Raw genomic sequence first — 57671 nt, 5'->3', positions numbered from 1 at the left:
TAGTTATACGTCGTCATCGTCAGTACGTCTTCGGGCTGCTGACAAACCATGTGGTACGAATGCACAAAATAAAATTGGGCTTCATCCGGTACATTGGCCAACAGGCGCGAATTTCTGGTGCGGTTGCTGGTATTCCATCCCATGTGCGGAACCTTGTAAGCCAACGTATCACTCACCTGAAATCGCACTACGTCGGCATCGAACCAGCCTAGCCCTGCTACGTTGCCTTCTTCGCTGGAGCGGGCCATTAATTGCATACCAAGACATATGCCAAAAATGGGTATTTGCTCAACTAAAATTTTGTGTTGCAATACGTCCCAGATACCCGATTCTTTCAAATTCTTAACACCCGTGGCAAAATGGCCAACACCCGGCAGAACCAGTTTCTGGGCCTGTGCTACGTCCCGACTATCGGATGTGATACATACCAGAGCGTTCAGACGGTCGAATTTCTTCTGCACCGAGCGAAGATTTCCCATGCCGTAATCAATGATCACTATGTCGGTCTGTGAACGCATTCAGAGTTGATTGAATTAGTTTTATCACCCCAACCCCCTTCTAAAATAGGCGGGGGCAATGTAGAGACTTACTTGTACCCTTCTGGTAGATTTGAATTAACTGCAACGGTTGTTTTTAAGTAAGCCCCTCCTGTTTTAGAAGGGGTTGGGCGGTCGAATTGAGTTGATAGTAAATACTACGTATCTGCTCCGCAATCAGCCGGTTGTCGAAACGTTGGACATGCGCTCTTGCTGAAATCGGGTTTTTGCTGGCCAATACGCAACGGATTTTTGCCGCTACGTCGATTGGATCGTAAGACGTAACGTAGCACCCAGCCACTTCGCCCATAACCGCCTGTACATCACCCACATCTGTTGACACGACCGGGCAATTACAAGCCAGTGCTTCTTTGACAAACTGCGGTGAACCTTCCGAAAAAGAAGTCATCAATGCTACGTCGACGGCACTAAACATAAGCGCTACTTCTTCGCGGGTATAGTTTGTTAGTTCGAGCAACTCAACCGATTCGTCGTCAAGGAGTTCAATAGCTGATTTCGCCAACGGATAATTCTTGATCGGAACATTAAATCCAGCCGAAAACAGTACGTATTTTTTATGTAGACTAAAGCCCAATTGTTGTCGGCTCTGAACCTTATTTCGTGGAATAAATAGATCAAAATCGATGCCACAGGGTACTATAGCCTGTTTTTCTTTATTGGCATAAAGCGCTTTTCGAGCGAGCTGGGAACTGATATAGACTGTTTTCCGGCTAAGCGCATCGACCAGAGCCGCTATAATTCTGGATTTTGGCAGATTAATATCGGACCCATGGAACGTAGTAATGACCGGCACTCGACGTTGCAGATTCGCAAGCATACCCGACAGTGCTACGTGTGCGTGAATGCAGTCATACGCCTGACTTTTAAGCTTTTCGGTGAGTTTTGTCAGACAAGACAGATAGCCCGTGAAACCTTTCCCGTTAATAAAAAAATAATCAAATGTGAGTGTCAGATCAAGCTGTTTCAGGGCTTCAACCTGATCGTAGATAAATGCCTGATGCTTTCTGAAATCAAAAGTTGGAGCATTTCCACTACACACAATCAGAATCCGCATAGTCTTTTAGGAGCGACCCGCGAGTTTAAACCAATTCCAGCCGATGACAACGGCCAATGTGAAAAACAAATAAGGAAGGTATAATTTCCTGGTTTTGGCGTTCATCTGTGAAATGCCATGGGCCGCAAAAATGAGTAGATAGGGGAGAAGCGGCAGGTGAAACCGTTCAGATAAGGCAAATCCGCTGGATGCTAAAACGAATATGTAGGAGAAATTACTACTGAGTAACAGAAGATGATTTCTTACCTGTTTTCGCTTGTAAAGTGTCCAAAGGCTGATTATTACAAAAAAGGCATATACATTTCGGGTAAAATAGGCACCAGCCATCATCATGGCATTAGGCTGTAACGTATCAACAAAGGTCGGGAACGGGGCCATAATCATGAGCGGAAGAAAAACGCTACGTGACCCATAACGGGCAAATTTATTGTTACCATCTCCTCGAGTAGCGTAACTATTCATCTGCGACGTAAGATTCGATGTGCCCGCTTCCAGATGTTCGGTAATGTTATCGGCCAAAGGTGTTAAAGCAATCACATACGTACCAATAGCTAATAAAAGAACAAGCAGTACGCGCTTATTCATTGTGGATATTCTGCTGGATGAAAAAACAATTGTTATTGCAACAGATCCAAGTAAGCAACCCGCCAGGACAGTCCGAAAAAAGAATAATAACGTAACAGTAAGAATAAGTAAAAATATGTCCCATAGCCGAGCCTTGTTTGCTCGTATAACTTTGTCGGCCAGATACGTGAAACAAATAGATAGAAATACCATTTCTGTTTCTTTAACATGCAGGCCACAATAATAAATCATATTGGGAACTAGCATAGTCATTATTCCTGCTAATCGACCGACTGCTTCGCCAAAATTATTTCTTCCTATTTTATAGGCTAGTACGCAGGTATAAGCACCTAAAAACGCTTTAATAATGCGGGGGGGTAAAACACTGTCGCCAATAGCGTAATAGAGCATTCCTAAGTAAAAAGGGTAGCCCATATCGGCGTAATTTATGCCAACGTATTCTATATATCGTTCAAATTTGTGAAACCTCAATAGAAAGCTTAACCAGAATGCTTCATTATGGTAACCTAAAGCGTCAGCGGTCTCATACTCAAAGGGCTTGCCGGTTGTATTCAGGAAGTAGAAATAACTGAAAAAGACCCAAACTATACGTATCCAGAACGAAGTCCAGAGTAATTTTTTTTCAAAAGATCGAAATACAATCGTTGCCCATTTGTTTGATAATAAATAGGTGAAAAAGAAAAAACCTACTACTTCAATAAACCCAAACACAATCCATTCAGCTCTTAAAAATTTTTTGAAAAAAACTACAAAAGCTATGCATAAAGCTATAGCGAAGAAAGCAATAGCTTTATTCGTATAGAATTTGGAAAAAGGAATTACATTCAGGCTGACCATTCGTTGCTAATCAATTATTTTGCAAATAAAGGAGTGTAATATTTTCGCTTGAATTTTACCAAAACATCTGTGAATTTTGGGCCTACTATTTTATGGAAAATAAACTTTTTTATCTTTATCCTTACAGGTTGCCAGGAACCTGCAAAATGGTGAATACAATACGTATTTTCTGTAATAGTAATAACTGCTGTACGGGATTTTGCACAGAAATAATCCTGCGGAAAAATATGAATGGAGTTTTTGTAAACCTGATACGTATTATTAAGCTGAAAACCATTAGCCGCCATTTGCGTTGAAATGATCGTTACGTTCGTAGTTGTATCATACGTACCGTCTGGAAGCCTAAAATGCCTGTCTTCATAACAGGCCAGCTGTTCTTTCGCCCATTCATTATATTGTTGGGTCGCTATAATACCAGTCGGAACATCAACTGCACTTTCAAAGCCTGAAAACCCAGGAAGATTGAGCAAGCCGTCCAGATTTTTCACTACTTCAACGTCCGAGTCCATATAGATACCACCGTAGGTATACAGCGCATACAGACGGATATAGTCTGCAACAAATGCGAATTTTCGAGCTTCGTAAGCCTCTTTAATATAAGGGATACTATTTACGTCGAATGTATCTTCGTTCCAGAGACGTAGTTCATAATCAGGCAGGAATTTCTTCCAGGATGCCAGACAGCTATGGGCAATCGCCGGCATTGCGCCCCTGCCAAACCAGCAGTAATGAATTACTTTCGGAATCATCAGGTTGTTAGTACGTAGGACTGGTTTTTCTCAATAAAATAATTGACAATTCGGGCGCAGGCTTTGCCATCGCCGTAGGGATTATGCGCCATCGCCATTTCTGTGTATACTTCCCAGTCGTCGAGCAATAGACGTACATTTTTTACTATGCTATCCATATTTGTGCCAACTAGTTTAACGATTCCGGCATCGACTGCTTCTGGCCGTTCGGTGGTATCGCGCATGACTAAAACCGGTTTTCCCAGGCTGGGCGCTTCCTCCTGAATACCACCACTATCCGTTAAAATCAAGTAAGCCGATTTCATTAGATACACAAACGATAGATAGTCAAGCGGAGTAATCAGGAACAGGTTGTTGATATTTTCCGGGGATAGTAAACGATTTACTGGCTCCTGAACTCCTGGATTTAAGTGAACAGGATACACAAAATCGACATCTGGATAGCTGAGTGCGAGGCTTTTGATAGCCAGACAAATATTAGAAAAACCTTCTCCAAAATTTTCTCTTCTATGGCCAGTTATCAGCACAAGGCGCTTTTTGTGGATTAGCCTTAGCACATCATATCCGTTACGTTGGATATCTGCTATGATAGCAAGTTCCATGCCTGGGCTATTGGTAATCTTACCTACTACGCTCTTCAGCGAGTCGATTACTGTATTACCCGTTACGATGATTGACGTATTGGTAATGTTTTCGTTCAACAGATTCCGACGGGCTTCGCATGTGGGTGCCAAATGAAACGTAGCCAACCGACTGGTTAACTGGCGATTTACCTCTTCAGGCCAGGGGCTATATCGGTTGTGTGTACGAAGGCCGGCTTCAACGTGAGCAACGGGAATATTTTGATAAAATGCAGCCAGAGACACTGCCAGCGACGTAGTAGTATCGCCGTGAACGAAAACAACATCTGGCTTACAAGTTGTAAAAACATGTTTCATTGCCAGCAGAATACGAGCTGTGAGATCATGTAAATCCTCGCCCTTTCTCATGATATTCAGATCGTAATCAGGAGCTATGTCGAAGAGATTTAAAACCTGATCCAGCATTTCGCGATGCTGACCTGTTACACATACGAATACGTCGAACAAATGAGGATGACGCTGAAATTCCCTAATCAGAGGAGCAAGCTTTATACCTTCGGGCCGCGTACCAAATGTTACTAATATCTTTACGCTCATTGTGTTACGTATCCCTTTTTAACCAATGGTAAATTGCCTGCCTGTTAAATGATTACTGTCTGCTATACTTATAAAATTCTGTTAGCGAAAAGTTTTTAATTTTTGAACCATATAGCTTTATAGAAAAAAAAAGTTGAACAAACCATTTCGGCCAAGTATAAATAAATTTATAGAAAAAAGATTGATTATTCCAGTTTACAGTTTCTAAAATAGAGCTGACTTCTTCGTGATGTACGCCTTTCAAATAGTAATTAACTAATGATCGCACTTTCAACCCATCCAGCAGATATATTAATGTATTATTCTCTTGCTGATTCTCTTGTAAAGAATTAAAATTGAAGGTGATATGCTCTTCCTTTGACCAGAATTTATGACTGCCTAGTGCTCTATACTGTGCATTTACATCCTGATTTGAATAAGCCAGAGGTTTGTTTACATAAGCAACTTTTTCTTTTACAGCAATCCGTGCCCATAAATCAAAATCTTCTCCGAACTTTATTGACGTTTTAAAGCCTCCAATTTGTTCAAATGCAGATCTTTGTATTACTACAAAAGAACAATTAAAAGGCACCCAAAACGTACGGCTATATACTTTAAAATAGTCAATATACCCTGCTTTAAATTGGGGTTCCAATCCAATTTCAGCAGTTTTACTGATACCATGCTTCACAATATAGTAACTAGACCCATATAGCTTGGCTTCTGGAAAATCATTAATCAGCCTAGCCATTTCTTCCAGAAAATGTTTGTCCCACCAATCATCTGCATCCAGAAAAGCAATAAAATCAAATTTTGCGTACTGAACACCTTTATTTCTGGCTGCTGAAACTCCTGCGTTTTCCTGACAAATAACTCTTAGGCGAGTATCAGGATATTTATTTACTTCCTGAAGGCTACCGTCAGTAGAGCCATCCTCAACAATTATTAACTCAAAATCCTGAACTGTCTGCTCCAAAACGGATTCAATAGCCTTACCGATATAAGGAACTTTATTATATAAGGGTATAACTATTGAAAACATGTATCGTTGCTACTATGCTATGTTTAGAGAGTATATTTTTCGATTTGTTTAATTAGCCCTATATCTTTTGTTGTAAGAAAGTCATTTGAATAAGGATATGCCTTAATCTGCTGATTATGATGTATTTTTTCGAAATACTTACCTGCTTTTCTGCTAACTATTGCGAACAATTCGTAGTCGTAACTTTTAACTATTTTTCTGAACTCCTGGAAGTGATTTGAGCTATCATTCACTTCTATAATCATGGTTGGGCTAAACGATTTAATAAATAGTTTAGCTCCTTCTAATACCTGCAATTCATGACCTTCCACATCGACCTTGATACAGGCCGTCTCAGCATGTTCGAGTAAATTGAGAAATAAGCTATCAATTGTTGCAATCTCTATAGTCTCTTCTTTAAGAATTTCCTCATTCTGAAGAAGATTCGTAGTAAGCGTACTATTATAGGAGCTATTATCTATGTAAAAACTGCTGTATCCTTCTCGGTCAGAGGCACCGACTTCAAAAAAAGTATAATTTAAAAAATTATTTAATTCGCATCTTTCTCTGTTTAAGACATTTAACTCTTTATTAGGCTCTATAAAAAAAACAGGTCTACCTTCAGACAACGATAATAATGAGCGCATACCCAAATTGGCACCAACGTCTATCCAGGGCACTCTTTTATCAAAATACTGATTTAATAGATATTCTGTAAAATTCAACTCAGGAGAATGCCATTGGTAAGATACCGCAAACTGTCTTGTTTTAGCATTGCCTGCTAAAATACTCGTATTTAACTGCTTTCCATTTTCTAAAAGTATTTTCCATTCGTTATTTCTGTCGGGTAGTGCTATATATTTTCCGGCAAGGTGTGTAAAGAAATATGGGCTTCGTTCGTAAATGAAATTGTATAGCTGATAAAATTTTTTATAAACAAGCAGAGAACTGATGTACCCACCTGTTTTTTTAATGATATTTTTTAATAATGAACGTATCATAGATTTTAACGAATACGTAGTTAGTAGACGCCTTGAAGCACTTCTGCCTGACACTTTTGAAGTAGAATCCTTATCGATTGCGAAGGTGATACATACTTGAGATAGTAATCATGCGCATTTCTTTCAAGCGACTGTCTGTATTCTGTATCGCTTATAATTAGCTCTATAGCATCACGTATATCATCTTCGTTACCAGAAACTATATGAATGTGCTTTCCATGTACTAAAGGTTCAGGTAACTCATTAATGATTGGTGTTGAAATAATGGCTTTTCCTAAGGCTAAATATTCTCCTAACTTCCATCCGTGACATAGTGCCCATGCCGGTGTGTTAAAAACTAAGACCGACGCTTTAATTTTATTTATATACGTTTCTTTAGGAATCCACTTTGCATTAATTATAAATTTTTGAAAATGAGGATTCATATTTTTTATCTTACTATATATAAATCCGCCTTCAAAATTTATATTTAGTAAATTTTTACAAACTTTCATGAAATTTGCTCGATATAAATTTACAGTCTCATCATTGTTAATCCATTGATCGCTGCTCCATAGTGTATTAATAGAATATATATAATCGGTTGCGCTTTTACTTGGTTTGTAATTATTGATTGCTACTTGTTTGCTTTGCTTATAATAACTGGATAGAAAGCTTTTAACCTTACTTATTTTTCTCTGTATTCGGACCAGGTTCTGAAAACCGTAAATACTAGTGTCAAGATTATTCCATATTTTAATACCAAAACTAGGTGCTAAGCTGGCTATTTTTTGATGATATTGTTCCGCCGTTTGCTCTGGGTTAAAGTTTATTTTTCCATATACGTCGCACCAGGCATAGTCGGATGGCTCAATGCTGGAATCGTCGCTCCAGTCGATAACATATTTATGAATTGTGTTATGACTATAAATGATAAATTTTATGGCATGGCTTGGTTTTAATTTTCGAAAATGACGATTTGAAAAGGTAACATTTGATTCACCAAATACATCATACAAGCCTTTAATGTAGTAGGCTGTGTAATCTATATTTGAATGCGGATCTATATATACTTTCACGTCAATATAAATTAACACGTTTCATCTGGCCAATCACACAAACATCCTCATTAGGGCGGTTGTGTGTAAATGGTATATTGGCTAATTCGTCGTCGAGGGTTATTTCACGAATATTTTTGAACATCTCCGCACGCTCGAGCTGATAGATTAAGCCCTCGGCATCATAGCACCACTCATGTTTTTCGTTTGGTAAGCTGTGTGTGAAAATGGAAAAATAGAAACTATTGGGACTATCGCTTGAAATTCGATTCAGCGCCCAGTCAAAACTGTCCCGTATTTTGCCTGAAGTGTATAAGTTGACGTACTTTTTCAGATCGGGAGTAGAAATAAGGATATAGCCGTCGTTGTTCAGTAGTTTGGCGCAGTTTTTCAGGACTGTAAGTCCGGCCTCGGGACTGAAGTGTTCAAAAACGTGCTGCATACGTATCAAGTCGAACTTACCGAGTTTTTCCAGCGCCGACTCGGAGGCATTTGCTATATCGAGTCGATAGTAACTTCCTTTTTTATCGACCAGCGTTTCTGGAAACAAATCGACGTAGGTGAAATAATCATCGAACGTACCACCGCAGCCAATTTCCAGCCATTTTGTTTTGTTTTCAGCCAGAAGTTTCGCGCGTAAGCCGCCGTTTTCGCAGGCTTTCAGAAATGAACCTTTACCCTCCAGCGAAGGATGGAATTTCTCCAGTTGTGACGTTTTGTAGGATTGTATTGTCCTTTTGGTGAACACAATAAATCCGAGTCTGTCCAGGAAGTTGATAACTCCTTGTTTCATGTATAGCCTCAGGCTCGGAGTTTATCTAGTCGAAATAGCAGCCTGTAGGTATTCAGTATCATAAACCAAGCCAATCTATTTCGCTTTAACCGTCTTATGATTATGCCATCCAGGTTAAACTCCTGGTAGTTCGGTAAAATACTGTGAGATAACGTAGTGTTTAATACTTCAATACGTTCTTTCTTGTCCAGTTCTTTGTTGCTGTTGCTAATGCCGGTCAGGTCAAAGAATGCTACGTCGACGTCTCGATAAATCACTTTTTCGTTGTGTATACCGACTGTTATCAGGTAAAACTTCCAGTCTGACACAATCTTCAAGGATTCATCATAAAGGCCATATTGTTCGAAAAGAGAGCGTTTTATGTAGGCTGATGAATGGGAAATTGTTGATCGATACATATCCATCAACGTGATCTGACGCCCGCTGTAGCCACGTTCAACGAGTCGTTTGCCGTTTATTTGCCGTACTTCATTGCCGTATGCAATACTACAATTGGGTAAGCCACGTAGCATTTGCTCGGTTACATCTGGGCTAACCAGGTAATCGCCTGAATTTAAAAACTGGCAGAATTCTCCGTTTGCCTGACGAATTCCTTTGTTCATGGCATGATAAATGCCTCGGTCGGGCTCGCTTATCCAATAGGCAAGTTTGTCCTGATACGTCCTGATAATCTCATCGCTCCCATCTGTCGATCCGCCATCGATAACGATGTATTCGAAATCCGGCGAAGATTGGTTCACTACGCTGTCAATCGTTTTTTTTAGCCCCTCGGCGTTATTATAATTAATGGTTATAATAGATAGCTTTGGCATGGCGAGGGTAAGCGTAAAGCGTATACAGTACGTTAACTATCTGGTCAATAGCCTGATACGTTAGCTCGTAGAATAAGGGTAATCTCACAAGACAGTTAGAATAGCGGTCAGCGTGGAGTAGCGTACGGCCGTCGTGTTTCTCATTATAATAGTCGCTTTTATGGAGACTCAGGTAATGGAAAACAGCCAGTATGCCCTGTTCTTTTAACGTAGCAATAAGCTGGTTCCGATCGTCCAGTGAGTTGCACACCAGGTATAGCATGTGGGCGTTGTTGCTGGCGTAATCAGGAATCAATGGAAGCTGAAAATGCCCTTTTTCGGCCAGCGGACGTAGCGCTTCGTAGTAATAGCTCCACAAATCCATCCGGCGATTCTGTATTTGCTCCAGGTTTTCCAATTGAGCGTACAAAAACGCAGAAATGACTTCAGACGGAAGAAACGATGATCCTACATCGACCCAGCCATACTTGTTAACTTCACCTCGAAAAAATTCGCTTCGATTAGTGCCTTTTTCCCAGATAATTTCGGAACGATGCAGAAACCGTTCGTCATTTATAGCCAGCAGACCACCTTCGCCCGCAATAATGTTTTTGGTTTCGTGGAAGGAGAAAGTCGCTAAATGACCGATAGAACCCAATGCTCTTCCTTTGTAAAATGACTCAATAGCCTGAGCCGCGTCTTCAATAACGAGCAGATTATATTTCTCGGCCAGCCGCATCAGTTTATCCATGTCGCAGGCTATACCGGCGTAATGAACGGGCACGATGGCTTTGGTACGTGGTGTAATCAGCGATTCAAGCAGCCGGACATCGAGGTGAGGCTGGCTTGCACTGCTATCGGCAAAAACAACGGTAGCCCCCTGGCGGATGAAGGGTAGAGCCGTTGATACAAAGGTGTACGACGGCACAATGACCTCGTCACCCGGTTGAATGTTGGCCAGCATAGCCGCCATTTCCAGTGCGTCGGTACAGGAAGTGGTTAGCAGGGCTTTGCGAAATCCGTACCGATTCTCCAGAAAACGCTGGCATTTCTGCGTAAACAACCCATTTCCGGAAAGCTTACCCGAATTGACGGCCTCAATGATGTATTGCGTTTCCCTGCCGGTCAGATACGGTTTGTTAAACGGAATCTCGATTGAGGTCATAGCCAAACGTGGTAAATATTGGTTTTCGAAACGAGTTGGCAGTTCAGTTTTTCATAAAATAGACAAGCCGTCTGGTTCGCCTGCTGCGTGCTTACATTCATTTGTGCTACGTTATTGGCGTACAGGTAAGCGAGCATATGATGAAAGTAAGCCTTGCCAACGCCTTTGCCTCGTTGCGTGTAGTCGGTTGCCACAAGTCCGGGCTGGCCTATACCACCGGAAATTTTAACAGTAATCATGCCTACAGCTTTTCCTTCACACATATAGACAAATACCTTGTCGGCGATCACCGAATCAATCGATTTGTCGACCCAACTCCGGTATAACTGCTGAAAGGCTTCTTCTGAAAAATGCGGGTCGACCTTGAACCTGGAATACTCACCACACTGGTAGGCCAGATTATAAAACTGACTTCTGTCTTCTGCTGGGTGAACCGTGTAAATATTCGGGTTATCATTTGAGAAGGGCTGATCAATCTGGTACGTATAAGTTACTCGAATGTCGATCAGATTGGCTTTCAATTGGTTACTAACCGATTTCGGTAGTGGCTGATTTTCAGGAGTAAACAGATACAGTAACTCATACTGCTTGCTTTGTGCTTCTGCCAATACGTTAGCCGCGATTACTACGTCGTCGGGTGTATAAAACTCGCATCTGCCGATTTTCTTTCCGAAGAAATCACTGTCCCATTTCAGGTATTCGAGCGAGGGCATGTAACGAACGTACTAACTGAACTTAAGCGACTATCAATTGCTCAATCTGCTGCTGAAACGACCGCCGACCATAGAGCGAAACCGCCATGTCGCGGCAGTTCTGAGCCATTTTAACGTAACAGTCGTCATTCATCTGAATCAGGTAATGGATTCCTTTTGCCAAATCATCGAAGTCGCTAATTTCGGCGCGGTAGCCCGTTTTGCCGGTTATGACCAGATCCTGCGCTACGCCAGTATTAAATGCTGCAACCGGCGTGCCACACATGATAGATTGATTGACCATAATTGGGCCTGAATCCTCGATGGATGGGCAAACAAACAAATCAGCCGCCTGGTACGCTTTTATCAGATCAGCTTCGTTCAGGTGCCCTGCGAGTTTGATGTTCTTTCCCTCAAAATTGACTGGAGAATTCCCGGCAACGAGCAGCGTTACGTTGTCAAACTGCAAGGCGTTGAGTGCGTTCAGCAGGAACTGCATCCCTTTACGTCGTTCCTTGAGAGACGTCGCTCCGAAAAAAATAACTTTGTGGTCAGTGGGAAGGCCGAAAAATTTCTTGGCAACTACTTTGTCGCCCGGTACGAATTTATCCTCATTGACATACCCGAGCAACTTGGCAATGGGTTTATCGTTGAAGAGTCTCGATTGACGCGCTCGTTCGTAATCGCTGTTGGAAAATGCCATGACACCTAACGTAGCCGGTAAATACTGAATTTTTAGTTTCAGGTTCTCGCGGGCGAGCCACTGATCGGTGGGCGATGAAATTGCAAGGCACGTACTACAATCGGTTTTATAACCCTCGCACGACCATGGATAATGACAGCCGCCCGTTATAGGCGCGTTATCAATCATCAGCCAGTACATTTTCGCTCCTGTTAGCCGATGTAGTTCGTTCATGAGTTGGGCGTTGATAAAATCAGTCACCCAATGCATAAAAATGACGTCAGGCTTTTTCGGAATGGCTTCCAGAATTTTCTTCGCCGATATGGTTGAATACCGTTCGTAGATGTTGTAGAAGTAGTAATCGTAATCGAACGTAACGTACTCCCACTTCGACTTGGCGGCTTTTCGGGCGAGTTTCGAGAAAGGCTTACTGAGTCGACTGCCGACGTATTGCACTACGTTCGGCGAATCGGTTTTCTTATCCATCACCACCAGATTGGATTCGTATCCCGACTGACGAAGAAAGTCATTGAAATCGACCGCGAATTTTCCCGCTCCACCGTAATCCAGCGCTGATAAATTTAAAATGGTCAAAGCAGTTTCAGAATTAAGATGCTACGTTGACTGACTCGTTGTAAGCGACTTTACTAATTTCAGGACAGCCTTCTTGGCAAAACTCCGTTTGCCCGGATTGAAAAACCGTTCAAACACGTACCAGTCGAAATACGTATCGGCTTTTTTCGACGTAGGGTGTTTTAAGGGCCATTTCAACGTCGAAAACGGTAAACGGGCGTAATTTGAATTGACGTCAAAGGTGTGTGTCGAATGCTCGTCGAAACCAATATTGGCGATCAGGTTGACGGTGGGAACGAGGGTATAACTCCCGTGGTACAATCGGCTGAAAAACCACTGAAAATCCCACACATCGTTACGTACTTCCTGAAAATAATAATCAAACTCACGGGATAGATGATTGAACAGCGCGTCGTTCGTTACATGTTTTCTTACCCTTTCTTTTCCGGCGGCAGTTGCCCATCCGCTTGCTACGTAGTCGAAGTGCTCCCAGGCCCGGCGCCAGGTGGCCCACCCCCAACTGAATCCCATGTCAGAAAATAGATAGGAGGACTTGGAAAACTTCCAGTCGACAACTGGATTCGTACCGCAAATCATGGAAACGCTGGTATCGGATTTATACCTGTCGAGCAATTCTTCGCAGAACGAGAAAAAACTCTCGTGAGCGAGGCAGTCATCTTCCAGAATAATGCCCTGTTCTACGTGTTCGAAAAACCACGTAATGGCTTCGGCGGGCCCACGTCCGCATCCTCTATTCTGGTCGCGAAAAAGCGTTTTTACGTCGCACGGCCAGTCAATCTGATTGATAATCTCGCGGCTGGCAGCGCAGGTCCGGGTGTCTTCCGGGTTATCGGGTCGTGGACCGTCGGCAGCGATGAATAACTGACGAGGTTTGACCTTTCTGATTTGGGCGAACGATTTCTGAGCAGCCTCCGGACGATTGAAAATGATCAGCAATACGGGCGTAGCAAGCATAAAAAAGACTACTTGTCGGCTGGTTTTCGGGCTTCGATAAACAAAGCGGCCGGGTCGAAAACCTGACCGTCTTTAACATCGAGGTTATACGTTGCCCAGTTAGGAATCTCGCTTTCGAAGGGCGTTTTCTGGGTAGGATTTTCGAATCCAGTTTTTAACAATAATCTGGACAACGAAAAGCGGTCATACATCCAGTAATGAATTTCGCCCCCATTTCTGAACTTACCCAAACGTATCGATTCTCGTTCTTCCGATGTCAAAACCGCCGAAAGAAGTCTGCTACGTATCTTTTTGTAGTTGAGGTTACGGGTAATTTTTTCAATGGTATTTTTTACACCAGAACGCGCTACGTTCATTTGGCTTTGATTCTGATAATGCTTTCGCAGCGCCCGACCAATGTAGCCGCTACGTTCCAATACATATGGTTCGTTCGATAATTCTGGCTCTGCAAAATACTTGGCCATTAAACCTCCCGGCGCGTTACGTACCGACTGGTCATACATCTCGAGCAATATCCAGTCGTAATTTGCTTCTGCTACGTCGGTTTTCTCCGTAACACACAAATTCATGTATTTCTGATATTCCTTCACAATGTTTTCGAGGTCGGGAAGAACAACCCGGATGATACCGCCCGGCTTTAACACACGAAAACATTCTGTCAGAAAACTATCGGATTTTTCCTTCGGAATATGTTCCAGCACCTGCGAATGGTACACTACGTCAAACTGGTTCGACGGAAAAGGAAGGCCACACAGGATGTTGTATTCAATGACAGCAGGGTGGGAGGAAACCATATCGATGTTGACCCAATCCTCGTGGAATTTATGACCGCATCCTACGTTTAACAGCATCTTTTTCACGCCAGAAACAAACTCGTCAATGTATTTCAGGCCATTAACCTGTGGAGATTTTTTACAACTTTATACAAGAATACCAACCCTCCATAAAGCATTTTCTGATTCTTATACCATACTAGAATTTCCAGTTCCCGCTCGCGCTTGTGCCAGTAATCGTAATCGTCCAACACGCGTTTAGGAAGACTTTGGCTCAGTACGGTACTGACTTCCTGCAATGTATATTCGTTCGGGTTAGCGGTTTGCCCGCCCATGTCGTAGTAGGAGAGAAACTTGTTTACGTACTTGCACGTAGCGTTTTCGAGAATGATCGATTTCAGCCAGAATGCATAATCACCGTGCAGACGTAGCGTTTCATCATACATGCCGTAGCGGTTGAACAATTCTCGTTTAATAAGCGTGGACTGATGACCAATGGTGCTTTTGAAAAAATTACGCATCGTCAGGGTAGGGGAGTAACGTAACGCTTCGATTCGGGTGTTATCGTAACTCAGATACGTATTGAAATAGATGACGTCCTCACCGGTGCATTCGTTGACGGCTTTGGGTAATACATCGTTTACGAGCCAGTCGCCGGCGTTCAGAAACAGGCAGTATTCACCGGTGGCTTTGGCGATGCCTTTATTCATGTCGGCGTAAATACCGGCCTTCGGCTCTGATTGCCAATACGTTAATCGGTCAGCGTATTCGCGTATTACGTTCTGACTACCGTCGTCGGAGTTTCCATCAATCACTACGTACTCGCAATCGCTGGTGAGTTGAGACGTAACACTTTCCAGCGTCTGGCGCAAACCCGCGGCATTGTTCCAGTTGATAGTGATTATGGAAAGCTTTTTCGGCATACCGCCTAACGTAGCAGCACCAAATTCGGGTGATAATCTTACTTCTGAAGCTCTACGTACGTATTGACTTTATCCTGATTGGCGCGGGTTTCCAAGTCTTTCAGCTCAGCGTGTGTCGAGTTGCCATACGTAGTGAATGCTACGTGTGAATAGCCCAGGTGCGTGGCTACTAGTCGCAGCTCTTCTCGGCTGTAGAAATGAATATGCTCCCACTGATCGTAGCAGTCCTTCTTCGCTTCGTTGGCCGATTGATAGGACGTTGGCCCGAAATAGTGATTTTTCAAAACGCCTTCCAGGCCCGGAAAACTCATTCTGAGTATGCCGCCGGGTTTTAATACACGAAAGCATTCGCTCAAAAACGTAATAGACTCAGCCTGAGTAAGATGTTCGATGAAATCTTCGCAGAAACCATACTCAAAACTGTTGTCGGCAAAAGGCTGTCGCGAGGTAAGATCCAATGGTCGGTAAAAAAACTGTCCAACCGGGTTTTGATCGGCGTCGGGCATTTGATTACTGCGCCAGGCCGCCAATAATTCTACGGGTAAGGAATCTACATTGACCCAATCCTTGAGCAGCTTTGTGCCGCAGCCGTACTGAATCTTTCTCAATCCTTTTGTATCGATATAGAATCCTGCGTCTGTCTGATTTGAGAACTTATTTGGTTGAATTTTCTTCAACTCATAACCCAATCCATTGACGGCTGAATACAAACCTCGTTTGAGCGATTTAACCATGATTTTGCTTCTAATTTTGCTTGTATATGGCTTCTTCTTGTCTCTTCTGGCTACCATTCATAAGGCGAATCCCGATAGAAGTAGCCTTCTGCCTGAAGTATCTCGCCTGTGTTATAATTCCGATGACCGGCTTCCAAAAGCATGAGCTTGAATCCATATTCACGTAGCAGGTTAACCATCTCAAACATAAGGGTTTCGCCTTCGTAGAGGGGCTGCAATGATAACTCCATCTGGAAACCGCTGATCTTGTCCAGCGAACGGAGGCATCCTTCAAAAACCTGCTTCTCATATCCCTGCGTATCAATTTTCACATAGAGACGAGAAACATCCGAATAATACTGGTCAATAAGCGAATCGATAGTTTGTACCGGTACGTTGATTTTGTAAAGAGAAATGGAGTCGGGAGCGCTTGCTACGTGTACAGGCAATACGTCCAGAATAGAACTACTGTACGAGTTCTGCGATACGTTGATAGATGTTTCGCCAATAAAATTACCGATAGCCGTATGCACAACGGTCCAGGCCGCATCGTGATTGGCCGTGTAGTTGGCCTGCTGGAATGCATCGGGGAGTGGCTCAAACGAAACGATCTGACCTGTAAATCCCATCTTCCTGAGTCGCTGACCAAACTGACCGGTATTGGCGCCTACATCAAAAACCAGATTGATATCGTATTTCCTGAGCAAATCGAGTTGCTGACGTAGCATTGGGTCGGTAGGCAGATGCAGAATATCATACCCAAACTGTTGCGCAATATTTTTTAATAGTTTCCTCATAGTCAGAATAAGCGCAATACGTTTCGCTGGACGCTACGTTTTACCCGCCGACAAAAGACTCCAAATTGAATCACACCAGTACGTTCTAGAAAATTATAGACTCTGTATTCCCGACTCGCCAGCCACTGATTTGACTGTTTCTCCAACGTATCGAAGTACTCGTAGTCAGCAAGAAATAGCGGGTACTTCTGTTGCAGAATGCTACGTTGTTCGCGTCGGGGTAGTGAGTTTGTTTCCGGGCTGCAACTGATACCATCCATATTAAAATAAGCCACTACGCCTTTGTAATGCTGATACGTATGATGCTTCACTAAAAGCGCTTCCAGAAAAAAGAGCCAGTCTGAAGCAATTTTCAGCTGCTCGTTATATAAACCGAGGCTATTGAATAAAGACCGTTTGATGAACGTTGCCTGATGAGGCAGCATACCGGAGAAAAAAGTTCTGGCCGTTACGTAGTGGGGTGAAGGAACCAGCCATTTTACCTGACCGAGTTGATTATCATAGAAATAAATGTCGCCCGAAACAATGTCGGCCTGTGGATTTTCTGAAAAAACGCTCTCTACTACGTTAGCGTCGGCTAGCCAATCTCCTGAATTAAGAAACAAGCAATACGAACCAGTGGCCAACTGAATTCCTTTATTCATGGCATGGTAGATACCATTGTCGGATTCGGAAATTGGGTGATGAATGTGCTCTGCGTATTGCTCAAGAAGTTGTACGCTCCCGTCTGAAGATCCACCATCAATTACGATAAATTCAAAAGAAGAATAGGTTTGATTAACTACGCTCTCAATCGTTTTTTTTAAACCTGTTACGTTATTCAGGTTAATCGTAATGATTGAAAGATTTACACTCATACTACGTAACTTATAATGCTATTCGTTCGGCTAAAAAATTAGTCGTTAAAAATAATTCATAATCTTCTTTATAAAAGTCAATCTTATAGAGACCATCCTGAACGATTCGATAAATAGTATATCTATCTTTTAACTGATAGAAAAAATCCTGGAAATAGGTTTTTGAATCAATGTTACACCCACCAAATTCAAATTGAATAAAATCTACTTTACCTGAATCTAATAATTTCTTGGCCCCATTTAATACCTGCATTTCGTGACCTTCGACATCTATTTTCATAAAATGAATATAATCGACAAAATTTTCCTCGCAAAATTCATCTACAGTACGAAGGTCAACTTCTTCGCAGTGACTCATTTCAATATTGAAATGATCTAGTTTTCGATTATATAGACTTGCTAACGCTGATTCACTCTTTTCGCTAAATAAAGTAACTTTCTCTGAATGACTGCCAAAACCAAAATTGTAATAGTTTAAATTATTAAAATCTTTAGTATTAGATAATAATCTACTGTAATTATTTATGGAAGGTTCAAAGCAATAAATAGATGCGTTTTTAAAATATCTCTCCAGCAAAACTACATATTCACCTACGTTAGCTCCTACATCGAAAATAGTTATATGCTCCAGTTTGTGTAGTTTATTAAAAATGTAAGCTATCGCAAGCACTTCACCGGAATTCTCTGGCGAAGCACCATTACCAATGTTCATACCCATTATTGACAGGCGATGAAGGCGCTCGAACAATTCCTGATAGCTGACTTTACCCACCATTGATTGATTAATAGTATCAGATTTTAGTAAGCTGTTAATCAACTTTTTTATAAAAATCACTCGTATACCGTTCAGTATATTACCAGAGCAAAGAAGAGTATATAATTTTTGTGAGAAAGTCATAATGCTATATCTAATGTCTACTAAATCACTTGCTTCACAATACGTTTAAATCGCTTATATAAGCTAACTACTTCAACTTCGCCAAAAAGCAATTTCTGAATGTATACATCAGCATTATAATTTCTGGCAATCCTAGAGGGGTGATTTAATGGAAAACTTAGATCGTAAGTCGGTAAACTTGCGATAACTGCATTCGGATCCTGAAAGTGAGTGCCGCTGGCGCCATGTCCAATGTTAGAGACTAGATTTGCATTAGGTATTATGGCTAACTGTCGATTCATCATACTATGATAATGGAATTGAAAATCCCACATATCCTGCGGCTGATCCTTGTACATCCAGTCAAATCGATGCTTCCACCATAAATAGTATTTCTGTTCACTGAAGATAAATTTTAGTGCACTAGCGGTTTTGAATTTATCCCAGCTACTGAGATTAAAATCAAAACCCTGCCACGCTCGGCGCCAGGTGGCCCATCCCCAGCTTGAGGGGAAGATAGAAAAATAATAATCCGAAGAAATATCCATTGGCTGAACAGGCTGAAAATTATTACCTGATATTGCCGATATTGCCTGATTATGACGGTATTTGCTTAATAATTCATGGCAGAAAGTGAAAAATGACTGATTAGGTAAACAATCATCTTCCAGAATAATGCCTTCCTCTACGTGATTAAAAAACCAAGTGATAGCTTCTGATGGCCCTCTGCCGCACCCAATGTTCTGCTCCCGAAACAGTGTATGTACATCGCACGCCCAATCAATATTGTCAATAATCCAGGATCTAATAGCACTACAAGTAAGATTTTCACCATCGACTGTTAGTCGAGGCCCATCTGCTGCAATAAACAATTGATCGGGTTTATATAAGCGTATTGTTTCAAAAACTTTTTTTGTTTCCTCTATTTTGTTGAAAATAATAAATAGGACTGGTACTGTACACATGTTACCCTTTAAAAACTAAGTTTTGCAGCAAGTAATGATATCAGAGGATTTTTATCGTGCCAAATGGATTTAAATGCATGACTAATAAACGAGATTGACCGGCTATTGAAAGCATATTTAGACCGTTTCATATACTCAAGAGCAATACACCTATTAACAATAGCGGCATATTTTCCGTGGAACTCTTTATTTAAATATATTAAATGCTGTATATAAGATAAATAACTCAAATTGCTATTGGTGACACTATTAGGATGCCTTCTATATACACACATTACATCATTAAGGCAAAATATTTTCCCATTTTCATAAAGTTTTAAGAATAAGATAATATCATAAAATAAAAACTTTTCTAAATATTTGAAATCTAACGAAGATGGTTTCTTGAAAACTACTGATGCTGTTGGAATTAACCAATTTGACAATATCTCTTCACCAGTATATTCGCGTTCATATACAACGCTAAAAATATTAGATGTTGACTTAAGATTTTCATATTCGTGCATTTCCAGGCCACTGTGAAAACACATACTATATTCTGAATTAGTTTCTAAAAAATTGATTTGCTTTTGCAATTTATTTTCATCTGTCCAGTAATCGTCACCCTCACATATCGCAATATATTTACCACTGCAAGCATTAATGTTGTCAAAATAGTTAGATTTTAAACCTAAGTTTTTATTTCTAAACCTAAGTTTAACCATATCTGGATATTTTCGCTGATATTTATTTAGAATAGCTCTTGTTGAATCTGTACTATAATCATCGCATATAACTAGCTCAAAAGGAAAGGTAGTTTTTTGCATTAAAGCCCCATTAATAGCTTCTTCAATATATTTGCCGTGATTATAGGTTATTATATTAACGCTTACAAGACAACTGCTTTCCTGACTCATATTGTTATAATCTAATCCAAGATTGAGGAACAATATCATTATCTGGTAAGTGATTGAACCATTTTTTTGGTGCAATCACCAGTTTATCAGGGTTATTATTTAACCAGGCGCCCCACCAGCTAAAACTACTGTTTGCAATAATATTATGCTTACAATGACTCATCTGATACATATCCTGCCAACTAGAATTTCCCTTGTTCCAGTCGACTAACGTATAGCTGAAACCTTCAAAATTATTTCTAACCCATTCAGTATCATCAGAAAATATATAAAAGACTGGGTTATTAGTTTTTTGTGATATATACTTTATAGATTCTTTATAGTATTCAATTGAACAAACATCACCAAGCTCAGAGTTACCAATATAATCCCCTCTACGTATATGGATACTTACAGAATTAGTATTTTGTATTTCTATCAGAGTTGTATTAGTAATATCGCTAACTAATGCATTATTGAACTTGAAAATCTTCCTTATTTCCTTTTCACATGGTGCGAAATATAGTTCAGACTGCCAAAAACCCTTGTAAATTAGAAATGGATAATTATTGTTAATAAATGAATCAAAATAGCCAACATTAGTTTGTTCAATTTCTTTAAATAGTATTTTTTTTATGATGTTAAAGTTTCTATTATTATAGACTTCATATTTTACATTGTCTGTATCAGGGAAAATTTTTTGAATTTCATACCCATTATGCTGAGTTTCGCTTAACAATGGATTAATGATTACTAGAGAACGAAGCTTCCTCTTTTTTAAAGAATGATAAAAGGCATAAGCAAACATTTGATTACCTAAACCACCCATAAAAGTAACGAAATTCAGCAAAATATGTAACAATAATAATTCCTTTAATAGTAATTTTTAATTATACTATATGAAATACGTAGGGTGCGCATCCAGTTTTTTATACCAACTAAATTAAGATAATTTAACGAAAAGTATATTTTAAATATCTGGTAAAAGTTAATTTTGTTAATGCAGATAGCATTCACTATCCCATAAAAAGCAGCTTCTTCCTCTTTTGCCTTTTCTAAATTATTTGTACTTGTTACCGAGCAAGGAAGTTCTTTCTTCCATTTATTATGCAATTTAATAGTCTCGAAGAACCACAACTTGTCGTAACTGCCTGCTGATACATGTGATAATAGAATGTTAAAGTCAACTATCACTTTATAACGTTTATTTACTTGAAGAGAAAAATCAATGTCATAACAATGGAAATTTGTAAACGATGTTTGATCGAATGAAATTTCATTGACAATTTTTTCATGCGTGAACATAAAGCAGCCATCAATTGAAACAACCTGAACTAAATTATTATTAGTAATATTTGTTTTGTAGTGAACTGGCTTTCCAGAGCCAGTATGAATAATATTTACGGCAATAAATCTTGTGGGATCATGTTGAGACGTATGCCAGCCAGATAATACCCAAGATTTATAACCAGATCCAGCGACACCGATTAAACCAATGGAGGAGTCACTTTCAAAGTCTTGTATTAATACTTCTCCCCAATTATTTGTATTGAATGTAATATCTTCATGAACAAAGCAGATGTACGGATGGCTCACTAATTTTAAACCTAAATTGTATGCTTCACATAGACCAAGTTGTCCCTGATTAAATATCTGTATTATTTCATAATCAATGCCAATTGTTTCTTCAACTGATTTTGAGAACTTTTGAAACAAGTCTTCTTTGTGTGAAGATACAATCAGTGAAATCATTTTTGCCGGTAATTATTCAGGATCAGTTATTTGAAAATCTTAAATAATTCACAAATCGGTTTAGACGCTTCGCATATTTCATAAAAATATGTTGGAATTGATTAAGAAATTGAATTTTGTAATAATAGACAGGTATAATATGTTTAAACCAAAACATGTTATCGTGAATACCAAAATCATTTCTATACCAGCCGTGGCATCCTGTTGGTAGTTGCTTTAGGTTAGTTTTATATGCATCACGAGGGTGTGCTTCAAAAGCAAAGTTTGCAGCCTCACATTTACTTGGTAAATTATTATTGTCCTCGCCTAACAGTAAAGTTATTATCATGTCTTCCGGCCAATTCTTATTTAATAATAATTGAATCCTTTGTTCTTTAATTTGCAGTAAATTAATAGTGTTTTGAATGTGCCTGAGTGAGAAACCTCCATTCATAAATGATATCGATTTCTTTATCCCTGTTTCAAAATCTGATAAATACTTTTGTTCAATTATTGTTAAAATATCATCATGTATGGGTGCGCCAATGAATGCATAACTTTTATTACACCATTCTTTAAGATTATCCTTAAAAATATAAGCATCTAACTGATATAATAATAAAAAACTATAATCGATAAATTGTTGATAGAAGTTGACCGAGAGCATTAAATTGTTATAACCGTTTATATCCCTAAAATAATAATCATCGAAATGTTTCTCTGAATAACTCACACTAGCATTTTTTAAATGAAATTTGTAAAAAGTTATATCTAAGCTATTTGGGTAAACTATGCATATATCATAATTTTTTAATACTATCAAACACTGTATAAAGGATTTTTTTTCAAAAAAGCTGATTTTTGATTTATACAAGGGTATTACAACCACAATCTTTTTTGACATATATGAATTTGCCTATGATTGAATCGACTATTTAAATTAAATTAAACTTACAATTCATATTTGCAATTTTTTAAAATAATCTAATTGCCTACTTATATATTAAACTTAATGCCTCTGTATTTTTGAGGAATCGCTAAACATTGTTGATATTAGATTCTTTATTTGCTTCACCGGTTTAATTACTAAATTGCCTAATCTATATGACAATGAATCATATACTTTTAGTTGCCCTTTCATATTCTCGCTAATTAATTCATCATACATGAACTCATCACGAGACATAATTCTATTCGTTTCTGCATAGTTAACTGTAGTATAATTTAATCTAATTTCGTCACCGTCTGTACTTATTGCAAGATTATATTTCGGTTCTAATAATTTATTCTCTCCATTTTTGCTAACCACTAATGGCTTTTTATACTCATTCTTCTCTTCATCTAATGTTATTATAGATCCCACAAAAATATTCTGACTGAAAAATAATGAATTTTTAAAATTCTTATTGATTAATGATTTGAACTCGTCACCGTAGAGCTCTTTTACGTGAAAATGATTTACATGGATAATCTCGTCGCTGTAATGCAATTTGTCCGGTGATGAAATGATTAATAAACCATCTTTATTTAATACACGCTTTATTTCATCGATCATCTCCTGATGTTTATCTATATGCTCAATTGTTTCAAAACTTATTACGATGTCTACTGAGTTATCTTCTAATGGAATTAAGGTGGCATCACCCTCAATGAAAGCTAAATTTTTTCTTTTATATTTTTTTTGAGCATGATTAATAGCTTCAGTACTGATATCTACCCCGTATACATGCTCTGCGAACTGAGCAATGAGATTAGAGCCATATCCCTCACCTGAAGCTATATCTAATACTGTCTTGTTCTTAAGATTTAACTGATTTATGACGAAATAATACCGATTCAAATGCTCGCAGGCAATCTCCCCTGACAATTCTGGTAAATACCTTTCTCCTGTGAATTCCATGTTACTCGTTTAACTTTTTAATTTGTTAAATTAATTGCCGTTCTTCCCATTTTAGACAGGGCCTGATTAGCCCAGGTAATTTCCCTTTGTAGCTTTCATTTCTTGTTAATGATACTTCTGGTTCGAGTACATTGAGTCTAAGTACATTAATTTCATGAAATAATTGCTCAAATGGATTATATTTCATGCATGCAAAACTAATCTTAATATAATCACTCTGAAGTAAATTTGCTGGAATCCAAACAGTAGTTTTGTAATAACCTGGCTTAAATTTTTTATCTTTTTCAATCTCTACATTATCATGCGACGAAAATAAATGAATATCCATGCTATTGAAGACATTTATTCCATGCGTAAAAAAACTTAATTCACTTAACAGTTCATATTCAGCACAGAACCCTATTTCTTCGTTAATATAAGCGTGATTAATGGGCTTATTTTCTTTATTAATTATATATGCCTTTCTTAATTTTATTTTGTCATTACCAGGTGCATTACCATTTAACCATTTTTTTTCTGTTACTGCATTGTTGCTGGTTATATGGTTGAATATGGCATTATTGATTGTTGTATCGCACTTGATTATTCCGTTTTCTAATAGTATACCTCTATTACATAGTTCGTTCATTATTGTCATATTATGACTTACCACTAGGACTGTTCTCCCTTCTTTTACGTTTACGTCCTGCATTTTTCCAACAGCTTTTTTCTGGAATTCAGCATCCCCCACTGCCAGAACTTCATCAACTATTAATATTTCAGGCTCCAGATGAGCGGCAACCGCAAATCCAAGACGAACAATCATACCACTTGAGTAGCGCTTTACGGGCGTATCTATATAACGTTCACAACCAGAAAAATCAATAATCTCGTCGAGTCTACTACGTATTTCTCGTTTATTGAGCCCCAAAATTGCCCCGTTCAAAAAGATGTTTTCTCGTCCCGTCAGGTCAGGATGGAAACCAGTGCCAACTTCAAGTAAACTGCTTATCCGGCCATTAAAATCGATGCGTCCTGTTGTTGGTCCGGTTACTTTAGAGAGTATTTTTAGCAGGGTTGATTTCCCAGCTCCATTTTCACCGATAATTCCGAGTATATCACCTGGCATTACTTCGAAAGTAATGTCTTTTAGTGCCCAGACATATTCACTTGAGCCTTTTAGCTTTCGATTATTTACTTCACCTATTTTTAGAAGAGGGTCTTCTTTACCTTGGATTCGATATAACCAGCGTTGGAAATCATCTCGAATTGTATTTAACCCAATGTTACCCAGGCGGTACTGTTTCGAGATATTCTCTACTTTAATTATTGGCTTCATGAGTTTATTTACTCAGTTCTGCTTTGTAGAATCCTTCTTCAATCGTTAATCCTCTCAAATGTATATTATTTAGTAAATGAGAGGTACATGGTAAGGCATGATTAAAACACTGATCAGTATCAAGGGGATAGTAACATTTAATTTTATTATCAATCAGAAAGTAGCTGTATTTTGGTGTATTGGCTGATTCTAAAGGATATGGTATCAACAGTCTGTGGCTTATATTTTTAGCGAAGTGCCAAGGATGATACCAATTGCCTTTTAAAAAGGTAACAGTAACTAAAATCCCTGCTGCAAAGAAAGCATATCTATAGAAAGCCTGATGTGTATCTAAGAGTTTGATACATAATACAATAGCTGATAGGAAAAATGATATACAGTATCTCAGGCTCGGCGAACTCAAAAACATGAATAGAATCCCTAATGTTGACACAATAATCGAAGCCGTATATAACGGAACAATTGTTATTCTTTTTATAATCAGTTTGGCGAATACGATACATAACAACATAAAAGTCGTCGCCATAGTTATGATGTCTATGCTGGATTGATCAAAAAACCATACTGTAATTTGGTGAATTCCTGAACCTCCCTTTTCTGGTAAATAATATGTGTCGATTACTTTTTTTTGAAGTATTACGTCACTTAAAGGAACTTTCCAGTCAAATGAAAAGAGATCTATATATGGGAATGGAAATACAAGCCAACCCGTGATGAGTATATTTTTTATAAGCCAAGGGACTAAAATAAATGCACTAATGAAAATTGTTGTAAGGGCTTTTCTGCCGTGCTGCCAATAATTTTTAGAAAAGAAAATGTAGATTGCTATTGCTAAAACTGGTCCTGCTGATAGTTTTATTGTAATGACATATGCTGATAAAATAACTATTGGGAAGATATTATCTCTATTTGATTGATACGTAATACCTATTAATAATATAGAAACTACTAGAATATATACTATAATATCATTTGATGTAGTTGATACGTGCGGCCAGTAATAATTGATTAAGTTATAAATAATCAAAACAAAAACCGCTCCCAATAAACGATGTTTGGAATGTAGAGAGTTGACAATCATTGAGAATAGCCATAAACTGAAGGCACAAACAGTAGTAAAATTAATTGCGTAAATAGCTTGTCCAAATAAATTTTCAAATGAAAAGGCTGCATATAATGGAAAGATATTGAAATTATATCCTAATACAATGTTCAGATTAGCCAATCCTGCTATTGTCGAATGTTCTCTAATCCATTTGATGGCTGGGACATGATATAAAGCTGTATCATAATGAAGGTTAGGAGTATATAATGATTGGAAAAAAGTAATTATGATAAATAGCCCTATAATAATGAGAATGACTGGGCTTTGCTTCGCTTTGGTGAGTGAATGATTAACTAATTGATAGATATACGTTATTAGCCATTTTTTATAAATGATGGTTAATGAAAACAAGATAATCAAAAAAATATACAATATAGATTCATTTACAGGTAAAAATATGGAAATGAATGTAAAAACGGCATTTGTGCAGGCAAAACCAATTAAGAAATCATAATAGTAAGAAGTTGACCAGCTTATTAGCCTTTTTAGTATCCCTCCGACAGTTAGGAAACAGAAAATGTATAATAGTGAAACAAAAAACTGAGCAATCATCTAAAGCTTGTAAGTTTTCTTTATTGACATATTTGATTAACTAATAAATTATACGGTATCCATGAAATTCTTTTCTGTATTATTAAATATGATAAATCCAATCAAAAAAATACTAATAGAAAACCCTATTGAATAACTTAATAATTGCCATGAAAATATACTCGCTCCAAAAAAACTGTATTTGAATGTTTCGATAATGCCAGTCATTGGATTGATCAACATAATGGGTGTATATTTTACGGGTATGGCCGACAGTGGAATTATTACAGGTGTTGCATACATAAGTAGTTGCATACCAAAGTCGACCAAATATTGTAAATCACGATAACGAGTTGTTAACGAAGAAATAAGCATTCCTAAGCCGAGCCCCATAATTCCCATACTACAAATGAGTACTGGCAATAAAAACAAAGTGTTATTCGGGTGGAAGTGACTTCCGGTAAGCATGTAATAGAGGTAGATTATCAGGAATAATAGTAGGCCAATTCCAAATTGAATCAGGTTGCTGAGAACAACTGAGATAGGAGTCACTACTCTCGGAAAATAGACTTTACCAAATAAATGGGCATTAGCCGCAAAAGTATTCGAGGTGGCGCGGAGGCAGTTGGAAAAATAATTCCAGGCTGTTATTCCTGCTAAATAAAAGAGAATAGGAGGAATTCCATCGGTAGGTAGCCCGGCCATGCGTCCAAAGGCAACAGTTAATACAAGTGATTGAAAAATAGGCTGAATAAAAAACCATACTGGCCCCAAAACGGTCTGTTTATACTTTGCTACAAAATCACGCTTGACAAATAATGTAACCAGATCGCGGTACTGCCAAAGTTCGGCTAGCCGAAAATCGAACAGGCTGTTGTGGGGCGTTATTGAGTGCGAATACGTATCGTTAGTAGAAGTCACGTAATGGCCGGGTTATTAACTGATAGTGTTCAAATTAGTTTGGATGTTACGTTGCATCAGGCAGCAATGCGATAACGTAGCTGCTGAACGAGCGGGTGATAATCGCTGTTAAGCTGCGTCAGACTGGTATTTCGGATAACGTGAACAATTTCAATTGATGGGATGGCTTCGAGTAGACCGAATCCATTACCCGCCAGAATTTGTTCATAACTTTTTGTGTGCAAATCCGTAAAGCCGTCACTAAATTCGATTTCTTCGCCTTCAATCTGTAAGGAGCGATACGTCTGCTTGTTCTTCATCTTAATCGCCTGTGGCAACGATTCAGAATCAGTACTGAGAAACCAGCGAACACGTGCTTTTTCCAATTCAAGATAGCCCGAGGCTGTATTCTTCTCGCGGATATGGACAAGATTTTTTTTCACACCGCCGAAAATCCAGGAGAGCATATCAAAAAAATGAACCCCAATATTCGTCGCAATACCCCCTGATTTTGCTACGTCGCCTTTCCAACTGATATTGTACCATTTGCCTCTCGATGTAATGTAAGCTAGATCCAAATCATAAATTTTATCCGCTGGTCCCTCATCAATCCGGTTTTTTAAGGCAACTATAGCTGGATGCAACCGCAACTGAAGGATATTAAACACACGTCGACCCGTTTCGTTTTCCATCTCGGCGAGTGCGTCGATGTTCCAGGGGTTGAGTACCAGCGGCTTTTCGCAGATAACATCAGCTCCGCTACGTAAGCCGAAACGGATATGCGCATCATGCAGGTAGTTTGGACTACAGATTGTTACGTAGTTGATAGGGTTGTCTTGGCGACGTAGCTTGTCGATATGTCGGTCGAAGCGCTCAAATTCCGTAAAGAAATTAGCATCTGGAAAATAGCTGTCCATGACCCCAACCGAATCGAATTTATCGAAAGCGGTCACCAGTACGTTACCCGTTTCGCGGATGGCTTTCATATGTCGTGGAGCAATAAATCCAGCCGCACCAATTAGAGCGAATTTTTTCATATAGAGGAAGGAAGTGGAAGTTACTCGACGACGGAAACGCTACCGTTTTTCAGTTCATAAATGCCCCCGCTCTCTGGACAGGTGGCTTTTCCGGTCGCATCAAATGATAATCGATGGCCATACGCACTGATCCAGCCTATTTGCCGGGCTGGATTGCCAACAAAAAGGGCGTACGGCGGTATATTTTTAGTTACTACAGCACCAGCACCGATAAACGCATAGTCACCAATGGTATTTCCGCAGACGATTGTCGCATTTGCCCCGATACTGGCTCCTTTGCCAACGTAGGTAGGCTCGTACTGACTCCGGCGATTTACGGCGCTACGTGGATTCGATACGTTAGTAAACACCATTGAGGGCCCCAGAAATACATCGTCTGCACACGTAACACCTGTGTAAATCGATACGTTGTTCTGGACCTTTACGTTGTTGCCCAATACTACTTGCGGAGAAATTACTACGTTCTGACCAATGTTACAGCCTTTTCCGATGGTGCTGCCGGGCATGATGTGGCAGAAATGCCAGATTTTGGTGCCTTCTCCAATCACGCATCCCTCGTCGATAACGGCGGTTGGATGAATAAATACGGATTCCTCGGAACTAGGAGAAATAGTCATTGACGGTGTCTGCAATATATTCGACCTGAGAGGTCGACAACTCAGTATGCATAGGCAGCGATAATACGCGGTTACATAAATCCAGTGTTACGTTCAAATCGCCGACTACCCTGCCAATGTTTTGATAGGCCTTTTGCTGATGAAGCGGAATCGGGTAATAAACCATACTGGGAATGCCTTTCAGAGCCAGATGCGTTTTCAACGTATCACGTTCAGCAACAGGTACTTTCAGGGTATATTGATGAAAAACATGCGTTGATTGGGGATTCCGGAAAGGTATTTCAAGAGCGCTATTATGATAGAAAGCCTGGTCATACATATCGGCAACTTGCCGACGCGCCTGAACGTAGTGATCCAGATGTTTTAACTTCTCAATCAAAATGGCTGCCTGAATTGTATCTAATCTGGAATTTATGCCAATAAGCTCATGCTGATATTTTCGAATCTGGCCATGATTACCTATCATATTGACCTTTTGGGCCAATACGTCACTATTAGTATAAACAGCACCACCGTCGCCAAAGCAACCTAAATTTTTGGAAGGGAAAAACGACGTAGTACCCAGATCACCAATAGTCCCAGCCGATATTATACTACCCTGGCTAAACGTATACGTAGCACCAATAGCCTGAGCCGTATCTTCGACAATAGCAATTTTATGCGCCTTGCAGAGCTGTTTAATCCCTTCCATATCAGCACATTGGCCGAATAAATGAACCGGAACAACCAGCTTCGTTTTATTGGTAATGGCTGCTTCAACCAATTCACGACTAATAGTAAACGTTTGGGCATCTACGTCAATCATTACGGGCTTCAGTCCGAGCAGAGCAATAACCTCAGCAGTAGCAACGTAGGTAAACGCCGGGACGATAACTTCATCACCTGGTTCTAAGCCTAGTGCCATCATAGCAAGCTGTAAGGCATCGGTCCCATTGGCACAGCTGATAACGTGCTTTACATTCAGGTACTGGCTCAGTTGTTTTTCAAAATAACCTACCTGAGGACCTTTAATAAACGTAGTAGAATCGATGCATTCCTGGATTGCTGCATCGATAGATGGTTTAATTTTTAGGTATTGATTTTTTAAATCAACCATCTGAATTTGCTCTACGTTACTCTGTACCATTTTCTGAATAAACTATTTGCTACGTGCGTTTTTGAACAGAATATTGGTCGCTATTTTTAGGAGGTATTTGACGTCTGTTTTAAAAGGCGCCTTTTCGTACTGATGTAGGTAATTCATCTCCGACTGGACAATCTCATCGAACGTACCAGGCATGTCTGCATAAAAGGGTGGGAGTAAACCCGGCTTAAACTTGTGTCTGATGGCCTGAGCCTCAGCTGGGTATAGACAAAAATAGTACGCGCTAATGGGCCTGACACCGACCAGTTTTATATCTCCTTTTAGAAGATTATACAACATGGGGATTTCATCAATCCAATATTTACGTAGCGTCCGGCCAGTCGTACTGATTCTAAAATCGTTTTTAAATTTCCCGCCAATATCGAGTCCGTGTGCTTTATGCAGATAATCCAATACGTATTCGGCATAAGGGTGCATCGTCCGTAATTTGTAAACGACTATATTTTTCCCATTTTTCCCAAGCCGATTCATTGTAAAAATGAATCCTTCAGAAGCTATGGGCTTTGATGCGCTCGGATTGTCGCTTGGATTAACCTGTGTAATCAGAATAGTTTCGTAATTAGTTTCTAATAGGTCAATAATTTTAAAACCTTTATAAATAAGTCTACCTATTATTTCAGCCTTTGACATATCGACTGGAAACTCGAGCAGCCTACATATTTTCCTGAACCCTTTTAGTTTAGGAATCAGCCTTCTAAGTAGAAAATAAAACGGATAATAAACAGAGTACAAAAAAGGAGAATAAGTATCCTGAAGTTTTGTTTTTAGGTTTTCTGCAGTAGCTGTTCTAAAGGCGAAGTAATTCTCAGTAGATATTGTTTCTCGAATGTAATTGAATATAAAATTAGGGTCATCAGTTTTGACTACTATATCATCAATAAAAATGTCTTTTGAATTATGACTAGTACGGCCTTCTTTAATCGAATTTACTTGAATAAATTTCCATGAATCTCGAGGACTAAATTTTGTTAGATACTCCTGAATTTTAGTTGATGATATTTCAGGTACTTTAGAATTAATGTTGATTATATCTAACTGAGCGTCATGATAAGCTGGACTTAACGAGCCCTCGTCGGATAAACTGTATTGATTATAAGACATTAGTATAAGAGTTAGTAGAAATATGCCAAATGAAATGTGTTTATAATCTTATATCCACCAGATCTCTATCAAAAATTGCCTTTATATCAAAAACAATAGATTTTCCATTCTTCTTTAATTTTCTTATCTGTAAATCGAAAAATTGCTGATGCGCTACAGTTATAATTATACCATCGTATTGATTTTTGCCAATTTCACTCAATAACTCAACTCCGTATTCTTCGTATACTGCGCAGGCTGAAGCCCAAGGGTCATATACATCAACAGTTATTCCAAAATCTTTCAGTTCGTGATAGATGTCTATCACCTTTGTATTACGTGTATCGGGACAATTTTCTTTGAAGGTAAAGCCCAAAAGGAGCACATTACTTTGCTGAATTTGTACTCCATTCGCAATGAGTTGCTTTAAGATTTTTTTCGCAACGAATATCCCCATTCGGTCATTGACGAGCCGCCCTGATGAAATTACTTGTGGCTGATAGCCAAGACTTTGCGCTTTGTGAACTAGATAATAGGGGTCGACGCCAATACAATGCCCACCCACCAGACCCGGCTTAAATTTTAAGAAATTCCATTTGGTGCTTGCGGCTTCGAGTACGTCATTTGTATCTATACCCATGCGATCGAATATCAGCGCCAGTTCGTTGATAAAGGAAATATTAATATCCCGCTGCGCATTTTCTATGGCTTTAGCCGCTTCTGCTACCCGAATCGAGGGGGCACGGTACGTTCCTGCTTCGATAATTGAGCCGTATAGTTTATCAATAAAATTGGCCGCTTCGATCGTAGATCCTGACGTTATTTTGAGAATTTTTGTCAGTGTTCTTTCTTTATCACCTGGATTGATACGTTCCGGCGAATAACCACAGAAGAAATCTTTATTATATATTAATTTGCTACTTTTTTCTAGTATAGGAACACAATCTTCTTCAGTACAACCGGGGTAAACTGTAGACTCATATACGATAATATCTCCTTTTTTTAAAAGCTTTCCAACCGACAATGAAGCTTTATTTAGAAAACTTAAATCTGGCTTTTTAAAATTATCAATTGGTGTAGGAACCGTAATAATGAATACGTTACATGCTTTAAGCTGTTCTATATCGTTTGTAAATGATAAACAATGCGATTCGGCAATCTGTGTATCGCTAATTTCTAGCGTATAATCATAACCTTCTGTCAGTTGTTTTATACGATTCTTATTCGTATCGAATCCCTTCACTACGTATTTTTTTCCAAATTCAACCGCTAACGGCAAGCCAACGTATCCAAGGCCTATTACACCTATGGATATTTTATCGTGCTCAACTGACATAAAATTGCCTGATTGTAGGTAAACCTGACCTAAGCGCTCAACTAAAAATGGGCCTTTAGTCTTTAGTGACTAAGTTCTTTAACCAACTTTTTTTATCTGGTTCTTCTCCGTAATATTCTGTTTTTCTCTGGCCATAACCATAGCTGTATGAAGGAGAATTTTTATAGTTTATCGCGTTGAAAATGATATTAATTGATCTAAAAACTTTCTTTTCGTTTAGTTCTTTTATAGCCGATAAATATGATTTCGGTGTTTTTTCGTGACGTATTAAATAAAAACAAACATCTGTGCAGGACTCCAAAAGGAGCGCATCCGTAACCAAGCCTATGGGAGGAGTATCGATGATAATGTAATCGAATGGCTGACGTAACGTTGTAACGAGTTCTTTGATACGTCCTCTACTAATTAATTCGGAAGGATTTGGCGGGACAGGGCCGCTCGGAATCATATACAGATTTTCGATAGAGGTCGATTGTATAATATCTGCCAAACTCAATTGGCCAATTAAATAATTCGACATGCCTACTTTGTTGCTTACCTGCAAATGTTCGTGAATTCTGGGCTTTCTTAAATCCAGACCAATAATCACAACTTTTTTGCCCAACAAGGATAGCGAAGCCGCCAAATTTAACGTCATGAAGCTTTTTCCTTCACCGCTGATTGACGACGTAATGAGGATTGATTTGCCGATACTTTCGTGCGTATCAAGAAATAGATAGCGCATATTGGAACGTAGCATTCTTATCTGCTCGCTCACAAAATTTCGGCTTCTGGTATCGATAATTTCTCCTTTTTCGCCTTTAGGCTGGAGACCTACTTCTCCGAAAACTTTGAGGCCAGTTTTTTTCTCAATTTCTTTCTTCGATTGAATCGTATTAGTTAGTGCTTCTTTGCCAGCAATCAGGGCAATTGGTAAAATCAGCCCAATTAACAAGGCCATCAGATAAATATTGCCACGATCGGGGCGAATTGGCCCTTCTGATGAATAGGGAGCGTCAACAACCCGGCTGTCTGTAACCGTAGAGGCATAGGAAAGCGACGTTTGCTCCCTGGTTTTCAGCAGTAGTAGATATAAATCTTCTTTAATATTAGCCTGCCGCTTAATACCCACAAATTCTCGCTCTTTTGTAGGAATCTTTAGTATGGCACTTTCCAGAGTACTGTTTATGCCCATCAAATTTTGCTTAGCAACCGTCAGACTAGCCCGTTGTTTATTCAGGCTTTCTTTAATGGATTGTTTGACGGTTCGAATCTGGGCATTTAAAGCTTCTAAAGAAGGATTGCCCGGTTGAACAGCCTGCGCCAGTTTTGCGCGGTCTGATTCAAGTTGTGAAAGCTGATTAACATAACCGCTTAGTATAGCATCACTAGCGCCCATCATGGTAGCTGGCGCAACAACCCCCGCCTGTGAGCTGGCTAAATATTCCTCAGCCCGGTCTAGTAACTGGGACTGCACATTTATTTCGTTGAGTTTTGAGTCGTTATCTTCCACTTTCTTTAAAAAAGTGGCAGCTTCGCTACTTAAGCCGCTGACTCCCTGTGCCTTACGGTACTGCTCGATGTTCTGTTCAACACCACCCAGTTCAGCTGTAATTAGCTTTAAACGCTCTTCGATGAAACGTAATGTATTAGCAGCTTCCTTGTTCTTATCCTCCAGTGAAGCGGTGGAGTATACATTAAGTAACTCCGTTAATATGTCTTTCCCCTGTTTAGGAACTGCACTTTCGAGGCCCAGCGAAATTAGTGAACTCTGTGGATTGAGTAATTCAATTTGCAACCCCTTAATTAAATAATTAACTAAACCATCGCGGCTACGGAATATTACTTTAACAGTAGCGGGAGCTTGATTATGTATACTGTCTCTAGCGGTTACTGTCAGATCACCGAATTTATTTTTAATTAATTTGCCATATTCATAAGTACCCAGGTCGTTTTTTTCTTCATCCAGCAATTGGAACATATTACTTGGACCAACTTTAACGTATAAAGGCGTCTTAAAAGCAAATGGAGTTAACTCTTCGGCTTTGATAACAATAGGGCTTTCTGTATGAAGTTCGCTATTCCTAAATTTCCCTTCTTTCCAATACGATACAACTAAATTGAGTTTGTCAACAACACGACCAATTAAGGCCCTTGATTTCAGAACTTCTATTTCATTTTCGACGAGTTTATTTCTGATATTCATATCTAATTTTTCAATTACATCTGAATTCATTTTTTTCTCATCTTTTATAAGCAACGTAGCGCTTACCTGATAAACCGGTGTGAATTTTTTCAGATAAACGTAAGCAATCCCAAAGCTGATTATCAACGACAGTACGATCCAGTACCAATATCGAAGAAATTTATACAGATAGTCGAGGATAGCGGTGCTGCCTTCTTCTTCCTCGAAAACAAAATTCTCGTTATTCATTTTCTTAATGCCATTAATAATATCACGTCAGTTTGCCTGACACCTTTTTACGAAAAATTGGGTCTTAGGACTTAATTGAAATTTTATTAATTGTCATTGTTCACTTATTCAGAAAAGGCTATACGTTAGCTTCTGTAACCGCAGTCTGTTATAAAAAAAACCTTGTTAGCACAGTGGCTACAGTGGCAAGCGTACTTATAAGGCCCAGATAAAGAACAGTACGCTGAATCAGCATATTACCAGCTGTAGGTGGCTCTGGAACAGTCTTCGTTTTCTTGGGTTCTACGTAAATAATATCGTCATGGCGAACGTAGTAATAAGGAGAAGAAAATACATCTGTACCTCTCAAGCTTACAATTCCTACCTCTCTTCTATTATTAACTGTTCTGATAATTTTTATGCTGTCGCGTTTGGCATACATTGATAAATCACCCGCGCCTGCTATAGCGTCAATAAGTGTGGTTTCATCATTTAATAAACCGAAGGTACCTACACGACTAGCTTCACCTAAAATGGTGAACTTGTGATTCATATATCGAATCGTAACCGACGGAAATTTTATTGATTTTTCGAGTTCAATCTGTAGTTTTTCTTCTGCTTCTTTTATAGATAATCCTGCCAGTTTCTGTTTGCCAATTAAAGGCATAGTAATATACCCTAACGAATCGACGGGATAACCGATTACCTGGGCGCCTGAGCTTGCCGAGCCAGGCGCAAATGTTGCCTGAGGTAGTGAACTCCCATTGTTCAAATTCAGAAGGTCATTATACTCTTTACTCGAACTGCTTACCATTATTCCTAAAATATCCTTTAGCTGGATTCGTGATACTGGTGGAGGAATTGTCTTTATCTGAGCTGGATAAATTGAATCGCTAGTTTGAAAATATTCTAATTCGGGAGGTAAGGGTTTTACGACTGCGCAGGAACCCAGAAGCAGCACTATTAAGCACTCAATAATTAAAAACCCCGATAGTTTTCTAATAGCCATGTTTTATGCGTAAAATGATGAGATATAGTACGTATTATAGTTTACAGCTTCGCCCGTTCAGTCCCATTTTTGTTTCTGGACTTACTTATAAATCTCTTCCCTGTAAATGTTTAGGGAGGTGATGGTCAGCTATTTTTACTACCTAATTTGCTAACCATTATTTATGCCAATAGGCCTCGTGCGCTACTTGATAACTGGGTAACTCCTAGTAAACACCCAGAAATACCATGATTGCTCACTGGCCTTCTTACCATATAGTAGGCGATAGTACTGATCTGGCTTTGATAATCTACTATAATTAATATTTATGCAATAAGTGAACCAGAAAATTAGATTTGAAAAGGAAGGTATCTAAAAAATAATCTTTTTCTGGTTAAAGTGTCAAGAATTATATTTTCATATACTTCATAGATTTGCTAGTATGAATCTGAAGGTTGATAGATTTACGTCAAAAGTATTTAATACCCAGTGCTGATCGCCTTTATGACTATCTCGATAGCGATGTTTGATTGTATTGTTTACTAAGTCAATCTTAAGTGTCTTCATGAAAGTAGTTGTACAAGTCGATAGTTACGTGTTTTTAGTTGATAATATAGCAAATATAATAATAATTGGTTAAAGAAAATTGAGAAAAGTAACAAAAAAGCCGAGATCATTTTACAATCTCGGCTTTTTTGTTACTAATGGTTGGGCAATTATCGTGCCACCTCAATATTCACTCGGCGTCCTTTTATAGTGTTGCCTTCCATGGCTTCAACAACCCGGTTGGCTACGTCTTTCGGTACGTCAACGTACGTGAACTTGTCGAAAATGTCGATGCTGCCAATGCTGTTACCCGGAATATTAGCCTCGCCAGCAATCGCGCCGACAATATCGCCGGGTCTTACGTAGTCACGACGACCGATGCTTACCATCAGGCGGGTCATGTTCGCTTCTCGTTCGCGAGGAACACGCTTTTCGTCGCGGTCGAAATAACCGTTACGTCCCCCACCATCGCGTGGGCCGGACTGACGGTCACGGTCTGGTCCGTCATTACGTCCAAAACGTGGCCGGTCAGCGTAACCACCCCGGTCGCGATCGCCAAAACGGCCCGGTCCGTCGTTACGTCCCCGATCATTACGGTCTCTGTCGCCGAAACGTCCCCGTTCGTCACGATCACCGAAGCGGCCACCACTACGGCGGTCATCGAAACGACCCGGTCCGTCGTTACGTCCCCGATCACCAAAACGATCACGACGATCTTCACGTCGACGGTCATCGTCAAGACCAAGATTCTGGTCGGCAAATTCGTTTTTCTCGATACCCATGCTACGTTTCACCAGAGCCGCAACAATTTGTTCGGTGGAGAAACCAGCATGATGTAGTTGCGTCAGCAGGTCGTCATACAGATTCAAATCCTTACTTTCGGCGATTGTTAGCTGCAATTGCTCGATAAAACGGGCTTTGCGAATACCAACAATATCCTCAAACGATGGAATTACGCCTTTTTCAACCCGAACTTTCGTATAGTTCTGGATTTCGCGGAAACGGAATTTTTCGTCACGACCAACCATCGAGAATGCGCGCCCTGATTTACCAGCACGACCCGTCCGACCAATGCGGTGAACATAGTACTCTTCGTCAAGGGGAATATCAAAGTTGATAACGGCATCTACGTCGTCTACATCAATACCACGGGCTGCTACGTCGGTAGCAACCAGAATGCTGGTAGTACCGGCGCGGAATTTGCCCATAACGTTGTTACGTTGCGCCTGACGCAAATCGCCATGAAGCCCTTCAGCCTGGTAGCCACGAATCTGTAAATCCTCGACAATCTCATCGACTTTACGTTTGGTGTTGCAGAAAACCAGTAGCAGTTTCAGATCATACATATCGATCAGACGACACATCACTTCAACTTTTGCCTTTGGTTTAACCTCAAAATACACCTGCTCGATGTTGGTGTTGGTCAGTTCTTTTTTGACAACCTTCACCAGTACCGGGTCCTGCTGGAATTTCTGGGTAATCTGCAAGATGGGTTTTGACATGGTGGCCGAGAACAGAATCGTTTGCCGTTCTTGGGGCATGTCTTCCAGAATGCTTTCGATGTCTTCGCGGAAGCCCATATCGAGCATTTCGTCAGCTTCGTCGAGAATCATCATTTTCACATTGTCGAGCTTCAGGGTGTTACGTTCCATGTGGTCCATCACCCGTCCCGGCGTACCAATAACAATGTGAACCCCCGACTTAAGCGACCGAATCTGCCGTTCGATGGAGTCTCCACCGTAGATGGCTTCAATCTTTACACCGCGCTTGTACTTTGCCAGTTTCCGAATTTCATCGGCAACCTGCAAAGCGAGTTCGCGAGTAGGGCAAAGAATAAGTGCTTGCACCGAGCGGTCCTGAACATCAACCAGTTCAAGTGCTGGAATGCCAAATGCTGCCGTTTTTCCGGTACCGGTTTGCGCCTGACCAATCACGTCGCGGCCATCCAGGATAGGCGGAATCGCTTCAGCCTGAATAGGCGAAGGACTTACAAAACCCATGTCGGTTACGGCTCGCAGGATTTCCTCCGAAATTGGAAGGTCGGCAAATAGAATCTGGTTTGAATCGGCTGGTTTAGCTGGAGCCGTTTCAGTAACCGTAGCATCTACCGAAGTAGAAAGCGGTTCATCGGCTACAATAACAACCTTATCGGCGATGCCTTCCGCAACCGTTTCGCTGGCTGAATCAAGAGGGGTAATTTCTGATGCCGAATCGACAACTGCTTTTTCAGTTTTTTTGCGGGATGCCTTTGGTTTGGTATCGGCTGTTTTTTCAACAGGAATACCCGCACTGGCAGCCATTTCCTGCGCTATTTTTTCAATATCGATCAGATTATTCTGATCAACGGATTTAGTGGTTTTCGTTTTCATTAACTTGGAAAATAAGTTGTTATAAACCTCCAAGCGAAGACGAGTAAATGCCTGTGAACGGCGCGATAATGCGAAAATTGCCCAACGAACGAAGCTGCCCAACGACCCAACAAGGCCCTATTCTCCTGCCCTTAAGGAGAAATGACAACGTATCAGCTTGATGACCCACAACGTGCTGATTACGACCGATTGACGATTAGCCCACGCGCAATTGCTCCAACCCGGGAGCGTCCACACAGAAAACCCATCTGTACATCCGTACTGGGCTCTGTCAGACCTAACTCAGCGTGTAAAAAGGAGAGAAACAGAGACGCGACGGATGTCGCTTTAGAAAATCTGGTGCAAAAGTAAGAAGAAAACCCCGAAAAAGCAAATGAGCGCTAATGAATATTGGATTTATTTGAGAAAGTCTCTTTCAATCGTGTATGAAGAATGATATATAATGTATGTACATTCGTACCAGTTGGGCAACGGCTTCATATTTCATACTTTATACATTGTTCTTATGACGTCTACAGTTGGCAAATACATAATTCTGATTGGTGTTGCACTCGTGCTTGTGGGGCTGATGGTTTACTTTTTTGGCGACAAACTTAACTGGCTGGGGCAATTGCCGGGCGATGTACGTATTGAAGGCAAAAATGGGGGCGGGTTTTATTTTCCTATCGTTACGTGCCTTGTAGTCAGCTTATTATTAAACCTGATTATCGTTCTGATCCGTCGCTTTTTCGGGCCTTAACGCTGGTCGATTTTGCCGGTTGTTCGGCGTTCTCCTGATACGTTAACTTGTTGAGGTAAAACACCTCCCGTTGACGAGCGATGTTTTTCGAAGGTGCAATTTTCTGAAATCCGCAGGCCAGGAAGTGTTGACCGTACCAGGCCATGAGATTATCTTGGGCTGAAAACGTTACTTTGTCTTCTTCAGCGTTTGTCTGAAGCTTAAATTTTTCAGTTTCTTTCAGGATTTTGTTACGTTGAATTACTTCGGTTGTAATCTCACCGTCGTTAGGATAAGCCAGCACTATACGGTCGCCCTGCTGCGACACCTGCACCATTTCGGTTAGCTCTGTACTGACAAGTTCCTTGATAGGGAAACAGTTGTCCCACAGCAACTTCCCTTGTTTGTCGAATTCGCAGATGAAGGCGTGTGTGTAGCGAAAACCTTCGTACCGGTCGGCGTTACGTAGAAAACCTCCGTAGGCAATCGTGCTGCCCCGGTATTGTGGATAATACACTTCGGCTACCAAAATCAGGCCATTGGGCGTCGGTTTAAGATCGTGTACCAGAAGTCGGTAATGAAACTTATAATCTTTACCTTCTTCTTTTTTCTTATGGGCTTTTGCTAGCAGTTTCTGCTGACGTTGCGGTTTCAGGAAATTAAAGAAGTTCTCTAATTGTGAAAATTCAATGTACTGAATCGAATTGATCGACTCGTCTGTATTTTCTCCCTGGCGCAGTCGTGTTACGTATATGCCCTGCGAGTAAGGAGTGCAACTGGTCGAGTAATTACCCACTAGCAACGATTCCTGCTCGTTGATCGGCAGGAGTTTTCCTGAAATCAGGCTATTCTGAGCGCCATCGAAGTCAGTGGTACGTAGCAGCTTACAGTCATAATTGTACGTTCTGAGTGAAAACTTGCAGTGCCGCCGGAGCGAATGAACCAGTACGTTTACTTCCTGACGATTCTCATCAACTTCTAAGCTGCTGATTTCCATGCGATTGACATACATCCCTGGCAAAACTCTGGCCGAATTGTCGAAGAAGGAAAACGCCATGACCACCGGACGCCCATGCCGATAACCCCCTACATAAGCCTGACTACCCATAACTTTGAACTGCTGCACGTCGAACTGGTCAATGAGCCTGCCTTCAGTGGTTTCGAACGTACCGTCTTCAAGATGTAGGCGAAAAAACTGGAACCGGTCGGTGTCGTCCTCCCTAAATAGGTAGTAGACGAACTGGTCAGTGTTGTAGGTCATCACCGACCTGAACGCTATATTCTGTTCGAACGTAGCATGCCAGATGCGCTTAAGATTAATGTCGTATTTCTGAAAGTCGAATTTTGGCGGTGTGTGATCCATAAAACCGCCCGTTCTGATGGATACCAAAACACCTTGTTCGCCAAGGGGCGTTACGTCGAAGGCTTCAGCTTCGTCTGGGTCCGACGGAATTTCAATCCGTAGGGAATGGGCCAGTTGTGCCCAGGTCGGGCAACTAGCAACTGCTACCAAAAACCAGACTATGTAGAGGGTTCGAAGCATATACTCAAATTTACGAATTACTACGTAGGATTGATACGCACATTTTATGATACGTAGCAAAAATCATACTAAGTGACGCGGATAAGATTTCCACATATTCTTTGTGTTTACCGGGCGAACATCTTGTCCACGTTACACTTGCCAACGTTTTTTCAGGTAATCTTTCATAAATACGTTCACATCCCACTGACTAGCAACCGGTTGCTGTGTGTAGGGCAGGGTAGGGAGGTAACCCGCCGGACCAAATTCACAGGTAACGGTTAGGGTAGTGGCATTAGCTTTTTGCAGCCTTGCCCGAATGGCATCCCACCATTTGGCATGAGTTTCGAGGGCGTCTTTCCATTCTGGCGCACGTGGATCATTGACCTGTGGCCCTTCAGGATGTCCAACTCGACAATGAATGTGATCGCTGACCGCAATGGCTCGATTTACGTTTTCGGCCTGATCAGTCAGGTACGATTCTGCTACGTTGACCCAATGCGAGTAATCGGCGGTTAGCCGTAATTCGGGCAGCTTCATTAAATAATACTGAATGGCTGGAGCACTATAGGAGAACCGCCCCCGATGCGTTTCGTGTAAAATTCGGACGCTCGTTTGTTTCTGTACGTCAGCAGCTACCTGAATCAACTCGGCGTTCTGTTCAAACGTAAAGTAATCGTGGCCGGTGTGGGCATTGATGAATGAAGGTTTGTGCGAGGCAACGTCGAGCAGGTCGTCGTGGTACTTCTTTTTGTGTTCCGCGAAATTTGACCCACCGCCAAATGCCATCAGAATCAGGTCGAGACTATTGTCACGGGTGACCTGCACGGCTTCTTTACGTTTGTCTGGCCCGGCTGCAATTTCCATACCGTCATATCCGGCAGCTTTCACGCGTCGGGCCGCTTCTGGGTAGGAGAGGCTTTCCATGCCCCACATTGGGCAGTAGAAGAGAGTTTTCAACAGGAAAAGTGGTTTAGTTTATAAGGTCAAAATTGTAGATAAAAAATCGTATCAGAAAACGTCATTCCTGATTTGACTAGCCTACAAAACGGATTATTTAACCGCAGAGCTTGCTAAAGAATGCAGAAGCTCCGCGATCCTTTGCGATTCCTTTGTGAGCTCTGCGGTTAAATAATCTGCTCCCTCAAAGCGTTAGCGGAAAATTTGGTACTTTTGTGGCGAGTATACCTGATTTTACTCCCTTAAAAAATCAAAACGTAATCTGTCAGACGTCATTTGGGTGAAACGGAAAATGAAAAAAGACAGATTAACTTCTAACTTATGAGCGAAACTGCCACCCGATTTTCCCCCGGCGTTGTAACCGGCGAAGGTGTTACCGAATTATTTCGGCACGCTAATGAAAATGATTACGCATTACCTGCCGTCAACGTAGTAGGGACGGACTCGGTAAACGCCGTTCTGGAAACAGCAAAAGCCGTAAACTCGCCGGTAATCATTCAGTTCTCCAATGGGGGCGGCATTTTTTATGCTGGTAAATCGCTTCCTAACGATAAGCAACAGGCTGCCATTGCGGGCTCTATTTCGGGGGCCATGCACGTTCATCACGTAGCAGAATTGTATGGCGTGCCGGTCATTTTGCATACCGACCACTGTGCCAAGAAACTCCTGCCCTGGATCGACGGTCTGCTGGCTGCTGGCGAGAAGCATTTTGATCAGACGGGTAAGCCGCTGTATTCGTCACATATGCTCGATTTGTCGGAAGAGCCGATTGAAGAAAACATCGAGATCTGTTCGAAATATTTTGAGCGAATGGCCAAAATCGGCATGACGCTCGAAATTGAATTAGGCGTAACCGGTGGTGAAGAAGACGGCGTTGATAACTCAGACGTCGACGACTCAAAACTGTATACACAACCGTCGGAAGTAGCGTATGCCTACGAAGAACTGAGCAAGATTTCGCCGAATTTCACTATTGCGGCTGCGTTTGGGAACGTACATGGTGTCTATAAGCCGGGCAACGTAAAGCTCCAGCCCATTATCCTGAATAATTCGCAGAATTACATTCAGGAGAAATATAACACAGGACCGCTCCCAGTGAATTTCGTTTTCCACGGTGGTTCAGGTTCAAGTCGCGAGGAAATTCGCGAAGCCATCCGCTACGGAGCTATCAAAATGAATATCGATACCGATATGCAATGGGCTATGTGGGAAGGTATTCTGAAATATTACAAATCGAAAGAGGGCTATCTGCAATCACAATTGGGCAATCCCGAGGGCGCGGATTCGCCAAACAAAAAATACTACGATCCACGTGTGTGGCTGCGTAAAGGCGAAGAAAGCATGGTGCAACGCCTGAAAATTGCATTCGAAGATCTGAACTGTATCAATCGATTGGCATAGTATTAGTGTTCAGTTTATTGAAGTGCCGGATTCACAAAATCCGGCATTTTTTATGCCTGAAATCTAACATTTACGTAATTCTACGCTATGATTATTGCCTGACTATGAGTTGTTTTGGGCGACACCTCTTTAATTGATCGTATGGAAAGCACACCTACTATTGACCTCACCAGCAACCAACCTCCATTACAATATAAACCCGTAGCTCAGGCCGAACGTATCAAAACCATCGACATGCTACGTGGCATAGCGTTGTTAGGCATCTTATTGATGAATATTCCTTACTTCGCCATGCCCGAACGCTTTAGCGATGCATTCCGGAACGACACCGGCAATATTAATTACTGGTTCAGTTTTTTTATCACCATCGTATTTGAGGGGAAAATGAGAGCTCTGTTTTCGATGATTTTCGGAGCGGGCGTACTCATTTTCACCGAACGAAAAGAACAGGCTGGCGCAGGCCGATGGGCCGTGACAGGCTTATATTACCGACGCATGGGCTGGCTGATTCTATTCGGGCTGATTCACGCACACGTAACGCTCTGGCTTGGCGACATTCTTTACGGCTATGGTGTTTGCGCGCTAATTCTGTTCTGGTTCCGGAAACTAAATCCAAAATGGTTGCTGGGTATTGCGTTGGTACTCGGAAGTTTTGATGCCATTAGTAACCAGTTATTTTATAGTAACATGCGGGAACAGCGGCTGGCCTATCTGGACGTAATTAAGGCCGAAAAAGCGAAGCAGCCGTTGACCAAAGCTCAGCAGGAAGCTAAAACTGTCTGGCTCGAAACTGCCCGGGATTTTATCCCCGACAAAGCAGAAGTCGATAAAAATACCAAATTGATGCGCGGAAGTTATACCGACGTGGCCAGCTACGTTCGACCGCTGGCCTTCAAATTCCAGACGAAATACATGTTTTTTACGCTTTGGGATGCGCTCGGATTGATGATTCTAGGTATGGCGCTGTTCAAATGGGGCTTTCTGACAGGCAAACTGCCTCGCCGAACGTACTGGCGTTGCCTGGCAGTTGGCTACGGACTGGGATTACCAGTAGTATTGTTTAGTTGGTGGTACGGTCATCTGTATCCAGACGTAACCGCTTTCCTGGATTCACAGTCCGTAAATGCTGGGGCTTTCCTGTACCCCGTTCAGCGGATGCTGCTGGTCGTGGCACACGTTAGTGCGCTGATTTTACTGATCCAGTCGGGCGTTGCTCAGGGTGTATTTCGGGCGTTGAGCGCAGTTGGGCAGATGGCCTTCACGAATTACATTCTTCACACAATTCTGTGTACACTTATTTTCTTTGGATATGGGCTCGGCTATTTTGGCTATCTGGAGTATTACCAGCTCTACGGCGTTGTATTGCTAGTCTGGACGGTCAATATTGTCTTCAGTACGATGTGGCTACGTTCGTTTCAGTTTGGGCCGCTCGAATGGGTGTGGCGTAGCCTGACGTACTGGCAACGGCAACCGATACGTCGGTCGTGAACGTAGCAGTCTTGTTTGAAAAGTGCCGGGTCTAAAGCTCGGCACTTTTTGTGTTTTTAACATTAACACAATTAATATTTTTCTCACAGATTTTTACTAAAAACACTGGGTAATTTTCTGGTTTGTAGACCATTCGAAATCAGCTATAACGTATCACTACGTCAAAAATGAATGCCTGGTTTCTACCATACTTATAGGACTTTTACCAGAATGTCGGGCGTGAGTGTTTTTACCTAAACCAATCGATAAGTGATGTGGATGGAGAACGTAGTGATTCGGAAATAACCTTCAACGTACTGGTAGTCAACGAATGAAAGTCCCACTCAAATTCGTTAACTTTCAGGAAGATATAAGCGGGAATGGGATAGATTGTTGAAAAAATTGGCTTTTAAAAATTATGATACAAAGGTGCACCGAGAAGAGACGGAGATTCACCGAGAAAATAAAATCTCGGTGAATCTCCGTCTCTTCTCGGTGCACCTTTGTATCATAACCCAGACATAATTTCGACGTAGCATTTAGATAATTTATGGATTTAATTCGTGCCGCCTTACGTAAGCCGATTACGATTCTGGTAATCGTTGCCAGTTTATTTTACTTTGGCGTAGGGGCAGTCCGCAACATCAAGATTGACATATTCCCCAATCTGAACTTGCCCGTCATTTATATTTCCCAGCCATTCGGCGGCTACACACCCGACCAGATGGAGTCGTTTTTTGGGAAACAGTACGTTAACCTGCTTCTCTACGTATCGGGCGTAAAAAGTATTGAAACCAAAAATATTCAGGGTATTACGCTGCTCAAACTTTCGTTTTACGAAGGTACTAATATGGCGCAGGCTGCCGCCGAAGTGTCGGCCTACTCTAACCGGGCGCAATCCAGTTTTCCGCCCGGTTCACAACCGCCGTTTATTCTACGTTTCGATGCCTCTACGTTGCCGGTTGGGCAATTGGTGCTGAGCAGCCCGATACGTACCAATAACGAGTTGCAGGACATGGCGAACGTTTACATCCGCTCCGGCTTTACGTCGGTGCCGGGGTTAGTATCGCCCGCGCCGTTTGGTGGGAATGCCCGTTCCATCGTCATCAAAGCTGACCCCGAATTGCTACGTGCCCACAACCTCTCGCCCGATCAGTTAGTAGCAGCACTACGTATCAATAACACCGCAACGCCGGCCGGCAACGTACGTATCGGCGACTATAATTACTTTACACCGGCCAACACCACCGTCCGAAATATCGAGGATTTTGGCAACATTCCGCTTTATTCAGGTACGGTGCAAAACCTGTATCTGAAAGACGTAGCATCCATCGAAGACGGGGCCGACATTACGCAGGGCTACGTATTGGTCAATGGAAAGCGGTCGGTGTATTTGCCGATTACCAAATCCGCCGATGCGTCGACCTGGGAAGTGGTGCAGAATCTGAAAGCCGCATTGCCCCGCTTTCAGGCGCTGCTGCCGGAAGATGTAAAACTGACGTATACCTTCGACCAATCGGTTTACGTCATTAATGCGGTCGAAAGCCTGATGACAGAAGGCGCTATCGGAGCCATTCTGACCGGCCTGATGGTGTTATTATTTCTGGGCGATTGGCGGGGAGCGCTCATCGTTATTATCACCATTCCAACCTGTATTATTTCGGGCGTGCTGTTCCTGTCTCTGTTTGGACAGACCATCAATATCATGACCCTGAGTGGCTTATCGCTGGCTATCGGTATTCTGGTCGATGAAAGTACGGTGACGATTGAAAACATCCACCAGCATCTGGACATGGGTAAACCCAAAGCCCTGGCTATCTGGGACGCCTGTAAGGAAATCGCCTTTTCCAAACTGCTGATTCTGTTCTGTATTCTGGCCGTTTTCGCCCCTGCCTTCACCATGACGGGCATACCGGGGGCCTTGTTCCTGCCACTGGCGCTGGCGATTGGCTTCTCTATGATTACATCATACCTGATGGCGCAGACGCTGGTGCCAGTGCTGGCGAACTGGATGATGAAGGAACACGCCCACGTAGGCAACGGCAAAATACCTAAACGGAAAGGTAGAAAGCTCTTGAAATTCAAAAATAGCGTAGTGACCATGAACGGAAACGGAAATGGGCATCTCGAAAAAGAAACATTACTACGATCGAAGGAAATACTGGCCGAACGGGAAGACCTGAACAACGACGGCAAAATCAGTTATTTCGAGCGGATGCGAGGCCGGTATACCCGATTTATTCGACGTATCATACCCCATCGCAAGCTGATTGTTACTGCCTACGTAGTGGGCATGATGGGCATCGTGTTTCTGCTGATTACAAACATTGGCCGCGACGTACTGCCGAAAGTTACAGGCCATCAGTTTCAGGTGCGGTTACGTAATCCCGACGGTACACGACTCGAAAAAACTGAGGCTACCATGCTGAAAACCATCGACGTACTGAAGCAACTCGTTGGGAAAGAAAACATTGAAATTACATCGGCGATGGTCGGGATGCACGGAGCGCAGTTTTCTACGAGCCCGATTTACCTGTTCATGGCCGGGCCGCAGGAAGGTGTTCTTCAGGTGAGTTTGAAAAAAGATTATGACGTAGAGCTGGATGAACTGAAGGATAAATTCAGGGCTAGTATGAATAAGGCCCTCCCCGGTGTAAAGCTCTCGTTCGAGCCAATTGAACTAACCGACAAAATTCTGAGTCAGGGATCGCCGACGCCGATTGAGGTGAAGCTGACAGGTAAAAACAAAAAACAGAACGAAGAATACGCGAACAAAGTAATCGCCAAACTGAACAAGATACGTTACCTGCGCGATGTGCAGATTGGTCAGGCTACCAAATACCCAACTATCAACGTAACAATCGATCGGACGCGGGCCGCTCAACTGGGTACCGACATATCGGCAATTTCGCGCTCGCTAATTGCCGCTACGTCGTCGTCGCGTTACACAGAGAAAAGCGTCTGGATTGATCCAAAATCAAGCCAGTCATACACGGTTCAGGTACAGGTTCCCGAAAACCGAATGACGACCATCAACGATCTCGGCGAAATTCCGGTTCTTCCCAACACGAACCGTCCGGTGCTGAGCGACGTTGCTACGTTGCAAAAAGGGACTACGTATGGCGAAAACGATAATATCGGAGCCATTCCAGTGCTATCGGTTACCGCCAATCTGAACGATATTGATTTGGGAACGGCGGCCCGTGACGTGCAGAAAGCCATCGATTCACTGGGCGAATTGCCGCGTGGTTTGACAGTTAAAATGCAGGGCCTGACACAGGTACTTATTGATACGTTGGAGAGTTTAGAAACAGGGCTGTTAACGGCTATTGTGGTTATTTTCCTGATGCTGGCGGCTAATTTTCAGTCGTTTAAAGTGTCGTTGGTGGTTTTGTGTACTGTACCGGCAGTACTGGTTGGGTCGCTGGTGTTGCTGATGCTGATGGGCTCCACACTGAATCTGCAATCGTATATGGGCATGATTATGTCGGTGGGCGTATCAATTTCCAACGCTGTACTCATGGTCACCAACGCCGAAGAGTTACGGATGCGTAACGGAAATGCCCTGCTATCGGCTCGTGAAGCGGCTTCGATACGTATACGACCTATTCTGATGACGAGCGTAGCAATGGTCGTCGGGATGATACCGATGGCTTCTGGGTTGGGCGAAGGTGGTTCGCAGGCGGCACCATTAGGACGCGCCGTTATTGGTGGCCTGATTGCGTCTACATTTGCCGCTCTGTTTATTTTGCCGCTGGCGTTTGCCTGGGTGCAGGAGAAAACCTCAACCGAATCGGTATCGCTCGATCCTGAAGATAAAGACAGTAAATTTTATAGTCCTTCCCCGTATGAAACGGCTCATTCATAAGCCTGTGCGTAATCTGATTGTTATTGCCTGTGGGTTACTGCTGGCTGTATCCTTAACGAATTGCCATTCCTCTGAATCGGAAGCTAAAGAATCCGCATCGGAAGCGCCGGAAGCCCCTGCGGCTATCGACGTATTCTCGCTGAAAAAAGGAAAACTGTCGTCGTCGCTCAATATTCCCGGCGAATTGATGGCGTTTCGTGATGTCGATATTTATGCAAAAGTGAGTGGATTCATCAAATCGCTGAATGTTGATGTGGGTTCGGAAGTACGTCAGGGGCAGTTACTGGCGCAGGCCGAAGCTCCCGAACTTAGCGCTCAATTAGCGTCAGCCGAATCACGGTTGAAAGGTCAGGAAGCGCTTTCTATTGCCAGTAAAGCCAATTACGAGCGTATTCTGGAGGCCAGTAAATTTTCGGGCGCCGTCTCGAAAAACGACGTCGATCAGGCCCTTGCCAAACGTAACGCCGATCTGGCCCAACTGGATGCTGCTAAATCGGCGTTACGTGAAGTTTCAACACTCCAGAATTACCTCGCCATTCGTGCTCCCTTCGATGGTGTGATCAGTACGCGGAATGCAAGTACGGGGGCATACATCGGGCCAGCCGGTAAAGGCTCCGAATTTCCTTTATTTGTGCTGACCGAGCAGAAACGACTTCGTCTGGTTGTGGCCGTGCCTGAGGCTTATACGGGCTACGTGCATCAAAACGGCGAAGTGAGCTTTACCGTTAAAACATTTCCCAATAAAAAGTTTACCGGGCAGATAAAACGGCTATCGGGTGCATTGGACAAACGCCTGCGGGCGGAACGTATTGAGGTGGATGTTGTCAATACTGATAAGAAACTGCTGCCTGGTATGGTGGCTGAAGTGAATCTGCCGCTGCCTACTCAGGCCAATACGTTTATCGTTCCTAAATCGGCCATTGTCAATTCGTCGAAAGGTGTTTATGTGATTAAAGTCAGCGACAAAAAGGCCGTCTGGATACCCGTCAAAAAAGGACTGGAGGCTGACGAGCAAGTGGAAGTTTTTGGCCAGCTCACTGAAGGCGACCAACTCGTTAAAACGGCTGGTGAGGAAATTCGGGACGGTGGGCCGGTAAATGTGAAATAGCACTACTTTACATAGCCCAACTTCCTAGGAATCGTATAGATTTCGGTTTGCCGTCCATCAATGTAACGAAACGATTGACCGTCGAAAAAGCCGTCTTCTTCGAGCATGATGCGTACCACTTTCTTCCATTCCGGAATTTCAACAGCAGCGTTTAACTCGATGGAATAAGCCGTGTTAGCCAGCAACGGATAATCGCCCGGGCCGGGAACGCCTTTCTGCTGATCCCAAAGGCCGATGGTTGGGCCAGCCGCGTGACCGTGAACACCGATTGGGTGGGAATAAATGGTGCCCATAATGCCTTCTTTTTTTGATTGATCCAGTGCCGCCAGCAGCATCTGATTGCCGGTTTTTCCTGCTTTAAACTGCTCAGTCAGAATATCCTGTAGCCGGTTGCCCTGTTTGAAAGCTGTTTTGATAGCTTCCGGTACGTCGGTTTCGCCGGAACGTAGCACGTAGGCATGTTGCTGCTGGTCGGTATTCAGGCGCAGGTACGTAATGCCGAAATCGACGTGCAGCAAATCACCGGGCATAATCACCTGCTTATCTGGCCGTTTGGAGAACGTGCGCAAGTGCTCGAACTGTTGAGTATCGGCGCGTTGCACATCGACTGTCGGGTGAAACCACGTATCAAGACCTAAGCTCGTGATACGTTGCCGGAACCACCATACTACGTCGTCGGTCGTTGTTACGCCGGGCTGGATGACCTGTTCTGAAAAACCTTCCTGGATAATCTGGTGCGATAACCGGCAGATGAGCGGATAGATCGCCATTTCTTTTTCGGTACGTGTTTCGAGCCAGCCAACCGCTATTTTCTCGGCCGATACGATACGTTTCACATAATCGGCAGGAAGTCTTTTCAAAAACTCTTCGTGTTCAGAGAATGAAAGTCCGTCGGCGTGACCGTAGTTTAGCGATGTATTTAACCCGATTTTCTTAGGCTTTCGATCTTCGATGATCTTTGCCAGTGCTTCCCACTGATTTGGTCTGACGTCAATATCCCAGGCACCTTTGAGCAGGTTTCCTACGTCATAACGGGCGATGGCGAGCTTCTCTATTTCTTTCCCATTATCGAAAAAGACCATAATGGTACGTCGGCGGGCCGAGAGCCACGTACTGGGCAGCATGGTACGTAGCACCGGATCTTCGTTGTATTCGCGGGAGATAATAACCCACATATCGATTCCCTCGCGACGCATTAATTGCGGCAGCAGATTCGTGAAGCGATCCTCCAGAATCTCATCGACGATACGTGCCCGTTCGCGTTCGGGAAGTACGGTTGAAGGCGACGGTTGGGCTGATGCCGCCAAAACGAGTATAGAAAAAATAGATAAATTGAGGAAGAAGTAGCCTATTTTCTGCATATGATTCAGGTGAGTACGGTTTAAGGCAAGATACATAATTGATAAAAGCAACCCTAGCCGGACTGACTGGCAAGCGGAACAATATTCTGTTTTTTTAACAAAACATCCAGGCAACGAATGCGTAGTGTTATGCATCTACTCAGTAGCTATTTCGAGAAAATGACAACTTGTTAAATTCAACAGGGATAAATAGAATACAGGTTTATATTCGTTAGCTTGGTGTAAAGTATGTCCAACCGCTTCTTTTGTGCATGAAGTCTGCTCTGTTTGTTTTGTCTTTTCTATTTTCTACCCTGACCCTGCTGGCGCAAACGGCGTCTACGGGCCTGCGTGGGACGGTTAAAAATGCCAAAGGAGATCCCTTACCGTATGCGGCTATCATTGTGAAAGGCACCCCAACGGGCACTATTTCCAATGATGAAGGACGCTTTGAAATTGCGCTGGCACCGGGTAAATACAATATCGTTTTTCAATACCTGGGCTTTCAGACCATTCAGAAACCAGTTGAGATAGAGACGGGTTTTACTACGTTGGATGTTACGTTGGAAGAGCAGGCGCTGCGTCTGGCTGAGGTACAAACTAAAGCGGGGAATGAAGACCCTGCCTACACCATTATGCGTCGGGCAATTGCCAAGAGTCGCTATCATCAGTTGCAGGTGCTACGTTTCAAAGCCCGCGTATACACTAAGTCGTCAGTTACGGTGCTCGATATTCCTAAACTAGCCGAAATGGCGTTTAAGAAACAACTTAAAGAAGCCGAACGCGATGCCAATTTTAAAGTTGGCGTGCCCATCCTGAACGAAACCGTTGCGGAAGTAGCGTTTAGTATGCCCAATACGTATCGGCAAAAGATTATTGCCAACCGCAATTCGTCAGGCGATTTCCTGAGCCCTAGCCGGTTTTATAACGCTAGCTTTTACAATCCTGAAATTGGCGGGACCGTGTCGCCCCTGTCGCCGAAGGCGTTTGCCTATTATAAATTCGAGTATAAAGGCACGTTTCGTGAGCCGGGTCCGAATGGGGAGCCCATCGAAATCAGTAAAATTCAGGTCATTCCGCGACAGTTTGGCGAAGGTGTTTTCCGAGGAACAATCTATATTCTCGAAAATAGCTGGGCTATCCACAGTCTGCAACTGGAAACCGTTACGAACATCGGTATTACGATTGGTGTAAATCACATTTGCAGTCCCGTACAGGGCGTCTGGATGCCTGCTAATCAGCGCTATACGGGTAGTGGATCGTACCTGGGTGTACGGGCTTCTGGGTACTACGTTCGCAACCTGACGTTCAGTGAATTTGTCGTGAATCCGGCGTTTGCCGCTGATATTGAAGTGGCTGACGAGAAGAAAGGTGCGCCTGCCACTACGTTGTCGAAAAAAGATATCAAAGGCAGCCAGCTTGAGGACGTAGTGAAAAAGCAAAAGGAGTTTTCGACTAAAAACCTGCGTCAGTTGGTCAAGGAATACGAAAAACAGGAGAAGGAGGCCCGCAAAAAACGTAAAGAGGACGTAACGGTTGTGCGCGACGATTCGCTGGTGGTAGATTCACTCGCCCGGAAACGCACCAACGTATTCTGGGATTCGCTACGTTCGGTACCGCTGACAACGAACGAAGCCAAAAGTTACAAAAAAGCTGATAGTCTGGGGCTTGTGCGGGAAATAAAAGCTCCCGGCACCGATACGACCCGCAGCGATAGTACGACCCGCCGACGAAATCGGAATAAATTTTCGGCAGGTCAGTTATTGTTTGATTATACCTGGCGACCGTCAAAATTCACTACGTTGCAATACGGCGGCCCCCTGTCCCGAATTGAATATAATACAGTAGAAGGCTACGCTGTCGAAAGCAGTTTGACGTTGCGATACCGACCGAAAGTAGATTCCATTAGTCGGTTTATGCAGATTCCGCTGAGCGAGTGGACAGTTGGTGGAAATCTACGGTATCAGTTTGGGCGAAAACAGTTCGTTGGGTACGGACAAGCGGGCTATCAGCACAAATCGACACGTATTAATGTATCGGGTGGTCGTTATCTCTATCAGTTTAATCCCGACAATCCGATTAGTCCGGCGCTTAATACGTTTACTACGTTATTGTTTGAACAAAATCTGGCGAAACTTTATCAGAAAGATTACCTGAATGTTACGTTCAGTGCCGCCCCTTTTGAGAACAGACTATCATTTGTGGGTAGTCTGGAATATGCACAACGTAGTGAACTCGCCAATTTTAAAGAAAATATAAAACCCTGGTTCAACTGGAAAAATCGCGAATTTACCTCCAATCGACCGGACAATGCAGAAGTGGAAACTACCACTTTTCCAATTCATAATGCTCTGGTTCTGAATCTTACAGCGTCCGCTAAATTGGGAACAACCGAATACATAATCCGGAATGGCCGACGTATTGCCCGACGCGACAACGACGCTCCGCAACTAACGCTGAACTACCGAAAAGGAATGGCTGATCTGGATTACGATTTCGCTCAGGCGACCATCAGCCACTCGTTCGAGACGGGTATTCGAAGTCGTTTAAACTACCAGCTAAGCGCAGGCACGTTTCTAAACGACCGGAAGCTGTACTTACCGGATTTCAAACATTTTGCGGGTAACGAGTTCTTTTTCCAGCAGGGCGATGTAGTGTCGACCTATCGGCTATTGCCTTATTATCAGTATAGTACGGGCAAGCGCTTTTTCGAAGGACACGTACTGGCCGAATTTCGTAAATTTTTTGTGACACAACTGACTCTAATGCGTCTCATTGGCCTGAAAGAAAACCTGTTTGTGCATTATCTCTACACGCCAGCATCCCGCAATTACACCGAAGTTGGCTATGGCCTTGATGGGCTGATCCCGCAGGTGCTGCCTTTCTTCCGGGTCGAAGTTATTTCGCAGTGGCAGGATGCCAAATACCAGGGCTTAGGATTCCGCATTGGTACTACGTTGAAATTCGGGCGGTAAGGTGACGTAGCGTTACTTCGTTGTCTATAGATGAAGAACCCAAGCATTCCCTAACAGAATCGTAAAATTTGGGTAATCAGTACGTCACAGGCGAAGCCTTACTTTGCGCAAACCAACGTAGGCATGAATCGTCGAGACGTAGTAAGACGAATGGGTACGGGCCTTGCTGCTCTTTCTGTTAATAATCTGGTCACTGCTCAGGTTGCACCTTCACCCCGAAAACGGGCTTTACGAATCGCTCACCTTACTGATATTCACATGCAGCCGCTGGTTGGCGCGGCTAAGGGATTTGAGCATTGTCTGCACCACGTACAGGCAATGGCCGAAAAACCCGATTTGATTATCAACGGGGGCGATGCCATTATGGAAGCGCACGGGCGTGGAAAGGATAGTGTACAACGTCAATGGCGATTATATCAGGATGTGCTACGTAGTGAAAATGCACTGCCATTACTAAGTTGCGTGGGTAATCACGACATCTGGTGTAAGCAGGAAACGGCCACTGCTTTTGGCGATGGACGTAAGTGGGCGATGGATGAGCTGCAAATGATGCGGCCTTATTACAGCCTCACCCAGAATGGCTGGCACATCATCGTTTTAGACAGCGTACAGCCGAAAGCAGACGGAAGCTGGTACACAGCTCATCTGGACGAAGAACAATACCACTGGCTCGAAGCTGATCTGAAAGAAACGCCACCTGAAATTCCCATTCTGATCGTTTCGCACGTACCGATTCTGGCGGCCTGTGTTTTTTTCGACGGGCAGCGATTTGCGAACGAAAACTGGAACATTCCCGCACGCTGGATGCACAGCGATACCGTTCGACTCACGAATCTTTTTCATCGTTACTCCAACGTAAAGGCCGCCCTCAGCGGCCATATTCATTTAGTAGACCGCGTCGATTACAACAACGTATCGTATTTCTGCAACGGCGCTGTAAGTGGTGCCTGGTGGTTTGGCAAGTATCATCACACCGCAGCCGGTTACGCCGTCGTCGATTTATTTAATGACGGAACGGTAGAGAATCGGTACGTGAATTACGTCTGAACCGGGATTTAACGGATTTAGGGATTTACATGATTGTCTGCCACAGGATTTAACGGATTGAAGGATTGACAGGATTTTGCAGTTTGCAAACAGATTGGATAACTCTATCGTTAAAACAAAATCTGTTGAATCCTTAAATCAGCTAAATCCCGGTGCAGAATATAAAAGACCTTTTTCACAAATTTCCCCGCCCCGGACGAGTCGAATGGATAGGAATTCGGCCTGCCCGGAAAGCGTCTGTTCAGGTGGTCGATTCGGTGGAAGTTTCTGATAAGAAGGGACTTATAGGAGATCACTACAGCGGTCAGAGTGGTAATCGCCACGTAACACTGATTCAGGCTGAACACCTGCCAGCTATTGCTTCACTAACGAATCACGAACGTATCGATCCGGGCTTGTTACGTCGGAATATTGTCGTGTCGGGGCTGAATCTGCTGGCGCTTAAAGATTTACACGTTCAAGTTGGCTACGTAGTACTTCTGATTACGGGCCAGTGCCACCCCTGTTCGCAAATGGAAACGGCTCTCGGGACTGGTGGCTACAACGCCATGCGCGGCCATGGTGGCATGACTGCAAAAGTGATTCGGAGTGGTACCATTCGGGTGGGGGACACGATTACGGTGCAGCCAGTAGAAAAACAAACGTAGTTAAAAGGCTACGTTTCAACGGCGATTTATTCTCAAACTCTCTTCCAACCAAGGGCAGCCCCAGCCATTTTAATAGTGCTATTTTACCAAAAGGGTAGTTCTACTAATTCTCTGGATCTTTTTCATGCAAAACTTCATATGAAAATTGCCCTTGGTTTCGGTAAATTTGATGGTTATTGATAACCGGCTTCCTCGATTAAAAGTAGTTAACTAATGTATCGTTTGACCCTGTGCATAAGCTGCCTTTTTGTGTTATGGCTAATTGGACCTCACAAAGGCGTAGCGCAAGAGCAGGGCTATCTAAAACTCCGCACTGACCGGATACAAAATGCACGTGGAGTAGAGCAACAGGCCCTCGCTCAAAACGATTCGGGGCAACTAGCCGAAGCCTGGTACTTATATGGCAAAACCTATGCCTTCGCTGGCGATTATCACACCGCACAACGCTATTTTCTGAAATCATTACGTATTCAGGAACCTCGGGGCGATTCAGACGAATTAAGCCGATTGTACGTCCGACTAAGCGAAAATGAAGATGTGCTTGGCCGCCCAGAACAGGCTATCCAACTGGCTACGCGTGCCTTACAGATTGCACAACGTATTAAACAGAATCGAGAAAAAGCACTTATTCGCAGTAATGGTACGTTAGGTCGAATTTACGAGGGTATGTGGCTCAGGCAAGTGCCACGTCGGCAAACGCTCTACGATTCGATTCTGACGTATTACCGTAAAGAACTGAATTTCTGTTACATAATTAAGGATACGGCAGGTATAGCCGAATCGACTATGCACCTCGGCACGTTCCTGACGCGGGGAAACGACGAGCGGGCAATTCCTTATCTGAAACAGGCACTCGATTTTTTCACCCAGAAAAATAAAGATGGCATCAGGGTGCGGGCTATGGCCAATCTGGCTGCGGCTTATCTAACGTTTGATAAACCCGACTCTGCCATTCAGGTGCTTCAAAAAGCCGAGCAGTTTTATGGGGATAGAAAGTTGAATGAATACGATGTTCGGATGCTGCTGGAGCATGAATTGGTCCGATATTATGAAAAAACGGGCCAATGGCCGAAAGCATACACACATCTGCGCCAACTGAACGCTCTGGAACGAGGTCAGATTTTGTCGGATCGTGATGGAGCGATTAGTCGGCTGAGTGTTGAATACGAAACGGA

At 42.3% G+C, this 57671-nt stretch carries 49 protein-coding genes (2 of these 49 running past the window's edge); 9 read left to right on the top strand and 40 right to left on the bottom strand.

Annotation, left to right across the window (positions count from 1 at the left end):
* From hisH to IC229_RS08445, 37 genes are all read right to left on the bottom strand, one after another.
* On the bottom strand, positions 1-518 hold the 5' portion of the coding sequence (hisH, locus tag IC229_RS08625) for an imidazole glycerol phosphate synthase subunit HisH (protein WP_190886552.1). The gene continues 109 nt to the left of window position 1, outside the view; the window shows 518 of its 627 coding nt (coding positions 1-518); it begins with the start codon at positions 516-518; its stop codon lies beyond the left edge, outside the window.
* 115 nt (positions 519-633) lie between these two features.
* Positions 634-1611 (bottom strand): glycosyltransferase, encoded by a 978-nt coding sequence (locus tag IC229_RS08620; RefSeq protein WP_190886551.1) that lies wholly within the window; start codon positions 1609-1611, stop codon positions 634-636.
* A gap of 6 nt (positions 1612-1617) precedes the next feature.
* Positions 1618-2196 (bottom strand): hypothetical protein, encoded by a 579-nt coding sequence (locus tag IC229_RS36060; RefSeq protein ID WP_394355928.1) that lies wholly within the window; start codon positions 2194-2196, stop codon positions 1618-1620.
* 851 nt (positions 2197-3047) lie between these two features.
* Positions 3048-3782, bottom strand: coding sequence for a glycosyltransferase family 32 protein (locus IC229_RS08610; protein WP_190886549.1), 735 nt, complete (start codon positions 3780-3782; stop codon positions 3048-3050).
* Complete coding sequence (gene wecB / locus IC229_RS08605; RefSeq protein ID WP_190886548.1) at positions 3782-4960, bottom strand: non-hydrolyzing UDP-N-acetylglucosamine 2-epimerase; 1179 nt, start codon at positions 4958-4960, stop codon at positions 3782-3784. Before wecB ends, IC229_RS08610 begins: the two co-directional genes overlap by 1 nt.
* Before the next feature lie 52 nt (positions 4961-5012).
* Complete coding sequence (locus IC229_RS08600) at positions 5013-5981, bottom strand: glycosyltransferase family 2 protein (protein ID WP_190886547.1); 969 nt, start codon at positions 5979-5981, stop codon at positions 5013-5015.
* Between the two features lie 23 nt (positions 5982-6004).
* Complete coding sequence (locus tag IC229_RS08595; RefSeq protein ID WP_190886546.1) at positions 6005-6961, bottom strand: FkbM family methyltransferase; 957 nt, start codon at positions 6959-6961, stop codon at positions 6005-6007.
* 20 nt (positions 6962-6981) lie between these two features.
* The gene (locus IC229_RS08590) at positions 6982-8019 is read right to left on the bottom strand and encodes a glycosyltransferase (protein ID WP_190886545.1); all 1038 of its coding nucleotides are present in this window, start codon (positions 8017-8019) and stop codon (positions 6982-6984) included.
* A gap of 1 nt (position 8020) precedes the next feature.
* Complete coding sequence (locus tag IC229_RS08585; RefSeq protein WP_190886544.1) at positions 8021-8791, bottom strand: methyltransferase domain-containing protein; 771 nt, start codon at positions 8789-8791, stop codon at positions 8021-8023.
* A gap of 8 nt (positions 8792-8799) precedes the next feature.
* Positions 8800-9603 carry a glycosyltransferase family 2 protein gene (locus IC229_RS08580; protein ID WP_190886543.1) on the bottom strand — a complete coding sequence of 268 codons (804 nt, stop codon included), beginning with the start codon at positions 9601-9603 and terminating at the stop codon, positions 8800-8802.
* Entirely contained in the window at positions 9575-10747 is a 1173-nt protein-coding gene (gene rffA, locus IC229_RS08575) for a dTDP-4-amino-4,6-dideoxygalactose transaminase (RefSeq protein ID WP_190886542.1), read from the bottom strand. Before rffA ends, IC229_RS08580 begins: the two co-directional genes overlap by 29 nt.
* Entirely contained in the window at positions 10744-11460 is a 717-nt protein-coding gene (locus IC229_RS08570; protein WP_190886541.1) for a GNAT family N-acetyltransferase, read from the bottom strand. Before IC229_RS08570 ends, rffA begins: the two co-directional genes overlap by 4 nt.
* A gap of 22 nt (positions 11461-11482) precedes the next feature.
* The gene (locus IC229_RS08565; RefSeq protein WP_190886540.1) at positions 11483-12715 is read right to left on the bottom strand and encodes a glycosyltransferase; all 1233 of its coding nucleotides are present in this window, start codon (positions 12713-12715) and stop codon (positions 11483-11485) included.
* 21 nt (positions 12716-12736) lie between these two features.
* Positions 12737-13669, bottom strand: a complete 933-nt coding sequence (locus IC229_RS08560; protein WP_190886539.1) for a hypothetical protein — start codon at positions 13667-13669, stop codon at positions 12737-12739.
* Positions 13670-13677: 8 nt separating this feature from the next.
* Entirely contained in the window at positions 13678-14520 is an 843-nt protein-coding gene (locus tag IC229_RS08555) for a class I SAM-dependent methyltransferase (protein ID WP_190886538.1), read from the bottom strand.
* Positions 14521-14555: 35 nt separating this feature from the next.
* Entirely contained in the window at positions 14556-15365 is an 810-nt protein-coding gene (locus IC229_RS08550; protein WP_190886537.1) for a glycosyltransferase family 2 protein, read from the bottom strand.
* Positions 15366-15403: 38 nt separating this feature from the next.
* The gene (locus IC229_RS08545; RefSeq protein WP_190886536.1) at positions 15404-16099 is read right to left on the bottom strand and encodes a class I SAM-dependent methyltransferase; all 696 of its coding nucleotides are present in this window, start codon (positions 16097-16099) and stop codon (positions 15404-15406) included.
* Between the two features lie 50 nt (positions 16100-16149).
* Positions 16150-16875, bottom strand: coding sequence for an FkbM family methyltransferase (locus IC229_RS08540; RefSeq protein WP_190886535.1), 726 nt, complete (start codon positions 16873-16875; stop codon positions 16150-16152).
* A gap of 2 nt (positions 16876-16877) precedes the next feature.
* On the bottom strand, positions 16878-17732 hold the full coding sequence (locus tag IC229_RS08535) for a glycosyltransferase family 2 protein (protein ID WP_190886534.1): 855 nt from the start codon (positions 17730-17732) through the stop codon (positions 16878-16880).
* A 10-nt stretch (positions 17733-17742) separates the two neighbouring features.
* Complete coding sequence (locus IC229_RS08530) at positions 17743-18630, bottom strand: FkbM family methyltransferase (RefSeq protein ID WP_190886533.1); 888 nt, start codon at positions 18628-18630, stop codon at positions 17743-17745.
* Positions 18631-18650: 20 nt separating this feature from the next.
* On the bottom strand, positions 18651-19574 hold the full coding sequence (locus IC229_RS08525; RefSeq protein WP_190886532.1) for a nucleotide-diphospho-sugar transferase: 924 nt from the start codon (positions 19572-19574) through the stop codon (positions 18651-18653).
* Positions 19575-19582: 8 nt separating this feature from the next.
* Positions 19583-20470 carry a glycosyltransferase gene (locus IC229_RS08520; RefSeq protein WP_190886531.1) on the bottom strand — a complete coding sequence of 296 codons (888 nt, stop codon included), beginning with the start codon at positions 20468-20470 and terminating at the stop codon, positions 19583-19585.
* Between the two features lie 4 nt (positions 20471-20474).
* On the bottom strand, positions 20475-21299 hold the full coding sequence (locus IC229_RS08515; protein WP_223833922.1) for an alpha-1,2-fucosyltransferase: 825 nt from the start codon (positions 21297-21299) through the stop codon (positions 20475-20477).
* A 23-nt stretch (positions 21300-21322) separates the two neighbouring features.
* Entirely contained in the window at positions 21323-22201 is an 879-nt protein-coding gene (locus IC229_RS08510; RefSeq protein WP_190886529.1) for a glycosyltransferase, read from the bottom strand.
* A gap of 22 nt (positions 22202-22223) precedes the next feature.
* The gene (locus IC229_RS08505) at positions 22224-23084 is read right to left on the bottom strand and encodes a DUF5672 family protein (protein ID WP_190886528.1); all 861 of its coding nucleotides are present in this window, start codon (positions 23082-23084) and stop codon (positions 22224-22226) included.
* Positions 23085-23189: 105 nt separating this feature from the next.
* Entirely contained in the window at positions 23190-24080 is an 891-nt protein-coding gene (locus tag IC229_RS08500; RefSeq protein ID WP_190886527.1) for a class I SAM-dependent methyltransferase, read from the bottom strand.
* 25 nt (positions 24081-24105) lie between these two features.
* A complete protein-coding gene (locus IC229_RS08495; RefSeq protein ID WP_190886526.1) occupies positions 24106-25398 on the bottom strand; it encodes an ABC transporter ATP-binding protein in 1293 nt (430 codons plus the stop codon).
* Positions 25399-25402: 4 nt separating this feature from the next.
* Positions 25403-27055 (bottom strand): LIC_10190 family membrane protein, encoded by a 1653-nt coding sequence (locus IC229_RS08490; protein ID WP_190886525.1) that lies wholly within the window; start codon positions 27053-27055, stop codon positions 25403-25405.
* Between the two features lie 48 nt (positions 27056-27103).
* Positions 27104-27955, bottom strand: coding sequence for an ABC transporter permease (locus tag IC229_RS08485; protein ID WP_190886524.1), 852 nt, complete (start codon positions 27953-27955; stop codon positions 27104-27106).
* Positions 27956-28011: 56 nt separating this feature from the next.
* Entirely contained in the window at positions 28012-28971 is a 960-nt protein-coding gene (locus IC229_RS08480; protein WP_190886523.1) for a Gfo/Idh/MocA family oxidoreductase, read from the bottom strand.
* Positions 28972-28991: 20 nt separating this feature from the next.
* Positions 28992-29588 carry an acyltransferase gene (locus IC229_RS08475; RefSeq protein ID WP_190886522.1) on the bottom strand — a complete coding sequence of 199 codons (597 nt, stop codon included), beginning with the start codon at positions 29586-29588 and terminating at the stop codon, positions 28992-28994.
* Complete coding sequence (locus IC229_RS08470) at positions 29572-30714, bottom strand: DegT/DnrJ/EryC1/StrS family aminotransferase (RefSeq protein WP_190886521.1); 1143 nt, start codon at positions 30712-30714, stop codon at positions 29572-29574. The genes IC229_RS08475 and IC229_RS08470 overlap by 17 nt, the downstream gene beginning before the upstream one ends.
* Positions 30715-30726: 12 nt before the next feature.
* A complete protein-coding gene (locus IC229_RS08465; RefSeq protein ID WP_190886520.1) occupies positions 30727-31833 on the bottom strand; it encodes a sugar transferase in 1107 nt (368 codons plus the stop codon).
* Positions 31834-31873: 40 nt separating this feature from the next.
* Positions 31874-33148: a nucleotide sugar dehydrogenase gene (locus IC229_RS08460; protein ID WP_190886519.1), complete on the bottom strand. Its 1275-nt coding sequence runs from the start codon at positions 33146-33148 to the stop codon at positions 31874-31876.
* Between the two features lie 55 nt (positions 33149-33203).
* Positions 33204-35561, bottom strand: coding sequence for a GumC family protein (locus tag IC229_RS08455; protein WP_190886518.1), 2358 nt, complete (start codon positions 35559-35561; stop codon positions 33204-33206).
* A gap of 148 nt (positions 35562-35709) precedes the next feature.
* Positions 35710-36549, bottom strand: coding sequence for a polysaccharide biosynthesis/export family protein (locus IC229_RS08450; protein WP_190886517.1), 840 nt, complete (start codon positions 36547-36549; stop codon positions 35710-35712).
* Between the two features lie 695 nt (positions 36550-37244).
* On the bottom strand, positions 37245-39443 hold the full coding sequence (locus IC229_RS08445) for a DEAD/DEAH box helicase (RefSeq protein ID WP_190886516.1): 2199 nt from the start codon (positions 39441-39443) through the stop codon (positions 37245-37247).
* Positions 39444-39948: 505 nt separating this feature from the next.
* Between IC229_RS08445 and IC229_RS08440 the strand changes: the two genes are divergently transcribed.
* On the top strand, positions 39949-40182 hold the full coding sequence (locus tag IC229_RS08440; protein WP_190886515.1) for a DUF2905 domain-containing protein: 234 nt from the start codon (positions 39949-39951) through the stop codon (positions 40180-40182).
* On the opposite strand, the gene IC229_RS08435 is transcribed toward IC229_RS08440, so the two are convergent.
* Positions 40148-41704, bottom strand: a complete 1557-nt coding sequence (locus IC229_RS08435) for a hypothetical protein (protein WP_190886514.1) — start codon at positions 41702-41704, stop codon at positions 40148-40150. The genes IC229_RS08440 and IC229_RS08435 overlap by 35 nt on opposite strands.
* Positions 41705-41836: 132 nt before the next feature.
* Complete coding sequence (locus tag IC229_RS08430; protein WP_223833921.1) at positions 41837-42643, bottom strand: sugar phosphate isomerase/epimerase family protein; 807 nt, start codon at positions 42641-42643, stop codon at positions 41837-41839.
* Positions 42644-42964: 321 nt separating this feature from the next.
* Here IC229_RS08430 and fbaA point away from each other — a divergent pair, with 321 nt between their 5' ends.
* From fbaA to IC229_RS08410, 4 genes are all read left to right on the top strand, one after another.
* On the top strand, positions 42965-44044 hold the full coding sequence (fbaA, locus tag IC229_RS08425; RefSeq protein WP_190886513.1) for a class II fructose-bisphosphate aldolase: 1080 nt from the start codon (positions 42965-42967) through the stop codon (positions 44042-44044).
* 141 nt (positions 44045-44185) lie between these two features.
* On the top strand, positions 44186-45532 hold the full coding sequence (locus IC229_RS08420; protein WP_190886512.1) for a DUF418 domain-containing protein: 1347 nt from the start codon (positions 44186-44188) through the stop codon (positions 45530-45532).
* 529 nt (positions 45533-46061) lie between these two features.
* Positions 46062-49379: an efflux RND transporter permease subunit gene (locus IC229_RS08415; RefSeq protein WP_190886511.1), complete on the top strand. Its 3318-nt coding sequence runs from the start codon at positions 46062-46064 to the stop codon at positions 49377-49379.
* On the top strand, positions 49360-50487 hold the full coding sequence (locus tag IC229_RS08410; protein WP_190886510.1) for an efflux RND transporter periplasmic adaptor subunit: 1128 nt from the start codon (positions 49360-49362) through the stop codon (positions 50485-50487). The genes IC229_RS08415 and IC229_RS08410 overlap by 20 nt, the downstream gene beginning before the upstream one ends.
* A 2-nt stretch (positions 50488-50489) precedes the next feature.
* Here the strand turns inward: IC229_RS08410 and IC229_RS08405 are convergent, their stop codons facing one another.
* Positions 50490-51848 carry a M24 family metallopeptidase gene (locus IC229_RS08405; protein WP_190886509.1) on the bottom strand — a complete coding sequence of 453 codons (1359 nt, stop codon included), beginning with the start codon at positions 51846-51848 and terminating at the stop codon, positions 50490-50492.
* Positions 51849-52099: 251 nt separating this feature from the next.
* Between IC229_RS08405 and IC229_RS08400 the strand changes: the two genes are divergently transcribed.
* From IC229_RS08400 to IC229_RS08385, 4 genes are all read left to right on the top strand, one after another.
* Positions 52100-54802, top strand: a complete 2703-nt coding sequence (locus IC229_RS08400; RefSeq protein ID WP_190886508.1) for a DUF5686 and carboxypeptidase regulatory-like domain-containing protein — start codon at positions 52100-52102, stop codon at positions 54800-54802.
* Between the two features lie 123 nt (positions 54803-54925).
* A complete protein-coding gene (locus IC229_RS08395; RefSeq protein ID WP_190886507.1) occupies positions 54926-55849 on the top strand; it encodes a metallophosphoesterase family protein in 924 nt (307 codons plus the stop codon).
* Between the two features lie 152 nt (positions 55850-56001).
* Complete coding sequence (locus IC229_RS08390; protein ID WP_190886506.1) at positions 56002-56496, top strand: MOSC domain-containing protein; 495 nt, start codon at positions 56002-56004, stop codon at positions 56494-56496.
* 213 nt (positions 56497-56709) lie between these two features.
* A protein-coding gene (locus tag IC229_RS08385) for a histidine kinase dimerization/phosphoacceptor domain -containing protein (RefSeq protein ID WP_190886505.1) crosses the window boundary here: on the top strand, positions 56710-57671 show its 5' portion. The gene runs 805 nt beyond the window's last position; the window shows 962 of its 1767 coding nt (coding positions 1-962); its start codon is at positions 56710-56712; its stop codon lies off the right edge, out of view.

The organism is Spirosoma profusum (assembly GCF_014699005.1).
GTDB lineage: Bacteria > Bacteroidota > Bacteroidia > Cytophagales > Spirosomataceae > Spirosoma > Spirosoma profusum.
This window is presented reverse-complemented; position numbering and strand designations above follow the sequence as displayed.

Bases quoted from the DNA above. Each gene is read 5' to 3' on its own strand.
- IC229_RS08620 (WP_190886551.1), bottom strand. From the start codon at position 1,611: ATGCGGATTCTGATTGTGTGTAGTGGAAATGCTCCAACTTTTGATTTC.
- IC229_RS36060 (WP_394355928.1), bottom strand. From the start codon at position 2,196: ATGAATAAGCGCGTACTGCTTGTTCTTTTATTAGCTATTGGTACGTAT.
- IC229_RS08610 (WP_190886549.1), bottom strand. From the start codon at position 3,782: ATGATTCCGAAAGTAATTCATTACTGCTGGTTTGGCAGGGGCGCAATG.
- wecB (WP_190886548.1), bottom strand. From the start codon at position 4,960: ATGAGCGTAAAGATATTAGTAACATTTGGTACGCGGCCCGAAGGTATA.
- IC229_RS08600 (WP_190886547.1), bottom strand. From the start codon at position 5,981: ATGTTTTCAATAGTTATACCCTTATATAATAAAGTTCCTTATATCGGT.
- IC229_RS08595 (WP_190886546.1), bottom strand. From the start codon at position 6,961: ATGATACGTTCATTATTAAAAAATATCATTAAAAAAACAGGTGGGTAC.
- IC229_RS08585 (WP_190886544.1), bottom strand. From the start codon at position 8,791: ATGAAACAAGGAGTTATCAACTTCCTGGACAGACTCGGATTTATTGTG.
- IC229_RS08580 (WP_190886543.1), bottom strand. From the start codon at position 9,603: ATGCCAAAGCTATCTATTATAACCATTAATTATAATAACGCCGAGGGG.
- rffA (WP_190886542.1), bottom strand. From the start codon at position 10,747: ATGACCTCAATCGAGATTCCGTTTAACAAACCGTATCTGACCGGCAGG.
- IC229_RS08570 (WP_190886541.1), bottom strand. From the start codon at position 11,460: ATGCCCTCGCTCGAATACCTGAAATGGGACAGTGATTTCTTCGGAAAG.
- IC229_RS08560 (WP_190886539.1), bottom strand. From the start codon at position 13,669: ATGCTTGCTACGCCCGTATTGCTGATCATTTTCAATCGTCCGGAGGCT.
- IC229_RS08555 (WP_190886538.1), bottom strand. From the start codon at position 14,520: ATGCTGTTAAACGTAGGATGCGGTCATAAATTCCACGAGGATTGGGTC.
- IC229_RS08550 (WP_190886537.1), bottom strand. From the start codon at position 15,365: ATGCCGAAAAAGCTTTCCATAATCACTATCAACTGGAACAATGCCGCG.
- IC229_RS08545 (WP_190886536.1), bottom strand. From the start codon at position 16,099: ATGGTTAAATCGCTCAAACGAGGTTTGTATTCAGCCGTCAATGGATTG.
- IC229_RS08540 (WP_190886535.1), bottom strand. From the start codon at position 16,875: ATGAGGAAACTATTAAAAAATATTGCGCAACAGTTTGGGTATGATATT.
- IC229_RS08535 (WP_190886534.1), bottom strand. From the start codon at position 17,732: ATGAGTGTAAATCTTTCAATCATTACGATTAACCTGAATAACGTAACA.
- IC229_RS08530 (WP_190886533.1), bottom strand. From the start codon at position 18,630: ATGACTTTCTCACAAAAATTATATACTCTTCTTTGCTCTGGTAATATA.
- IC229_RS08525 (WP_190886532.1), bottom strand. From the start codon at position 19,574: ATGTGTACAGTACCAGTCCTATTTATTATTTTCAACAAAATAGAGGAA.
- IC229_RS08520 (WP_190886531.1), bottom strand. From the start codon at position 20,470: ATGAGTCAGGAAAGCAGTTGTCTTGTAAGCGTTAATATAATAACCTAT.
- IC229_RS08510 (WP_190886529.1), bottom strand. From the start codon at position 22,201: ATGATTTCACTGATTGTATCTTCACACAAAGAAGACTTGTTTCAAAAG.
- IC229_RS08505 (WP_190886528.1), bottom strand. From the start codon at position 23,084: ATGTCAAAAAAGATTGTGGTTGTAATACCCTTGTATAAATCAAAAATC.
- IC229_RS08500 (WP_190886527.1), bottom strand. From the start codon at position 24,080: ATGGAATTCACAGGAGAAAGGTATTTACCAGAATTGTCAGGGGAGATT.
- IC229_RS08495 (WP_190886526.1), bottom strand. From the start codon at position 25,398: ATGAAGCCAATAATTAAAGTAGAGAATATCTCGAAACAGTACCGCCTG.
- IC229_RS08490 (WP_190886525.1), bottom strand. From the start codon at position 27,055: ATGATTGCTCAGTTTTTTGTTTCACTATTATACATTTTCTGTTTCCTA.
- IC229_RS08480 (WP_190886523.1), bottom strand. From the start codon at position 28,971: ATGAAAAAATTCGCTCTAATTGGTGCGGCTGGATTTATTGCTCCACGA.
- IC229_RS08475 (WP_190886522.1), bottom strand. From the start codon at position 29,588: ATGACTATTTCTCCTAGTTCCGAGGAATCCGTATTTATTCATCCAACC.
- IC229_RS08470 (WP_190886521.1), bottom strand. From the start codon at position 30,714: ATGGTACAGAGTAACGTAGAGCAAATTCAGATGGTTGATTTAAAAAAT.
- IC229_RS08465 (WP_190886520.1), bottom strand. From the start codon at position 31,833: ATGTCTTATAATCAATACAGTTTATCCGACGAGGGCTCGTTAAGTCCA.
- IC229_RS08460 (WP_190886519.1), bottom strand. From the start codon at position 33,148: ATGTCAGTTGAGCACGATAAAATATCCATAGGTGTAATAGGCCTTGGA.
- IC229_RS08455 (WP_190886518.1), bottom strand. From the start codon at position 35,561: ATGAATAACGAGAATTTTGTTTTCGAGGAAGAAGAAGGCAGCACCGCT.
- IC229_RS08450 (WP_190886517.1), bottom strand. From the start codon at position 36,549: ATGGCTATTAGAAAACTATCGGGGTTTTTAATTATTGAGTGCTTAATA.
- IC229_RS08445 (WP_190886516.1), bottom strand. From the start codon at position 39,443: ATGAAAACGAAAACCACTAAATCCGTTGATCAGAATAATCTGATCGAT.
- IC229_RS08440 (WP_190886515.1), top strand. From the start codon at position 39,949: ATGACGTCTACAGTTGGCAAATACATAATTCTGATTGGTGTTGCACTC.
- IC229_RS08435 (WP_190886514.1), bottom strand. From the start codon at position 41,704: ATGCTTCGAACCCTCTACATAGTCTGGTTTTTGGTAGCAGTTGCTAGT.
- fbaA (WP_190886513.1), top strand. From the start codon at position 42,965: ATGAGCGAAACTGCCACCCGATTTTCCCCCGGCGTTGTAACCGGCGAA.
- IC229_RS08420 (WP_190886512.1), top strand. From the start codon at position 44,186: ATGGAAAGCACACCTACTATTGACCTCACCAGCAACCAACCTCCATTA.
- IC229_RS08415 (WP_190886511.1), top strand. From the start codon at position 46,062: ATGGATTTAATTCGTGCCGCCTTACGTAAGCCGATTACGATTCTGGTA.
- IC229_RS08410 (WP_190886510.1), top strand. From the start codon at position 49,360: ATGAAACGGCTCATTCATAAGCCTGTGCGTAATCTGATTGTTATTGCC.
- IC229_RS08405 (WP_190886509.1), bottom strand. From the start codon at position 51,848: ATGCAGAAAATAGGCTACTTCTTCCTCAATTTATCTATTTTTTCTATA.
- IC229_RS08400 (WP_190886508.1), top strand. From the start codon at position 52,100: ATGAAGTCTGCTCTGTTTGTTTTGTCTTTTCTATTTTCTACCCTGACC.
- IC229_RS08395 (WP_190886507.1), top strand. From the start codon at position 54,926: ATGAATCGTCGAGACGTAGTAAGACGAATGGGTACGGGCCTTGCTGCT.